The 54,572-nt window shown below is 71.7% G+C and carries 59 protein-coding genes and 1 riboswitch (2 of these 60 cut by a window edge); of the genes, 26 read left to right on the top strand and 33 right to left on the bottom strand.

The features are described from left to right. A protein-coding gene (locus BLT97_RS15055; RefSeq protein WP_093610890.1) for a cytochrome P450 crosses the window boundary here: on the top strand, window positions 1-223 show its 3' end. 1,022 nt of this gene lie to the left of the window's left edge; 223 of the gene's 1,245 nt are visible here — the last part of the coding sequence; the start codon falls outside the window, past its left edge; the stop codon is at window positions 221-223. Next, window positions 217-750 (top strand): cupin domain-containing protein, encoded by a 534-nt coding sequence (locus tag BLT97_RS15050; protein WP_093610888.1) that lies wholly within the window; start codon window positions 217-219, stop codon window positions 748-750. The genes BLT97_RS15055 and BLT97_RS15050 overlap by 7 nt, the downstream gene beginning before the upstream one ends. 30 nt (window positions 751-780) lie before the next feature. Here BLT97_RS15050 and BLT97_RS15045 read toward each other — a convergent pair whose 3' ends face one another. Continuing rightward, a complete protein-coding gene (locus BLT97_RS15045; protein ID WP_093610225.1) occupies window positions 781-1,749 on the bottom strand; it encodes an endonuclease/exonuclease/phosphatase family protein in 969 nt (322 codons plus the stop codon). A gap of 46 nt (window positions 1,750-1,795) precedes the next feature. Then, a complete protein-coding gene (locus tag BLT97_RS15040; protein WP_093610223.1) occupies window positions 1,796-2,233 on the bottom strand; it encodes a nuclear transport factor 2 family protein in 438 nt (145 codons plus the stop codon). Between the two features lie 125 nt (window positions 2,234-2,358). Here BLT97_RS15040 and BLT97_RS15035 point away from each other — a divergent pair, with 125 nt between their 5' ends. The 4 genes from BLT97_RS15035 to BLT97_RS15020 all read left to right on the top strand — a co-directional run bounded on the left by BLT97_RS15035 (window position 2,359) and on the right by BLT97_RS15020 (window position 5,387). Then, complete coding sequence (locus BLT97_RS15035; protein WP_093610221.1) at window positions 2,359-2,931, top strand: PadR family transcriptional regulator; 573 nt, start codon at window positions 2,359-2,361, stop codon at window positions 2,929-2,931. Continuing rightward, the gene (locus tag BLT97_RS15030; RefSeq protein ID WP_093610220.1) at window positions 2,928-3,701 is read left to right on the top strand and encodes an SGNH/GDSL hydrolase family protein; all 774 of its coding nucleotides are present in this window, start codon (window positions 2,928-2,930) and stop codon (window positions 3,699-3,701) included. Before BLT97_RS15035 ends, BLT97_RS15030 begins: the two co-directional genes overlap by 4 nt. A 92-nt stretch (window positions 3,702-3,793) precedes the next feature. Next, entirely contained in the window at window positions 3,794-4,633 is an 840-nt protein-coding gene (locus BLT97_RS15025) for an alpha/beta fold hydrolase (RefSeq protein ID WP_093610218.1), read from the top strand. A gap of 34 nt (window positions 4,634-4,667) precedes the next feature. Next, window positions 4,668-5,387, top strand: a complete 720-nt coding sequence (locus BLT97_RS15020; RefSeq protein ID WP_218137305.1) for a maleylpyruvate isomerase family mycothiol-dependent enzyme — start codon at window positions 4,668-4,670, stop codon at window positions 5,385-5,387. 14 nt (window positions 5,388-5,401) lie between these two features. On the opposite strand, the gene BLT97_RS15015 is transcribed toward BLT97_RS15020, so the two are convergent. From BLT97_RS15015 to BLT97_RS15000, 4 genes are all read right to left on the bottom strand, one after another. Then, complete coding sequence (locus BLT97_RS15015; protein ID WP_093610214.1) at window positions 5,402-6,193, bottom strand: ArsR/SmtB family transcription factor; 792 nt, start codon at window positions 6,191-6,193, stop codon at window positions 5,402-5,404. A 148-nt stretch (window positions 6,194-6,341) separates the two neighbouring features. Next, entirely contained in the window at window positions 6,342-7,376 is a 1,035-nt protein-coding gene (locus BLT97_RS15010; RefSeq protein WP_093610212.1) for an enoyl-CoA hydratase/isomerase family protein, read from the bottom strand. Between the two features lie 165 nt (window positions 7,377-7,541). Continuing rightward, window positions 7,542-9,188, bottom strand: a complete 1,647-nt coding sequence (locus BLT97_RS15005) for a GMC oxidoreductase (RefSeq protein WP_093610210.1) — start codon at window positions 9,186-9,188, stop codon at window positions 7,542-7,544. Between the two features lie 199 nt (window positions 9,189-9,387). Continuing rightward, window positions 9,388-10,047 carry an SAM-dependent methyltransferase gene (locus BLT97_RS15000; protein ID WP_093610208.1) on the bottom strand — a complete coding sequence of 220 codons (660 nt, stop codon included), beginning with the start codon at window positions 10,045-10,047 and terminating at the stop codon, window positions 9,388-9,390. Window positions 10,048-10,304: 257 nt separating this feature from the next. On the opposite strand from BLT97_RS15000, the gene BLT97_RS14995 reads away from it, so the two are divergent. Continuing rightward, the gene (locus BLT97_RS14995; RefSeq protein ID WP_093610206.1) at window positions 10,305-10,496 is read left to right on the top strand and encodes a hypothetical protein; all 192 of its coding nucleotides are present in this window, start codon (window positions 10,305-10,307) and stop codon (window positions 10,494-10,496) included. An 89-nt stretch (window positions 10,497-10,585) separates the two neighbouring features. After that, window positions 10,586-11,623, top strand: coding sequence for a GNAT family N-acetyltransferase (locus BLT97_RS14990; protein ID WP_093610204.1), 1,038 nt, complete (start codon window positions 10,586-10,588; stop codon window positions 11,621-11,623). 108 nt (window positions 11,624-11,731) lie between these two features. Here BLT97_RS14990 and BLT97_RS14985 read toward each other — a convergent pair whose 3' ends face one another. Both BLT97_RS14985 and BLT97_RS14980 read right to left on the bottom strand, forming a co-directional pair. Continuing rightward, window positions 11,732-12,523, bottom strand: a complete 792-nt coding sequence (locus tag BLT97_RS14985; protein ID WP_093610202.1) for an alpha/beta fold hydrolase — start codon at window positions 12,521-12,523, stop codon at window positions 11,732-11,734. A 116-nt stretch (window positions 12,524-12,639) separates the two neighbouring features. Continuing rightward, entirely contained in the window at window positions 12,640-13,776 is a 1,137-nt protein-coding gene (locus BLT97_RS14980) for an FAD-dependent monooxygenase (protein WP_093610200.1), read from the bottom strand. Between the two features lie 187 nt (window positions 13,777-13,963). Here BLT97_RS14980 and BLT97_RS14975 point away from each other — a divergent pair, with 187 nt between their 5' ends. Next, window positions 13,964-14,914 carry a TetR/AcrR family transcriptional regulator C-terminal domain-containing protein gene (locus BLT97_RS14975; protein ID WP_093610198.1) on the top strand — a complete coding sequence of 317 codons (951 nt, stop codon included), beginning with the start codon at window positions 13,964-13,966 and terminating at the stop codon, window positions 14,912-14,914. A 45-nt stretch (window positions 14,915-14,959) separates the two neighbouring features. Here BLT97_RS14975 and BLT97_RS14970 read toward each other — a convergent pair whose 3' ends face one another. Next, window positions 14,960-15,274 (bottom strand): DMT family transporter, encoded by a 315-nt coding sequence (locus tag BLT97_RS14970; RefSeq protein ID WP_093610196.1) that lies wholly within the window; start codon window positions 15,272-15,274, stop codon window positions 14,960-14,962. Between the two features lie 13 nt (window positions 15,275-15,287). Further along, a riboswitch (guanidine-III (ykkC-III) riboswitch) is annotated at window positions 15,288-15,349 on the bottom strand. 148 nt (window positions 15,350-15,497) lie between these two features. After that, on the bottom strand, window positions 15,498-15,959 hold the full coding sequence (locus BLT97_RS14965; protein ID WP_093610194.1) for a MarR family winged helix-turn-helix transcriptional regulator: 462 nt from the start codon (window positions 15,957-15,959) through the stop codon (window positions 15,498-15,500). Window positions 15,960-16,044: 85 nt separating this feature from the next. Here BLT97_RS14965 and BLT97_RS14960 point away from each other — a divergent pair, with 85 nt between their 5' ends. From BLT97_RS14960 to BLT97_RS14945, 4 genes are all read left to right on the top strand, one after another. Then, complete coding sequence (locus BLT97_RS14960) at window positions 16,045-17,199, top strand: ABC-2 transporter permease (protein WP_425442713.1); 1,155 nt, start codon at window positions 16,045-16,047, stop codon at window positions 17,197-17,199. A gap of 216 nt (window positions 17,200-17,415) precedes the next feature. Further along, entirely contained in the window at window positions 17,416-18,075 is a 660-nt protein-coding gene (locus BLT97_RS14955; protein WP_093610192.1) for a DinB family protein, read from the top strand. Window positions 18,076-18,114: 39 nt separating this feature from the next. Further along, a complete protein-coding gene (locus BLT97_RS14950) occupies window positions 18,115-18,636 on the top strand; it encodes a 2'-5' RNA ligase family protein (RefSeq protein WP_093610190.1) in 522 nt (173 codons plus the stop codon). 95 nt (window positions 18,637-18,731) lie between these two features. Continuing rightward, a complete protein-coding gene (locus tag BLT97_RS14945) occupies window positions 18,732-19,211 on the top strand; it encodes a GNAT family N-acetyltransferase (protein ID WP_093610188.1) in 480 nt (159 codons plus the stop codon). Between the two features lie 16 nt (window positions 19,212-19,227). Here BLT97_RS14945 and BLT97_RS14940 read toward each other — a convergent pair whose 3' ends face one another. Both BLT97_RS14940 and BLT97_RS14935 read right to left on the bottom strand, forming a co-directional pair. Then, a complete protein-coding gene (locus tag BLT97_RS14940; RefSeq protein WP_093610186.1) occupies window positions 19,228-19,710 on the bottom strand; it encodes a carboxymuconolactone decarboxylase family protein in 483 nt (160 codons plus the stop codon). After that, window positions 19,707-20,786 (bottom strand): NAD(P)H-dependent amine dehydrogenase family protein, encoded by a 1,080-nt coding sequence (locus BLT97_RS14935; protein ID WP_093610184.1) that lies wholly within the window; start codon window positions 20,784-20,786, stop codon window positions 19,707-19,709. The genes BLT97_RS14940 and BLT97_RS14935 overlap by 4 nt, the downstream gene beginning before the upstream one ends. Window positions 20,787-20,945: 159 nt before the next feature. On the opposite strand from BLT97_RS14935, the gene BLT97_RS14930 reads away from it, so the two are divergent. Both BLT97_RS14930 and BLT97_RS14925 read left to right on the top strand, forming a co-directional pair. Further along, a complete protein-coding gene (locus tag BLT97_RS14930) occupies window positions 20,946-22,253 on the top strand; it encodes an alpha/beta fold hydrolase (RefSeq protein ID WP_093610182.1) in 1,308 nt (435 codons plus the stop codon). A gap of 130 nt (window positions 22,254-22,383) precedes the next feature. Beyond that, a complete protein-coding gene (locus BLT97_RS14925; RefSeq protein ID WP_425442712.1) occupies window positions 22,384-23,973 on the top strand; it encodes an FMN-binding glutamate synthase family protein in 1,590 nt (529 codons plus the stop codon). A 47-nt stretch (window positions 23,974-24,020) separates the two neighbouring features. Here BLT97_RS14925 and yidD read toward each other — a convergent pair whose 3' ends face one another. From yidD to BLT97_RS14885, 8 genes are all read right to left on the bottom strand, one after another. After that, on the bottom strand, window positions 24,021-24,314 hold the full coding sequence (gene yidD, locus BLT97_RS38995; RefSeq protein ID WP_093610882.1) for a membrane protein insertion efficiency factor YidD: 294 nt from the start codon (window positions 24,312-24,314) through the stop codon (window positions 24,021-24,023). A gap of 163 nt (window positions 24,315-24,477) precedes the next feature. After that, the gene (locus tag BLT97_RS14915) at window positions 24,478-25,224 is read right to left on the bottom strand and encodes a class I SAM-dependent methyltransferase (RefSeq protein ID WP_093610180.1); all 747 of its coding nucleotides are present in this window, start codon (window positions 25,222-25,224) and stop codon (window positions 24,478-24,480) included. A gap of 236 nt (window positions 25,225-25,460) precedes the next feature. Continuing rightward, a complete protein-coding gene (locus BLT97_RS14910; protein WP_093610178.1) occupies window positions 25,461-25,898 on the bottom strand; it encodes a hypothetical protein in 438 nt (145 codons plus the stop codon). A gap of 96 nt (window positions 25,899-25,994) precedes the next feature. Beyond that, the gene (locus BLT97_RS14905) at window positions 25,995-26,540 is read right to left on the bottom strand and encodes a type 1 glutamine amidotransferase domain-containing protein (protein WP_093610176.1); all 546 of its coding nucleotides are present in this window, start codon (window positions 26,538-26,540) and stop codon (window positions 25,995-25,997) included. A gap of 105 nt (window positions 26,541-26,645) precedes the next feature. Beyond that, on the bottom strand, window positions 26,646-26,819 hold the full coding sequence (locus tag BLT97_RS14900) for a hydrophobic protein (protein WP_093610174.1): 174 nt from the start codon (window positions 26,817-26,819) through the stop codon (window positions 26,646-26,648). Window positions 26,820-26,953: 134 nt separating this feature from the next. Further along, window positions 26,954-27,511: a hemerythrin domain-containing protein gene (locus tag BLT97_RS14895; RefSeq protein ID WP_093610172.1), complete on the bottom strand. Its 558-nt coding sequence runs from the start codon at window positions 27,509-27,511 to the stop codon at window positions 26,954-26,956. 158 nt (window positions 27,512-27,669) lie between these two features. Continuing rightward, window positions 27,670-29,622, bottom strand: coding sequence for a M13 family metallopeptidase (locus BLT97_RS14890; protein WP_093610170.1), 1,953 nt, complete (start codon window positions 29,620-29,622; stop codon window positions 27,670-27,672). 91 nt (window positions 29,623-29,713) lie between these two features. Further along, window positions 29,714-30,649 (bottom strand): GNAT family N-acetyltransferase, encoded by a 936-nt coding sequence (locus BLT97_RS14885; RefSeq protein WP_093610168.1) that lies wholly within the window; start codon window positions 30,647-30,649, stop codon window positions 29,714-29,716. A gap of 235 nt (window positions 30,650-30,884) precedes the next feature. Between BLT97_RS14885 and BLT97_RS14880 the strand changes: the two genes are divergently transcribed. The 3 genes from BLT97_RS14880 to BLT97_RS14875 all read left to right on the top strand — a co-directional run bounded on the left by BLT97_RS14880 (window position 30,885) and on the right by BLT97_RS14875 (window position 32,587). After that, the gene (locus BLT97_RS14880; protein WP_093610166.1) at window positions 30,885-31,829 is read left to right on the top strand and encodes a nucleoside hydrolase; all 945 of its coding nucleotides are present in this window, start codon (window positions 30,885-30,887) and stop codon (window positions 31,827-31,829) included. Continuing rightward, the gene (locus tag BLT97_RS37865; protein WP_176953771.1) at window positions 31,826-31,963 is read left to right on the top strand and encodes a hypothetical protein; all 138 of its coding nucleotides are present in this window, start codon (window positions 31,826-31,828) and stop codon (window positions 31,961-31,963) included. The genes BLT97_RS14880 and BLT97_RS37865 overlap by 4 nt, the downstream gene beginning before the upstream one ends. Window positions 31,964-32,098: 135 nt before the next feature. Continuing rightward, window positions 32,099-32,587: a hypothetical protein gene (locus BLT97_RS14875; RefSeq protein WP_093610164.1), complete on the top strand. Its 489-nt coding sequence runs from the start codon at window positions 32,099-32,101 to the stop codon at window positions 32,585-32,587. 7 nt (window positions 32,588-32,594) lie between these two features. Here the strand turns inward: BLT97_RS14875 and BLT97_RS14870 are convergent, their stop codons facing one another. The 3 genes from BLT97_RS14870 to tdh all read right to left on the bottom strand — a co-directional run bounded on the left by BLT97_RS14870 (window position 32,595) and on the right by tdh (window position 35,830). After that, window positions 32,595-33,509 carry a LysR family transcriptional regulator gene (locus BLT97_RS14870; protein ID WP_093610162.1) on the bottom strand — a complete coding sequence of 305 codons (915 nt, stop codon included), beginning with the start codon at window positions 33,507-33,509 and terminating at the stop codon, window positions 32,595-32,597. A 21-nt stretch (window positions 33,510-33,530) separates the two neighbouring features. Beyond that, window positions 33,531-34,739: a glycine C-acetyltransferase gene (locus BLT97_RS14865; protein WP_093610160.1), complete on the bottom strand. Its 1,209-nt coding sequence runs from the start codon at window positions 34,737-34,739 to the stop codon at window positions 33,531-33,533. A 62-nt stretch (window positions 34,740-34,801) separates the two neighbouring features. Then, window positions 34,802-35,830: an L-threonine 3-dehydrogenase gene (gene tdh / locus BLT97_RS14860; RefSeq protein WP_093610158.1), complete on the bottom strand. Its 1,029-nt coding sequence runs from the start codon at window positions 35,828-35,830 to the stop codon at window positions 34,802-34,804. Between the two features lie 316 nt (window positions 35,831-36,146). On the opposite strand from tdh, the gene BLT97_RS14855 reads away from it, so the two are divergent. Continuing rightward, a complete protein-coding gene (locus BLT97_RS14855) occupies window positions 36,147-36,722 on the top strand; it encodes a hypothetical protein (protein ID WP_093610156.1) in 576 nt (191 codons plus the stop codon). Between the two features lie 15 nt (window positions 36,723-36,737). Here BLT97_RS14855 and BLT97_RS14850 read toward each other — a convergent pair whose 3' ends face one another. Beyond that, window positions 36,738-37,655: a D-alanyl-D-alanine carboxypeptidase family protein gene (locus BLT97_RS14850; protein ID WP_093610154.1), complete on the bottom strand. Its 918-nt coding sequence runs from the start codon at window positions 37,653-37,655 to the stop codon at window positions 36,738-36,740. Window positions 37,656-37,882: 227 nt separating this feature from the next. Here BLT97_RS14850 and BLT97_RS14845 point away from each other — a divergent pair, with 227 nt between their 5' ends. Then, window positions 37,883-39,442 carry a class I adenylate-forming enzyme family protein gene (locus tag BLT97_RS14845; RefSeq protein WP_093610152.1) on the top strand — a complete coding sequence of 520 codons (1,560 nt, stop codon included), beginning with the start codon at window positions 37,883-37,885 and terminating at the stop codon, window positions 39,440-39,442. 38 nt (window positions 39,443-39,480) lie between these two features. Here the strand turns inward: BLT97_RS14845 and BLT97_RS14840 are convergent, their stop codons facing one another. After that, a complete protein-coding gene (locus BLT97_RS14840) occupies window positions 39,481-40,101 on the bottom strand; it encodes a histidine phosphatase family protein (protein ID WP_093610150.1) in 621 nt (206 codons plus the stop codon). A 149-nt stretch (window positions 40,102-40,250) separates the two neighbouring features. Next, complete coding sequence (locus BLT97_RS14835) at window positions 40,251-40,463, bottom strand: DUF397 domain-containing protein (protein WP_245769339.1); 213 nt, start codon at window positions 40,461-40,463, stop codon at window positions 40,251-40,253. Window positions 40,464-40,684: 221 nt separating this feature from the next. Between BLT97_RS14835 and BLT97_RS14830 the strand changes: the two genes are divergently transcribed. Then, a complete protein-coding gene (locus tag BLT97_RS14830) occupies window positions 40,685-41,278 on the top strand; it encodes an ATP-binding protein (RefSeq protein WP_143041335.1) in 594 nt (197 codons plus the stop codon). A gap of 55 nt (window positions 41,279-41,333) precedes the next feature. Here BLT97_RS14830 and BLT97_RS14825 read toward each other — a convergent pair whose 3' ends face one another. From BLT97_RS14825 to BLT97_RS14805, 5 genes are all read right to left on the bottom strand, one after another. After that, a complete protein-coding gene (locus BLT97_RS14825) occupies window positions 41,334-42,281 on the bottom strand; it encodes an epimerase (RefSeq protein WP_093610144.1) in 948 nt (315 codons plus the stop codon). Window positions 42,282-42,353: 72 nt separating this feature from the next. Then, window positions 42,354-43,769: a NarK family nitrate/nitrite MFS transporter gene (locus BLT97_RS14820; protein WP_093610142.1), complete on the bottom strand. Its 1,416-nt coding sequence runs from the start codon at window positions 43,767-43,769 to the stop codon at window positions 42,354-42,356. Window positions 43,770-43,852: 83 nt separating this feature from the next. After that, window positions 43,853-44,617 carry a VOC family protein gene (locus BLT97_RS14815; RefSeq protein ID WP_093610140.1) on the bottom strand — a complete coding sequence of 255 codons (765 nt, stop codon included), beginning with the start codon at window positions 44,615-44,617 and terminating at the stop codon, window positions 43,853-43,855. Between the two features lie 70 nt (window positions 44,618-44,687). Beyond that, on the bottom strand, window positions 44,688-46,433 hold the full coding sequence (locus BLT97_RS14810; protein WP_093610138.1) for a cation:proton antiporter: 1,746 nt from the start codon (window positions 46,431-46,433) through the stop codon (window positions 44,688-44,690). A 2-nt stretch (window positions 46,434-46,435) separates the two neighbouring features. Continuing rightward, complete coding sequence (locus BLT97_RS14805; RefSeq protein WP_176953770.1) at window positions 46,436-47,080, bottom strand: CoA-transferase; 645 nt, start codon at window positions 47,078-47,080, stop codon at window positions 46,436-46,438. Between the two features lie 325 nt (window positions 47,081-47,405). Between BLT97_RS14805 and BLT97_RS14800 the strand changes: the two genes are divergently transcribed. Beyond that, window positions 47,406-48,626 (top strand): LLM class flavin-dependent oxidoreductase, encoded by a 1,221-nt coding sequence (locus BLT97_RS14800; protein ID WP_093610134.1) that lies wholly within the window; start codon window positions 47,406-47,408, stop codon window positions 48,624-48,626. 177 nt (window positions 48,627-48,803) lie between these two features. Then, complete coding sequence (locus BLT97_RS14795; protein ID WP_093610132.1) at window positions 48,804-51,335, top strand: polysaccharide lyase family 8 super-sandwich domain-containing protein; 2,532 nt, start codon at window positions 48,804-48,806, stop codon at window positions 51,333-51,335. Between the two features lie 24 nt (window positions 51,336-51,359). On the opposite strand, the gene BLT97_RS14790 is transcribed toward BLT97_RS14795, so the two are convergent. Together BLT97_RS14790 and BLT97_RS14785 are read right to left on the bottom strand one after the other, a co-directional pair. Beyond that, complete coding sequence (locus BLT97_RS14790; RefSeq protein WP_093610130.1) at window positions 51,360-52,013, bottom strand: histidine phosphatase family protein; 654 nt, start codon at window positions 52,011-52,013, stop codon at window positions 51,360-51,362. Between the two features lie 62 nt (window positions 52,014-52,075). After that, a complete protein-coding gene (locus BLT97_RS14785; RefSeq protein WP_093610128.1) occupies window positions 52,076-52,564 on the bottom strand; it encodes an NUDIX hydrolase in 489 nt (162 codons plus the stop codon). A gap of 154 nt (window positions 52,565-52,718) precedes the next feature. Here BLT97_RS14785 and BLT97_RS14780 point away from each other — a divergent pair, with 154 nt between their 5' ends. The 3 genes from BLT97_RS14780 to BLT97_RS14770 all read left to right on the top strand — a co-directional run. Then, a complete protein-coding gene (locus tag BLT97_RS14780; RefSeq protein ID WP_093610126.1) occupies window positions 52,719-53,270 on the top strand; it encodes a DinB family protein in 552 nt (183 codons plus the stop codon). Window positions 53,271-53,552: 282 nt separating this feature from the next. Then, window positions 53,553-54,065, top strand: a complete 513-nt coding sequence (locus BLT97_RS14775) for a hypothetical protein (protein WP_143041334.1) — start codon at window positions 53,553-53,555, stop codon at window positions 54,063-54,065. A 150-nt stretch (window positions 54,066-54,215) separates the two neighbouring features. Beyond that, window positions 54,216-54,572 carry the 5' end (the start) of an aminoglycoside phosphotransferase family protein gene (locus BLT97_RS14770; protein ID WP_093610122.1) on the top strand. The gene runs 570 nt beyond the window's last position, so only the first 357 of its 927 coding nucleotides appear in the window; its start codon is at window positions 54,216-54,218; its stop codon lies off the right edge, out of view.

Genomic DNA, 54,572 nt, shown 5'->3' with positions numbered 1-54,572 from the left:
CGACACCATCGACTTCACCCGCTCGCCCAACCCGCATGTCGCCTTCGGGCACGGCCCGCACTACTGCGTGGGCGGCATGCTCGCCCGCCTGGAGTCCGAGCTGCTGGTCGGCACCCTGCTCGACCGTCTCCCGGACCTGAGACTGGCGGTGCCGGAGGACGAACTGCGGTGGCGGCCCGGCGCGTTGATCCGCGGGCCCGAGGGATTGCCGGTGACCTGGTGACGGCGGCGATCCCCCGGGAAGGGCTGCACGTACCCGCGGGCGAGGGGCGCACCCTGCAAGTGCCCGCGCACGAGGTCACGTTCAAGGTCACCGGCGAGCACTCCAGCGTCGCCTCCAGCTTCGAGGTCGTGGTGCCGCCCGGCTTCGACGTCGGCGCCCATGTGCACACCCGCAGCGAGGAGCTCTTCTACGTGCTCGAAGGCGAGCTCGACGTGCTCGCCTTCGAACCGCGGGTCCGTACGCGCGACGACTGGCGCGAGTGGCGCTCGCTCAGCGGCGCCGGCACTGTCCGCGCGACGGCCGGCACCGTCATCGTGGTGCCGCCGGGCTGTCCGCACGCCTTCGCCAACCGCACGGACACGCCCGCGAAGATGTTTTTTCAGGCGTCGCCACCGCCCGACCACGAGCGCTACTTCGAGGAGCTGCTCGAACTCCTGCGCTCCGGCGGCCCGGTGGACGACGCGGCGATCGCGGAGCTGCGGGCGCGTTACGACATCGAGCAGCTGACGCCGTTGCGGCACGGCTGACCGGCCGACGCCCCCCGACCGAGCTCGGGCTCAGAACCTGATCCGGGCCTCGACCGGCAGATGGTCGCTCCCGGTGTCCGGCAGCGTCCGCACGTCGACCACGCGGCCGCCGCGGGCGAGCACCTGGTCGATTCGCGCCACGGGCAGCGAGCTCGGCCAGCTGAACGCGAACCGCTCCTCGGGGGCGTCCAGTTGACGCAGCACGGGATCGAGCCCGCGGTCGTCCGTCGTGCTGTTGAGGTCGCCGAGCAGCAGCACCCGGTCGAGGCGCTCGGCGGCGAGTGCGTCCGCGAGCAGGCCGGCGCTCGCGTCCCGCGCGTCCGTACCGAACCCGGTGACGCGGAAGCGCACCGAGGGCAGATGCGCCACGTACACCGCCGTCTCGCCCTGCGGCAGCCGGACCGTGGCCCGCAGCCCGCGCTCCCAGCCCGCGGGGATCGAGGGCGGGCGGATGTCCACGCGGCGCACCTCGTCCAGCGGGTACTGCGACCACAGGTCGACCGTGCCCACGTGGGCGTGATGCGGATAGGTGGTCTCGAGGACGGCGCGGAACTCCTCGCGCGCCTGTGGGGTCACCTCCTGCAAGGCGATCAACGCCGCGTTCCGGTCGAGGAGTTGCCGTGCCACCCGTGCGGGATCAGGGTGCGTGTCGCTCACGTTGTGCTGGACGACCTCGATGTCGTACGCCTCCTCGTCGGGCGAGCCCGCGAAGACCCCCAGCCACACCACGGCCGGGACCAGGGCCGCGAGGGCTGTCGCGAGCGAGCGCCGCAGCAGTGCGACCAGAAGGACGAGCGGCACCACGAGACCGAGCCACGGCCGGAAGGTCTCGGTGAGACTTCCCAGCCGCGGCCCGGCGTTGGGCACCACCGCAGGCGAGGCGATCACGACCGCTGCGACCAGGCACAGCAGGGCGAGCACGGTCGTGAGCCGGGCCGGACGGCGTACCAGGGCGCGCCAGTCGATCCGGCGGGCGCGCGCTATGACGCTGGAATCCATCGCGCGATCCTACGGCCCGGCCTCCGCACGGCACCGGCGGGTCCGCTCAGCCCTCGGCGGCAGCGGGCGCGGGGGCGAGCCCCGCCTCCACCAGCCCCGCGTACACCGCCTGCTGCACGGCCTGCGCCGCCGACTGCGGCCGCACCATCACCGTGAACTCCTTGATCCTGCCGTCCTCGTCGAAGTGCAGCAGGTCCATGCCGTGCACCTGCTTGCCGTCCACCACCGTGCGGAAGAGCAGGGCCTCGGTCGGGGCGGCCTCGTCTTCGGTGTTGGTCCGCACCTCACCGGCCAGCTCGCCGACGTAGTGGAAGTCTTCGAACGTGCGCAGCAGCACGCCGAACAGGCCGAGCACCATCTCCCTGCCCTCGAACGGCCGGAACTTGACCGGGCTGTACATCCGGATGTCCTCGGTGAACAGCCCTTCCAGGGCTGCGAGATCGCCTGCCTCGACGGCGGCGCGGAACGGGGCCGACTGAGCCATCAGAACCTCCATGCTGGATGCCTCGCACGCTTGCTACTCACGTATATGAATAGTCAGATTCTTGAGTATCATGAGAGACGGCGACAGCAACAGAGGGAAGCGGCGACAACAGAGGGAGAGACGCGATGGCCCTGCGGCATGCGGTGCTCGCGGCCCTGCTCGACGAGGAGCTGAGCGGCTACCAGCTGGCGAAGTCCTTCGACCTGGGCGTGGCCAACTTCTGGCACGCCCTGCCCCAGCAGCTCTACGCCGAGCTGGCCAGGCTGGAGGCGGACGGTCTTGTCGCCGGGCGCGAGGTGGTGCAGGAGACCCGCCCCAACAAGCGCCTGTTCAAGGTCACCGACGAGGGACTGGCCGAGCTGGAGCGCTTCGCGGCCTCCTCCGCCAAGCCCTCGATGCTCCGCGACGACCTCGCGGTCAAGGTGCAGTCGAGCGACCTCGTCGACACCGGGCCGGTCATCGCCCAGCTGCGCGAGCGGGCGGACTTCGCCCGGGCCAAGATCGAGCTCTTCGAGAAGCTGCTGGTCAAGCTCCGCGGCGGACGCGTCGAGGAGGAGTTCCTGCGCGAGGGCGAGCGGGTCGGCCCGTATCTGACCTGCCTGGGCGGGCTGGTCTTCGAGCGGGGCTATCTCCAGTGGTGCGAGCGCATCGCGGGGATCCTCGAAACGCGCAGTGGCGAGAAGGAACGGGGACGATGAGCGGGATCATGTACGCGCGGTACGTGGCGCTCGGCGACAGCCAGACCGAGGGCGTCGGGGACGGCGACGACACGACCGGCCTGCGCGGGTTCGCGGACCGGCTCGCCGAGCAGCTCGCGGAGTCGAACCCCGGCCTCCGCTACGCCAATCTGGCCGTACGGGGGCGCCTGGCCGGGCAGGTCCGCTCCGGTCAGCTGGCCGCGGCCCTCGCCCTGGAACCCGATCTGGCCACGGTGGTGGCGGGGGTCAACGATCTGCTGCGGCCGAGGTTCGACGCCGACGAGGTGGCGGGCCACCTGGACGCCATGTTCGCCGCGCTCACCGCCCAGGGCGCCCGCGTGGCGACCGTGACCTTCCCGGACATCGCCCGGATCGCCCCGGCGGCCCGGCCGTTGAGCGGGCGCGTGGTCGCGCTCAACCGGCGCATACGGGAATCGGCCGCGCGGTACGGGGTCAGCCTCGTCGAGACCTACGGCCACGAGGTCGTCACCGATGCCCGACTGTGGAGCGCGGACCGGCTGCACGCCAGTCCGCTGGGCCACGAACGGATCGCGGCTTCGCTGGCGCACGCGCTCGCCCTGCCCGGCAGCAGCGACGCCTGGACGCATCCGCTGCCGCCGGTGGCGGGAGCGGCGGGCGGCTGGCGTGCGGAGGTGCGCTGGGCGGCCGGCTTCCTCGGGCCGTGGCTCGGGCGGCGGCTGCGCGGCAGGTCCTCGGGCGACGGCCGGGTGGCCAAGCGGCCCGAGCTGCTGCCGGTCGTCGTGCGCTGAACCAGGCCCGGCGGGACTGGGCTTGGGCGCATGGCGAAGCGGGTGCGAAACCCGTTTGCCCTCGTCGATCACGGCTGGGAGGCTCGCAGGTGATGACTGCCACCTTCACCGCGTACGACGGCACCCGGCTCGCGTTCCACGTGCAGGGCAGCGGTCCACCGCTGATCTGCCTGCCCGGCGGCATGCAGGCCGCCGCTTACCTCGGCGATCTGGGCGGACTCGCCCGGCACCGCCAGGTGATCACCCTCGACCTGCGCGGCACCGGCGACTCGGCGGCCCCCGAGGACCCCGGCACATACCGCTGCGACCGGCTCGTGGACGACGTCGAGGCCCTCCGCGCGCACCTGGGACTGGAGACCTTCGACCTCCTCGGGCACTGCGCGGGCGCGAACCTCGCCGTCCTGTACGCGACGAGGCACCCCGGCCGGGTGGCGCGACTGCTGCTCGTGACGCCGAGCGTGCTCGCCGTGGGCCTGCCGGTGAGCGCCGCGGACCGGCGCGCCTGTGTGCTCCTGCGCCGGGGCGAGCCGTGGTTCGACGAGGCGTACACCGCCTTCGAAGCCGTCGCGGCAGGCCGGGCGGGCCCCGCGCAGTGGGAGGCCATCGCCCCCTTCAGCTACGGCAGTTGGGACGAGGCCGCCCGGGCCCACCACGCCCGTGAAGCCGTGGAGCGCAACGGGGCGGCCTTCGCCGTCTTCGCCGGCGAGGGCGCCTTCGCACCCGAGGCCACCCGCGCGGCACTCGCCGCGTTCCCCGTCCCCGTGCTGCTGCTCGCCGGAGAGGTGGATCTTGGCGCGCCGCCCGCGGTGGTGCGTGCGTACGCCCGTCTCCTGCCCCACGCCACCTACGCCGAGCAGTCGGGCGCCGGGCACTTCCCGTGGCTGGACGACCCGGATGCGTTCAGCGCCACTGTGGTGGACTTCCTGTCGTAGCCGTCCCCGTTCGCGAGCTGCTGGAGGAGCCCGAGTGATCAGTACCCCGGAGGCCATCGAGCTGGCGGAGGCCGCGGCCGACCGCTTCGTCGCCACGGTGGACACCCTGGACGAGGCCGAACTCCGGGCGCCCGCCCGGCTCGACGGCTGGACCCGAGCGTTCGGTGCCGCGCATGTGGCGCAGGCGCTCGGGGCCTATGTGCGGCTGTTGCGGATCGCCGGGACGACCGACGGGACCGGGGAGGAGCACAGCGGCTCGGCCGTGTACCGCCGGGCCGTCGAGGAGACGGCCGCGCAGCCGGGACCCGACCTCGTGCGTGAACTGCGGGCCGAGGCACGGCAGTTCCTCGCGCTCGCGCGCTCCCTGGACGCGGCGGCCTGGCAGCGTGAGGTGACCTCGGCGGGCGGCTGGCGGCATCCGGCGCGCTACACGCTGCTGCGCTGCCTGCGGGAACTGGAGACCCACCACACCGATCTCGGTCTCGGATACGAGAGCGCCGACTGGCCCTCCTCGTACGTCCGTTGGGCCCTGGAGGACACCCTCGCCACCCTGCGCGCGGACGGCTTCCCGCTGACAGCCGTCGAGGCCCCGGACCTCGCCGCGCGCTGGGAGCTCTCCGCGCGCGGCCCCGTGGTCCGTGGCCCCTCGCACCTGCTGCTCGGCTGGCTCGCGGGCCGTACTCCCGCCCGCGAACTCACCGCGGATCCTTTGCCCGTACCACCGGCGTGGCCGCAGCCGCCCGTACACCCCTGAGAATCCCGGGTGTCTCACTCCTCGCGCGGCAGCGTCTCACCCGTCTCCAGAAGGGTCTTGAGGTCCGAGACCAGGTGCGGCCAGCCGCCGCCGATCATCTCCTTGAGGGTGCTGCCCGGCTCGAATCCGTCGTGGACGACGGTGAGTTTGACGATCTCGCCCTGCTGCTCCAGGTCGAAGGCCACCTTGGAGCGCGGTTCGGCCGCCAGCTTCTCGTAGACGTCCTTGTCGACGCCTACCGCCTCGGCCCACTCGGGCGTGAACGTGTGCCAGGTGTACGAGAGGCGGCGGTATGGGTCGGCCTCCAGGACCACCTGGGCCGGGTCCTCGCCGGCCAGCCCCTGGCCCTCCCAGGCCATCGGGGAGCCCGCCGTCCAGTCGGTGCGGAAGGAGATCCCCCAGTAGCGGCTGGTGAACGCGGGATCGGTCAGGCCCTGCCAGAGCTTCTCGGGGGTCGTACGGATGTAGGTCGTGTAGACGAAGGCGTTGCTGTCCATGGGGGAGTGCTCCAGTGCTGTCTTGAGGTCGGCGAGTGCTTGGACCCGTGCGCGGTCGTAGCGGCTGATCCAGCGGTCGGCGATGGCATTGATCGGCTCGGCGTTGAGGTAGTGCAGCTTCTCCCTGCCCTGCTTCACCGCCGTGACGAGACGGGCCGCTTCGAGCAGGGCGAGGTGCTTGCTCACCGACTGGCGCGCCATGTCGAGTCCCGCGCACAGCTCGCGCAGGCTCTGCCCGTTGCGGGCGTTCAGGCTGTCCAGGAGGCGGCGCCTGCTGGGATCCGCCAGTGCCTTGAAGACCTCGTCCATCGCTCCGCTCCGACCCCGCCCGACCGATATGCAGCCTTCTGGCTGCCTGAACAAAAATAGGCAGCCATTTGGCTGCACGTCAAGCGGGCCGGTGCCGAGGAGTCGGTCCCGGGGCAGGTGGGGGGCGGTCCTGGAGCAGGTGGGCGGCTCAGCCCCCGAAGTTCGGCTCGCCCTCCACGGGAGCGAAGAAGCGCTCCACATCGGCCCGGGTCACCGCCGCGAGGTCCGCGGGCGACCAGCGCGGGGAGCGGTCCTTGTCGATCACCTGGGCGCGGATGCCCTCCACCAGATCGGGCATCCCCAGCGCGTTGCACGACACGCGGAACTCCTGGACGAGCACCTCCTCCAGCGAGTCCAACTCCCTTGCCCTGCGCACCGCTTCGAGCGTGACCTTCAGCGCGGTCGGCGACTTCGACTGGAGCGTCACGGCGGTCTCCTTGGCCGCCGCCACCCCGCAGTCGAGCAGCCGCTCCAGGATCTCTTCGACGGTCTCCGCCGCGTAGCAGGCGTCGATCCACTCCCGCGCCGCGGCCAGCTCGCCCTCCGGCGCGGGGCGGGCGTGGCGCGCGACGGCCTCCTCGGCGGGCAGCCGGGAGAGGTCGGCGATCAGCTCGGGCAGCTGCCCGGACGGCATGTGGTGGTCGGCCAGCCCGCACAGCTGTGCATCCGCCGCCCCGACCGCCGTGCCGGTCAGCGCCAGGTGGGTCCCGAGGAGTCCGGGTGCGCGCGAGAGCAGATACGTGCCGCCCACATCCGGTACGAAGCCGATCGTCGTCTCCGGCATCGCGACCCGCGACCGCTCGGTCACCACCCGGAGCGAGCCGTGCGCCGAAAGACCCACGCCACCGCCCATCACGATGCCGTCCATCAGGGCCACGTACGGCTTCGGGTAGCGGGCGATCCGCGCGTTCAGGCGGTACTCGTCGTGCCAGAAGGCGGCCGAGGCGCGGCCGCCGGCCTTCGCGTCGTCGTGGATGGCGCGGATGTCGCCGCCCGCGCACAGCCCACGCTCACCTGCGCCGTACAGGAGCACGGTGGCGATCGCCGGGTCGTGCTCCGCGGCGGACAGCGCCGCGTCGAGGGCGCCGACCATCGGGTGGTCGAGCGCGTTGAGCGCGCGGGGCCGGTTCAGGACGAGGTGGGCGGCGTGGCCCTCGGTCCGTACGAGAACGTCTTGCGTCACCAGGGTGCCTTTCGCGCGTGCGGGAGGACCGCAGAGGAAGATCCTCTTCCACCGTACGCGCCGCGCAAAAAAGGCCGGTGGCCCGGCAGAGGTGCCGGGCCACCGGATGGTTCAGCGATCAGCAGAACAGACGTGCAGTCTCACAGGCAGAACTGCAGTGCGGCCTCACAGGTCGGTCGCGATGATCCTCTCGATATTGCGCTCGGCGAGCGCGGTGATGGTGACGAACGGGTTCACGGCGGTGTTGCCCGGGATCAGTGCGCCGTCGATGACGTACAGACCCGGATAGCCGTGCAGGCGCCCGTAGTTGTCGGTGGCCTTGTTGAGCACTGCGCCGCCCAGCGGGTGGTAGGTGAGGTGGTCGCCCCAGATCTTGTTGGACCCGAACAGATCGGTCCGGTAGATCGTCCCCTCCTTGCTGTTGATCTTGTCGAAGATGGTCTTCGCCATCGCGATCGAGTCCTGCTTCCAGGCCTGCTGCCAGGACAGGTCCACCCGCTGTGCGGCCGCGTTGTACGTGAACTCGGCCCGCCTCGGGTTCTTGGTGATGGACAGGTAGAACGAGGCGAAGGTCTCGATGCCCGTGGGCAGCGGTGCGACCTCGGCGAAGGCGCCGCCCGCGTCCCAGTTGTCGATGCCCGAGCACGGGATCGTGGACTGCACATCGCCCGTCGGGTCCCACAGGTGGTTGGCGCGCCCGACCATGACATTGCCGTTCTCGCCCCAGCCCTTGCCCACCTCGGCGTTCAGCAGCGGGAGCGCCCCGGTGGCTTTGAGCTTCACCAGCAGCTTGCTGGTGCCCACGCTGCCGGCGGCGAAGAACACCTTGCCCGCCTTCACCGTCTTGGTGGCCACGGTGGTGCCGCTCGTGTCGATCTTCCGGAGCGTGACGGCGTAGTCCCCGCCGGTCGCCGGCGTCACCGAAGTCACCTCGTGCAGCGCCGAGATGGTGACCTTCCCGGTGGCCTTCGCCTGGGCGAGATAGGTCTTCGGCAGGGTCCGCTTGCCGTGGTTGTTGCCGTAGAGGATCTCCTGGGCGAGCGCGGACTTGGGCACAGTGCCGTTGTCCTCGGCCTCCATGTAGGCCCAGTCGTATACGTCGGGCACGAACGTCCAGGCGAAGCCCGAGCGTTGGGCGTGTTTACGGCCCACGCGCGAGTACTGGTAGTACGACGTCCGCTCGAACCAGTCCGGGTTGATCATGCCGACGCCGAGCCCGGAGTTGGCCCTCGGGTAGTACGTGGCGTACATCTCGTCGGCGTTCACCGACGGCAGCACCGAAGAGAAGTGCTGGCGGCGCGGCGTGACCGCCATGCCGCCGTTGACCAGCGACCCGCCGCCGACGCCGCGCCCCTGGTAGACGGTGATGCCCGCGAACTCCTCGGCGTCGAGGATGCCGGCGAACTTCGGCACCTCCTTGTCCAGTGGGAAGCCGAGGAAGTTGGACAGCGGGGCCTTGGTCTTCGTACGCATCCAGAAGGACCGGTAGTCCGGACTGGTGACCTTGGGGTGGCGCTTTCCGTCGGGGCCGTTGGGCGCGGTGTCCCAGTCCTGACCCATCTCGACCATGTGCACGTCGATGCCCGCCTGGGCCAGGCGGAGCGCGGCGACCGAACCTCCGTACCCGGTGCCGATCACCAGGACCGGAACGCGTCCGCCGTCGGGGATGTCGGCTGCTGCCATCGGACGCGCGTGCGCCGCGGTGACCTGAGTGGAGAGCACCGCGGCGCCGAGAATAGAACCTGTTCCAGCGAGGAGTCTTCGACGGGAAATCCCGTCAGAACCGTTGGCTTGCTTGGGAGTTGAGTTCATGTGATCTTCCTCACCTTCTGTGGGGTGAGGACACGTTCTACTGTTACCCGCCTGTTAAGTCACGCCATACCAATAGGTAACTTCTGTCCGATCTTGTGACAGGGGCGCGCCGCTGTCCCGTACGCCCGGAAGAAACCGGAACGCACCGGAGCCCCTCGGGCCGTCAGCCGGAGCCCTCCCGGCCACCGGTCGGCGGCCCTCAGGCCGTCAGCCGGCGCACCTTGAGGATGTTGTTGGCACGCGTCCGCACGCGGCCGTCGGCCAGCGTCACCTCGTGGTCGTACAGCCGCTCGGTGCGCACCTCCCACTGGCAGGGGGCCAACTGCAGCCCGGCGAGCACCTCCTGGGTCGTCGGGAAGTGCACCTCGGGGTGCGGCCCCGGCTCCCACGAGGGCCAGCCGGCGTGGTCGACGACGAGGAGCGTGCCGCCCGGAGCGACGGCGGCCGCGGCGGTGCGCAGGATCGCGTCGCGGGGGAGGGCGATCAGGGACTGCAGGAAGTGCGCCGAGACCAGGTCGAACGAGCCGGACGGGAAGCTCGTCGCTAGGTCGTGGCGCTGGAAGTCGATCCGCTCGGCCACCCCCGCTTCCCGCGCGTGCCGTGCGGCGCGCTCCAGGGCCACGGCGGAGACGTCCGTGGCCGTCACCTGCCAGCCCTGCCGCGCCAGCCAGATCGCGTCGCCGCCCTCGCCGCAGCCGAGGTCGAGGGCGCGGCCGGGGGTGAGGTCCGCGCTCTCCTCGACGAGTTCGAGGTTGGGGCGGCCGCTGAACAGCTTCTCGCTCTGCCGGTAGCGGCCGTCCCAGAACTCCTGGGCGCTGGGTTCGTCCGTGCCGGTCGTGGTGGGCGTGGTCTCGGTCATCGCTCGGGCCCTTCCGCTCGGGGGTGCGTGGGGCCACCGTGCGCCCGGTCCCGGCTGCGAGGCAAAGCCTGTTGCCGATACGGCAAACCGCCGGCCACGGGCACCGTCGGTGGACAACCCCCGGGTAACGGACTTTGGTCCTGCCGCCCGCGGGACCTTTGCGGGTCCGAAAGGCCCGGAGCCCTCCATAGCCTGGCCCCACGAGCAGCGCTCCGCAGATGGGGCGCCGTGGATCTGAGGATGGGGGAGAGTCGCCCGTGCGTTTCCATTTCGGGCTGCGCGTCGTGGGCTACCGGCCCGATGAGGAGGGCCCGTTGTGCGGTGAGCGCATCGAGTCCGTACCCGGAGGCCTGTACTACTGCGGCGAACGGAAGATGGCCGTCCGCTGCCCGGCCCACACGGGCAGGACCGCCCACGCCGGTACGCGCCGGGCGCACGCGTCCCGCTGACGGCGCCCGCACCTGCCCGCGCTCGCCTGGGAGGCGGGAACCGAGGGGCTGCCCGGGCGGGATCGGGCCATCCGTACGACGATGGTGCTGTGAACCACCCGTATGACGATGACGGCCCGAACGACGACGACCTGAACGACGACGATGTGACCGACGTGGACGCGGGCGAGCGCACCGAGCGTCCGCTCGACAAGAGCGATGTCGCGGCGTGGCTGGCACTGCGCACCGACATCGAGGCGGTCGACCGCACCGGGCACCACCGGGACGCGGACGACCTCGCCGAGGAACTCGCCGATCCCAAGCTGGACTTGGTGGCCGACACGCTCGCCGTGTTCGACGGCGACCAGCTGGTCGCGTACGCCGTGCTGCACACCCCGGAAGGCGCCGTGGACGCGGCCCGTTTCGACGGGGACGCGGGAGTGCATCCGGCCTGGCGCCGCGAGGGCATCGGCACCCGCCTCGTGGAGTTCCTTGACGCGCGGGCGCGGGTGCTGCACGCCGAGCGGTTCGCCGCCCTCGAAGGCCGCCTGCTGGTCACCGGCAAGTCCGGCGACGAGAACCTGCGGGCGCTGACCGGCGCGCTGGGCTTCACGCCCGAGCGCTACTGGTTCGAGATGTCCCACCCGCTCCGGCACGACCGGCCCGAGTCGGTCCCCGCCCCCGAGGGACTGCGGATCGTCCCGTACGAGGACAGGTTCGAGGAGGCGACGCGGCTCGCGCACAACGACGCCTTCCGCGACCACTGGAACTTCACGGTCATGGACGCGACGGACTGGCGCACCTGGGTCACCGGATCGCGTTCCTTCCGGCCCGCGATGAGCCGGTTGCTCGTCGACGGGGACGAGGTCGCGGCGTATCTCATCGCCGAGGAGTCCGAGGCCGACACCGAGGCCTTCGGCGTCCGCGACTGCCACGTCGGGTACTTGGCCACGCGCCGCGCCTACCGGGGCAGGGGTGCGGCGCCCGCGCTGATGGCCGCCACGCTCGACGCCGCGCACCGCGCCGGCTACGACACGGCCTCGCTCACGGTCGACACCGCGAACCCGTCCGGAGCGCTCGGCCTGTACGAGCGGCTCGGGTACACGGTGGCGCGGGAGTTCGTGACGTACGGGCGGGCGCTGGGCTGACGCCGGGCGACCGAACGGCGGCGCGCGCACGGGCCCGGCGCGGCGCCACGAGTGCTTGGGCTCAGGGCCCGGCTTGCGGTGACGCCTGCCGGGCCCACGCGTGCGCGGTCAGGACGCGGCGGCCGGCCGGTGCCCCTCGCCGGCCGCCGCCCGCAGCAGCACCTCGGCCAGCGCGCCGGGCGCCGACAGCATCGGCCAGTGCCCGGTCGGCAGGTCGAAGAGCGTGACATCGCCGTCGAGCAGCCGCTGCGCACGACGGTCACCCGCAGCGATCACGGCCTCCACGAGCGCGATGCTCATCCCGTTCGCGGTGCAGAAGACACCGGACGCGGGCAGTTCGAGCGCCTTGCCGGTCAGGCGCAAGGGCTGGGTGAGGGTCCCGATGGGCTGGGGCGCGGCCAGGCGCGCGAGCCGTTCACGCCCCGCCTCGTCGATGCCCTCCAGGCTGCCCCAGGTCATCGTGTCCGTGAGCGGCGGAGGCAGCAGCGTATGACCGTCCTCGCTGCGCGCGATCCGCCCCGTCACGTGGTCGGAGGCCTCCTCCGGTGCCACGTCGAGCACCGATTCGCCGTCCTCGGGTGCGCCGGTGTCCACGTACACGATCCGCTCGACGCGCTCGGGCCTGCGGTCGGCGGCGCCGAGCACCGGGAAGATGCCGTAGCAGTGCCCGACGAGGACGAGTTTCGGTGCGTCGGCGTGGTCGATCAGCTGCACCACGTCCTCGATGTGCGTCGCCAAGTCCGTGGCCGGCGTGGCGAGATGGCGCCGGTCCCCGTACCCGGTGAGGGTCCCCGGATGCACCTCCGCGCCCGTGTCCCGCAGCTGTGCGGCGACATCGCGCCAGATCCAGCCGCCCGTGTAGCCGCCCGATACGAGGACGTATCCCGCGTTGCCCGTCATGACCTCGCTCCTCTCCCGCGGCGGCCGGATCGTCGGGCCGCCGCGCCGGAGTGCACGGTAGGAGCTCCCCTCGGGGGAGGTTCAAGTCCCTGCAGGCAGACCGCGACCCGAGCGGTTCACGCGGGGTAGTCCTTGAGCCGGACCACGGCGCCGCGCTCCGTGTGCGGCATGCCCGCGGCGAGCATGTCAAGGAGCTCCTGCGTGGGCGTGCCCATGAAGAAGGCCTCCGCGCCCTCGCGTCCCGCCTTCTGGTGCTCGGCCACGAAGCCCCGCATCTCACGCTCGTACGCGGCGAAGGCCCGCACGTGATCGCCGCCCGCGGCGGCGAGTTCGCCCGCGAGCACATACGCGCCGATCAGCGCCTGCGAGGTGCCGCGGCCCGAGGTGGGCGCCGCGCAGTACCCGGCGTCGCCGAGCAGCGTGATCCGGCCCCTGGACCAGCTCTCCATCTCCACCTGGGCATTGGCGTCGAAGTACAGGTCCTCGCAGGCCGCCACCTCTCGCAGCAGCCGGGGGATCTCCCAGCCCTCGCCGGCGAAGCGCCGGGCCAGGATCCGCCGTTGCTCCGCCAGATCGTGCCGGTCGTACGCGAAGCGCTCCGAGGCGAAGTGCAGGGCGGCCCGCGCCTCCGTGTTGCCGCGCGCGCTGAAGATGTTCGCGGCCTTGCCGGGCACGCTGTACAACAGGCCTGTGTGCTCCAGACCCAGATAGTTGTCCAGGCTGAACACGGCCGAGTAGATCCCGAGATGGCGCAGGAACCGCTCCTCGGGGCCGAACGCGAGCGCCCGCGTGCGCGAGTGCAGCCCGTCCGCACCGACCACGAGGTCGAAGGTGCGGGGAGCGCCCCGCTCGAACTCCACGCGGACCCCGTCCGCCTGTTCCTCCAGGCGCGTCACCGAGTCGCCGAACACGTACTCGGCGACGTCGCACGTCACCTCGTGCAGCAGCCGCGTGAGGTCGCCCTTCAGGATCTCCAGATCGCCCGCGTACACGACGGCGGGCAGGGTGGCGTACGGCCTGCCGTCCGCGTCCACCATGGTCGCGTCGCCCATCTGCGTGTCCAGGGCCCGGACTTGACCGAGCAGCCCCATCCGGTCGAGGACGTCGAGTGCCTCGCCGCGGAAGTCGACCGCGAAGCCGCCGTCGCGCAGCCGAGGGGCGCGTTCGACGACCGTGGCGGTGTGGCCGTGCCGGTGCAGCCAGTAGGCGAGGGCCTGGCCCGCGACGCCGGCTCCGGAGATGAGGATGTTCATGGTGGGCTCCTCGAAGGCAGATGCGTGTACGTCGGAGGGGTGCGGAGACCTTGCGTACGTGGCGTACGCGGTCCCGTTGCGTACAACGTACGAAGCAAGTAGTCCTGCCACTAGGGGAGTTGACGTCAATCCGTCCTAGTGCGCTAGCTTGAGTGCACTAGGGCAGTGGGAGCGGGGAGGGGCCAGGATGGCCGAGCGGCCGCCGTATCTGAGGATCGCGGACACGATGGAAGCGCGGATCGAGACGGGGGAGTTGAGGCCGGGCGACCGTGTGCCGTCCACCCGGCAGATCCGGCTGCGCTGGGGTGTGGCCATCGCCACCGCCACGAAGGTCCTTGCCGCGTTGCAGCAGAGGGGGCTGGTGCGCGCGGTGCCGGGCGTCGGCACGGTGGTCGCCGAGAGGGTGGTCGCCGAGACGGTGACACCGGGAAGACGGAAGCCCCGGACCGAGCCTGTGGAGCCCGGCCCGGAGGGCCCGCAGGCGGAGATCGTCCGCACCGCGCTCCGGATCGCCGACGCGGAGGGACTCCAGGCGCTGACCATGCGCCGGATCGCCACCGCCCTGGACACCGCGACGATGTCCCTCTACCGCCATGTGCGCAACAAGGACGAGCTGATCGCCCTCATGGCCGACGCCGCCTTCGCGGGACGCCCGCTGCCCGCCGCGTACGAAGGGTGGCGTGAACGCCTCGAGCAGTGCGCGCACACGCAGTGGGGCCTCTATCAGGCGCACCCGTGGCTGGCCCGCACCATGAGCCTGAGCCGGCCGCTGCTCGTGCCGCACGGCATGATGCACATCGACGCGATGCTGCGTGCCCTCGACGGCCTCGGGCTCGACGACAACGCCCGCATGCACACGGCGGTCACGCTCTTCGGCTACGTGCGGGGCGCCGCCGCCGACCTGGAGGCGGAGGCGGCGGCGACGCGCGACACCGGGCGGGACGGCGAGCAGTGGCTGCGCGCACGGGAGGCCGAGTTGAGCAGACTGCTCACCGACGGCGCCCTGGCTGCCTTCCAGTCCGTACGCCGGGCCCCGGGCGTGGAGATCGGGGTCGACTCGCTCTTCGCGTACGGACTGGAACGGTTCCTGGACGGAGTGGCGGCGCTGATCGACGCCAGGCGACCGGCCGAATCCTGAGCCCGAGCTGGACGGCCGGCCGCATCACTGGTGGCTACGGCCGGCTCAGTGCAGGACCTTCAGGCCGACCACGCAGCCGACGATGCCGGCGAGGAAGAGCAGCTTCAGAGCCGAGACGGGCTCACCGTCGAAGATCATCGCGTATGTGACGGTGAGGACCGCGCCGATGCCGACCCAGACCGCGTACCCGGTGCCCACCGGGAGCGTGCGCAGAGCGAAGGCGAGACCGCCCATGCTCGCGACGAGCCCCACGCCGAAGATCACGGTCGGTACGACGCGCGAGAAGCCCTCGGACTTGCCCAGTGCGGTGGCCCAGACGGCCTCGAGCATGCCGGAGATGACCAGAACGATCCATGCCATGACGACGACTCCCTAGGCACCGTCGTCAACATCCGGGTACGGCGCGCCTCGTCCGGGAGCCGGTTGGGGCTCTGCCGCCATGATCGCACAAACGGGCGGAAGCGGGCCATGTCGCCCGTGGTGACCTCGGCCACCAGGCCCTGCCGCGGCGGCCTTCAGACCATCGCGCGGCGGGCACCGGACCCCCTGCCGCGGCCCGGGGTCGAGACGAGGTCGCAACGGGCTAGGCGGGGGAGTCCGCCTCGTCGTTGTAGCGGGTCAAGTAGGCCGCGAACCGGTCGAGTTCGGCCGGTTCCCAGTCCGCGAGACGGGCGTGGAAGGCCTGGCTGCGCCGGTCGGCGGCCTGGGCGAGCACCTGCTCGCCCTGCTCGGTCAGATGCAGCAGCTGCATGCGGTGGTCGTCGGGATCGGTCCTGCGCTCGACATGCCCGGCCCGCTCCAGCGCGGCCACCTGCCGGCTCACGGTCGACTTGTCGAGGAGGTAATACGCGGCCAGGTCCGTGGCGCGACAGCCGCCCTGGTCCTCGAGGTGGGCGAGCAGCGTGAACGACACCAGCGACAGCTCCGGATGCATCCGTGCCGCGGCCGCCCGTGCGCGCCGGGCGAAGGCGGTGAGCTCGCGCTGGATGGTGGCCACCGCGTCCTCGCGCCCCTGCTCGTCCGCCGCGCCTGCCGAACCGGTCATGGTTGCTCCCTCGGAATAAGTAGTTGTAGAGTACATCCATCGAAACGGTTGTAAAAGCCAACTATCAGCTCTGAGGAACGCAGACGTGAGCGGAACACACCGGCAGGATCACGGAACCCACCACCCGGCCCAGGCGGCGCCCAAGGCGCGCCTGCTCGGCTCGGCGCCGCCCGGCACCCTGCGCCATGTCGTCACGCACCTGCTCACACCGCTCCTGATGTGCCTCGGCATGGGCCTCGCCTACCTTGGCGCCTTCGCCCACCCGGAGCCCCACCTGCTGCCCGTCGCGGTCGTCGGCAGCGGGGCCGAGGTGCGGGTCCTCGCGCAGGAGCTGCACGACAGGACCGGCGACGCGCTCGACGTGCGGACCCTGCCCGACCGCGCGGCGGCCGAGCAGGCGCTGAAGACCCGTGACATCGCCGGCGCGTACCTGCCGGACAGCTCCGGCCTGCTCGTGGCCACCGCCGGATCCGACACCAGCGCCACCGCCGCGGAGAAGGTCTTCACGCCGGTGGCCGAGAAGCAGGGCAAGCCGCTGCACGTCACCGACGTGGTGCCGCCGGCCGCCGGCGACCCCACGGGCCAGGGTGTCTTCTTCCTGCTGGTCGCGCTGAGCATCGGTTCCTACGCCTCGGTGGCCGCCCTCGGCGCCGCGGGCGGCGCGCTGCCGATGCGGATCCGGGCCCTCTTCGTCGCCGGAACCTCCTTCGTCGTCAGCCTGATCGGCACCGCCTTCGCCGGACCGGTCTTCCACCTCGTCGACCACCACCTGTGGGGCCTGTGGGCGATGTCCTGGCTGTACGCGGCCGGGATCCTGTTCCTCGGCGTGGGGCTGCACACCTTCCTCAAGCGCTGGACGACGCTCGGCGTGATGGTCCTGTTCGTGATGCTCAACTTCACGAGCTCGGGCGGGATCTTCCGGCCCGAGCTGCAGAACGGCTTCTTCGGTTCGCTGCACGCCTTCTGGAACGGCGCCGGGTTCATCGAGGGCGTCCGCTCGCTCGTCTACTTCGGAGGCCACGATTTGGCGCGGCACGTGTGGACCTTGGCGGCCTGGCTGGTGGTCGCCCTGGGCGTGGTCGTCGTCGCCGGGCTCACGGAGCGGCGCCGGACGGCGGCGGCCGCGGTCGAGGGCGCGCAGAACGTCTCGGCGTCCGGGCCGGCGCCGCAGGCCCGCAAGGACGCTTCCCGCGAACGGGCCGAGGAGGAAGAGGAGATGGAGGAGGCGGTCGCCGTCTGAGGCTGCCGGACGCCCTCCGAGGCTGCCGGTCGCCGTCCGAGACGGCCGGATCCGTGAACGAGGCCGCGTGTTCCCGTGCCGGGGACGCGCGGCCTTTCGCATGCGGGGAGGTGGCCACGACGCGGCGGGGCATCGCGTACGAGATCCGCCTACCAGACCCGCGTACGGCCCCGATATCCGGGCGACGCCGATCGCGTCGAATGCCAGACTGCGCGCATGACTTCGACCACGCACCAGCCGTCCGGCCGTCCCGCACCCGACCAGGCCGCCGAGGTGGCGCCCCCGGGCGCCGACCCGCAGGCCAAGGCCCATCTCCAGCGCTACCTCCAGTCCGCTCGCGAGGCCCTGCTCTGGAAGCTGGAAGGGCTGTCGGAGTACGACCTGCGGCGCCCGCTCACACCCACGGGCACGAACCTGCTCGGTCTGGTGAAGCACGTGGCCGGCACGGAGGCGGGGTATCTGGGCGACGTGTTCGGCCGGCCCTTCCCCCAGGAGCTGCCGTGGATGGCCGAGGACGCCGAGGACAACGCCGACATGTGGGCCACGCCCGAGGAGTCGCGCGAGGAGATCGAGGATCTCTACCGCCGGGTGTGGCGGCACTCGGACGCGACCGTCGACGCACTCGCGCTGGGCGCCCCGGGCCGGGTGCCGTGGTGGCACCCCGAGCGCAGGGAGGTCACGCTGGAGCAGATCCTCGTCCACATGATCGCCGAGACCCACCGGCACGCCGGGCACGCCGACATCGTCCGCGAACTCGTCGACGGCTCGGTGGGCATGCGCCAGGGCAACGAGAACCTGCCCTCGACGGAGGCGAGCTGGTGGCAGACCCATTACGACCGCGTCGAGGCCGCCGCCAAGGAGGCGGATCAGGGCTGACCCGGTCCGCGGGAGGACGGGCCGGACTACGGTACGGCCATGAGACGACGGCACCTGTGCGTGGTCCTGGGAGCGGTCGGGCGGATCGAGCGGTGGCGGGCCGACTGGGATCCGGTCATGGCCGCCGCGGTCCCGGCCCATGTGACCGTCGCGTACCCCGAGGAGACCGCCGACGAGCGGCTGCTGATCGAGCGTGCGGAGCAACTCGCCGCCGACGGCGGGCCGTTCAGGCTCGGCCTCGGCGAGGTCCGGGCCGTCGGCGACGGGACGCAGGGGGTGTACGTGGCGGTGGACGACGTGGACGGCGGCTGGGCGCGTCTGCGGACGCGGCTGCTCGCCCCGCCGCTGCTCCGGCGCGACCTTCCCGCCCACGTCACGCTCGCCCATCCCCGGACGAGCGCACGCGGCGCGAGCTGCTGGGCCGCGCTCGCCGGACGGTACGTCGGGGCGCGGGTCACGGTGGGGGAGCTGCTGCGGACCGAGACCGAGTACCGGCCGGGAATGCCGCCGGAGTTCACGGTGGTGCGGCGCTTTCCCCTGCACGGAGCGCAGGCCGCGTGAGTGCCCGGACCGTGCAGGAGGTGCCGGTCGCACCTGGCGCATCCGTGTCCCGATAACCCGAGGCGCGGGATCACGCCCCCACGTACAGTCTCCGCATGCCCGTACTGCAACGCCTGAGCCTCGCCCACGCACCGGCCCTGCTCGCCTTCGAACAGGAGAACCGGGCCCACTTCGCCGCCTCCGTGCCCGACCGCGGCGATGCCTTCTTCGCCGAGTTCGACGCGCTGCTGCGCGACCGGCTCGCGGAACAGGACGCGGGCGTGTGCCACTTTCATGTCCTCGTGGACACCGAAGGGGCCGTCCTCGGCCGGGTCAATCTGGTCGACGCGGCCGACGGCGAGGCCGAGTTGGGCTACCGCATCGCGAAGGCCGCGAGCGGCCGCGGGCTCGCGACCGCGGCCGTACGGCAGGTGTGCGCGCTCGCCGCCGAGGAGTACGGCCTCACCGCGCTGCGCGCCGTCACCACCGAGGACAACCCCGCCTCGCAGACCGTGCTCACCCGCAGCGGATTCGAGGTCACCGGAGCGCTCGTCGTCGACGGCCGGCCGGGACTCGCCTACCGCAGACAACTCTGAGCGGGGCAACGGCCGTTCACGCCGTGGGCAGCTTGCACACCGCGTCGATGCCGAGGACGTGGTTGAGCCGGCCGAAGGCCAGCCACGAGCCGATGCTCATGCTCAGCTCCACGATCTCCTTCTGCGAGTAGTGGGCCGTCATCCGGTCCCAGAACTCCTCGTCGAGATTGTGGTGGTCGACCGCGTAGCGCTCCGCGTACTCGGCCGCCAGGCGCGTACGGTCGTCGAACGCGTCGGTCGTGCGCCACTGCTCGACGGCTTCGAGGAAGGAGTCCTCGACCTTCTCCTCGCCGTCGCGCTCGGTGCGCCAGTCCAGGCAGAGCGTGCACCCGTTGATCTGCGCGATCCGCAGCCGGGCCGCCTCGAACTCCCTGAGGCCCAGGGTCGAATGGGCGTACACGGACAGCGAGTACGCGGCGGCGGCCCGCCCGATGTGCGGGACCATGTCGTCCCAGACGTAGCCGATGGGCTCCTGGCCGTCGGGAATGTCGATGATCATGACTGCTTCCTTCCGAGTCGCCCGACCGCGGGCCGCAGCGGGACGTCGAGTGCGTCGTAGAGTCCGGGCGGTTCCTGGGCGAGCCAGTCGATCGCGCCGACCAGGCGGCCCACCGCGGTGGCGTTGCCGCCCGCCGAGCGGTTCTCGCCCTCGTCGGTCGCCTCGACGGAGACCTCGATCCGCGGCTGTCCCTCGATGATCACGCGGTGGGCGCCGGAGCCGTTCGCGGGCTGCGGCCAGTCCGGGGCGCACGAGGGGTGGATCCGCGTGACGTGCTCGATCACGAGACGCGGCTCGCCGTCGACGATGCCCTGCACCTCGAAACGGATCGCGCCCTGCGTGCCCGCCTCGAACTCGCCCATCGACGGCGTGGAGACGGTCTCCTCCAGCGGCCGGCGCTCCATCGTCTCGCGGATGTCCTCCAGCTCGACGCCGAGCGCGCGGGCCATCAGGCGCAGCTGGCCGCCCCAGATCATCGTCGGCACCGTCTCGATGAGCATCGGCGCCATGTAGTCCAGGGGCTGGCCGAAGCCGACCGAGTAGCGGACCGCGTCGGGTTGTTCGTACGTGGAGTAGTCGAAGATCTCCTGGCAGCGGATGGCGTCGATCCGCGAGCCGAGGCCGCTGAGCAGCGCCGGCAGGATGTCGTTGCCCCAACCCGGGTCGACACCGGAGACGAACAGCGAGCCGCCGCCCTCCTCGACCGCGTCGAGCAGCGGCCGGCGCAGCTCGTCCGGGGTGTTGCGGATGTCGTAGAGGCCGTACAGGGCGCAGGTGACGACCACCGCACCGGCCCGCAGGGCCCGGCCGATGTCGGCGAGCGCCTCGTCGGGCCGCAGGTCGCCGGAGGCCGCGTACACCACGGCGCGGGGTTTCCTGGCGAGCACCGCGTCGATGTCGTCGGTCGCCGCGACACCCGTCTCGGCGTCCAGATGGCCGAGTTCGCCGGCGTCGCGGCCCACCTTGTCCGGGCTGTGCACGATCACGTCGGTGAGTTCGAGCTCGGGGTGCGCGTCGACCGCGCGGATGGCCAGGCGGCCGACATTTCCGGTACCCCAGACAACCGTGGAAATCATGCGCGGAGGGTAGCTGTCGGCCCCTGCGGTTGGTAGAGCCTTGACCGAAGGATTTGACGGGCCGTCAGAACGGTGCTCGACGTGCCCTGCGGCGCACCCGCGAGGCCCCCTGTGATGGACTGGGAGGCCCCGCGCACCGTCCACTCCAGGAGCCGCCCCATGACCCTCTCGTACCGCCAGCCGGGTGCCGTCCTCACCGATCGTGTCTTCACCGTGCCGCTCGACCACGACCGGCCGGGCGGCGAGACCATCGAGGTGTACGGACGGGAAGTGGTCCACCCCGGCAAGGCGGGCGAGGATCTGCCGTGGCTCGTCTACCTGGAGGGCGGCCCCGGCTGCAAGGCGCGCCGGTTCGTCGGCGCACAGGCCTGGCTGGAGCGGGCGCTCAAGGACTACCGGGTGCTGCTGCTCGACCAGCGCGGCACGGGCCGCTCCACCCCCGCCGACCGGCAGACCCTGGCCCTGCGCGGCGGACCGCGGGAACAGGCGGACTACCTGGCCCACTTCCGCGCCGACGCGATCGTGCGCGACTGCGAGCTGATCCGGCGCGAGCTGACCGGCGGTGCGCCCTGGTCGGTGCTCGGCCAGAGCTTCGGCGGCTTCTGCGCCGTGCACTACCTGTCCGCGGCGCCCGAAGGGCTCGCCGAGGTCCTGATCACCGGCGGACTGCCCTCGCTCGACGCGAGCGCCGACGACGTGTACCGCGCCGGCTACCCGCGCGTCGCGCGCAAGGTCGCCGCGCACTACGCCCGCTACCCGCAGGACGTGGACCGGGCCCGCGCGATCGCCGCCCACCTCGTCGAGCACGGGCCCGTCACGCTGAACGGCGGCTACCGCCTGGGCGTCGAGGCCTTCCAGTCGCTCGGCATGATGCTCGGCACCGGCGACGGCAGCCACCGGCTGCACTACCTCCTGGAGAACGCCTTCGTCCGCACCCCGCACGGCCCCGCCTTCTCGGACACCTTCCAGGAGGAGGTCCAGACGGCGCTCTCCTTCGCGGCGCGGCCCCTGTACGCGGTGCTCCACGAGGCCATCTACGCCCAGGGCGGGCAGGCCACCGCCTGGGCGGCCGAGCGCGTACGGGCCGAGTTCCCGCAGTTCGACGCGGAGAAGGCGCTGGCCGACGGGGCGCCGCTGCTGTTCACCGGTGAATCCATCCACCCGTGGATGTTCGGGGCCGACCCCGCACTCGCCCCGCTGCGCGAGACGGCCGACCTGCTCGCCGCCCGCACCGACTGGCCGGACCGGCTCTACGCCCCGGAGGTCCTGGCGCGCAACGAGGTGCCGGTCGCGGCGGTGGTGTACCACGACGACATGTACGTGGACACCGCCCACTCGCTTGAGACGGCGCGTGCGATCCGGGGCCTGCGCACCTGGGTGACGGACGAGTACGAGCACGACGGCGTGCGGGCCGGTGGCACGCGGGTCCTGGACCGGGCGCTGGGGTTGGTGCGGGGCGAGCTCTGACCCAAGGTGAGCTGTGACCCGGCCGCCCCGGCTCGGCGGGCACCCGCCGCCGGGCCGCCGTAGCGTCGGAACGCGGCGGCGGAGCTGAGCGCGGCCGCGCGGACCAGGCGCCCGGCCGGAAGGAGCCGTCGTGCTGCGCAGAGGAATCGTGGCGGCGCTCGCCCTCGTGGCGCTGGGCTGCGCCGCCCTGGCGATGGCCGTTTCACCCTGGTGGTGGCTGCTCGCCGCGCCGCTCCTCGGCTGCACCGCCGTCGGCACGTACGACGTGCTCCAGCGCCGCCACTCCGTGCTGCGGAACTACCCGGTCATCGGGCACCTGCGCTATCTGATGGAGCTGATCAGGCCCGAGGTGCAGCAGTACTTCATCGAGCGGCACTACGACGGGCGGCCCTTCGACCGCGAGACCCGCGAGACGGTCTACGAGCGGGCCAAGGGCGTCTTCGGCGACGACCCCTTCGGCACCCAGCTGTCGGTGTACGAGCCGGGCTACGAGTACTTCACGCACTCGGTCAAGCCCACGCCGGTGCCCGAGCGGCCGCCGACCGTGCGGCTGGGCGCGGCGACCTGCGCGCAGCCGTACGACATGGCGCTTCTGAACGTGTCGGCGATGAGCTTCGGCTCGCTCTCCCCGCAGGCGATCCTCGCGCTCAACCGGGGCGCGTCCGAGGGCGGGTTCGCGCACGACACCGGCGAGGGCGGCATCTCCGAGTACCACCTGCGCCACGGCGGCGACCTGGTGTGGGAGATCGGCACCGGCTACTTCGGCTGCCGCACCGACGCAGGGGGCTTCGACGAGCGGGAGTTCGCCGAGAAGGCCGCGCAGGACGCCGTGCGCTGCGTGGAGCTGAAGCTCTCCCAGGGCGCCAAGCCGGGCAAGGGCGGTGTGCTGCCGGGGGCGAAGGTGAACGCCGAGGTCGCCCGCGTACGCGACGTACCGGAGGGCGAGACCGTCATCTCGCCCGGATACCACCAGGTCTTCTCGACCCCGCGCGAACTCGTCCGCTTCATCGGGCACATGCGGGAACTCGCGGGCGGCAAACCGGCAGGATTCAAGCTGTGCGTGGGCACCCGGCGCGATGTCCTCGCCGTCTGCAAGGCCGCGCTCGAAGAGCAGATCTGGCCGGACTTCATCGTGGTCGACGGCGCCGAAGGCGGCACCGGGGCGGCCCCGATGGAGTTCGTGGACCATGTGGGCACCCCGCTGACCGAGGGCCTGAACATCGTGCACAACGCCCTCGTCGGGACCGGCCTGCGCGACCGCGTGCGGATCGGCGCGAGCGGCAAGGTCGCGACGGGCGCGGACATCGTCAAACGCCTGATCCAGGGCGCCGATTACACCAACGCGGCCCGCGCGATGATGTTCGCCGTCGGCTGCATCCAGGCGCAGCGCTGCCACACCAACACCTGTCCGGTCGGTGTGGCCACGCAGGACCCGGCCCGGGCCGGGGCGCTCGATGTGGAGGACAAGTACCGGCGCGTACGGCGCTTCCAGGAGGCCACCGTGCACAGCGCCCTCGAGATCATGGCCGCGATGGGTGTGGACGACCCGGGTCTGCTGCGGCCGCACATGCTGCGCCGCCGCGTCTCGCACGAACGCGTCACCTCGTACGCCGACCTGTTCACCTGGCTCGAACCGGGAGCCCTCCTCGAAGGGCGCGGGCTCCCGGACGAGTGGGCGCGGGCCTGGGACCGGGCGGACCCGGACGCGTTCACGGCCTGATCCGGCCCGCCGCCGTCAAGGGACCGGACCGGCGAACTCCGCCGCCGTCACGGAACCGGATCGGTGAACCCCCGTCGGCGCGCGGCCCCGGGCCGGCAGCGCGCGAGCCGCCGTACGGTCAGCCACGCGCCCCGCAGCGCGCCGTGCCGGTGCAGGGCTTTGACGGCGTAGGTCGAACAACTCGGTGCGTACAGACAGGAGTTGGGCGTTCGTGGGCTGACCTCGACGCGGTAGTGCCGCACGCCTGCGTACAGGGCGGCCGCGACCCGTCCGGCCGGGCGTGGCGCCGCGGGGTCCGGTCTGCGGGCGGCGGCGCGCGGCGGGTGCAGCAGGAGCAGCATCATGGCGGCCAGTGAGCCCCAGTTGCAGGGACAGCAGCGGCTCGCGTACGACCACCACAGATGCGTGTCGAGACAGCCGGCCACGCAGCCCTCGTCCTCGGACCGCGACCGCCGGGGCTCACTGCTGTACCCGTGCCGCAGCTTCCGCGGCCGGTCCCGGCCCTCACTCACGGCCCGCCTCGCCCCCGCTCTTGCGGAACAGCCCCGTCCACAGGAAATCCTCGCCGAAGTACGCGGACTCGTCCGACTGGGCCCGCATCAGGCGCAGTTCGACGGGCTCGTACGCACCGAAGACCCTGCGCAGGGCCTCCTCCGTGTAGGCGAGTCCGCCGTGCAGGGAGCGGTCCCGGTACAGCTGGGCGTCCGGGAGCTCGCAGCCCATGCCGCCCGCGGCGAAGCAGGTGAGCATGAAGTGGCCGCCCGGGGCCAGCACGCGGTCGAGCAGCGCGAGATAGCCGACCCGGCGGTGCGGCGGCAGATGGTGGAAGCACCCCGAGTCGTACACGAGGTCGTACGGGCCCTTGCCGGCGAGCACCGGCCCGAAGATGTCGCCGTGGTGGAAGCGGACCTGCGCCCCGGCCTCACGGGCCCGCTCCCGCGCCCAGTCCAGGGCGGCGGGGGAGAGGTCGACGGCGTCCACGTCGAAGCCCTTGCCGGCGAGGTACAGCGCGTTGCGGCCGGGGCCGCAGCCGAGTTCGAGCACCCGGCCGGGCGCGATGCCGCCCGACTCCACCTGTGCCGCGAGGCTTTCGTCCGGCTTGGGCACGAAGAACGGGACCGGCTTGGAGCGGTCGGCGTAGAAGCCGTCCCACCACGCGGAGCCCTCATCGGTCCAGCGGTCCGCGCCTTCGGAGAACAGCCCGTCGAGCATCGTCATGACGTCATCGACGGTGTGTATGTCCCGTGTCATTCCCACCCCTTGTCGGCCCCTTCGTGTGTGCCACGATCTTAGTCGTCGGGGAAGGGAAAGCCCAGGTCAGAGGTGGTGTGCGGATCGCCTGGGCGGCCCGTGGCGGGCCTGTGCCGCGGTGGTCGGGCGGGTCCTTGTGCGAGCCGGTGTACGTGCGCTGAAGGCGCCTTCGAGGGCCCGTGGGAGGGGTCTGAGCGGTCGTCCGGGGCGGGTTTTTCGACGGGTTTCCGGCGGACTCAGCCCGCGACGAGCCCACGCTCCGGATCCGCCGTCAGCCCGCCCTGGTACAGCGTCGGCGAGCAACCCTCGCCGTTGGGCGTCGACTTGCGCAGCTTCACCTCGGCGCGGTCGTCGAACAGCTCCTCGCCGTCCGCTGTGATCGTGAACCGTACGGGGACGGTCACCTCGCCGATGTCCTCGTCGAGCTCGACGGACATCCACGGCAGGGGATCGGGGTCGTTCGCGGCCACGGAACGTTCCTCGCAGACCTCACCGGCGCAGGCGCGCAGCCGCAGCGTGCCCGAGCCGTCCTGGGCCCGCCCGGCGAAGTCGGCGGTCTCCCAGCGCAGGGTGACTCCCGAATCCCCGCCGATCAGCGTGCAGGTGCGTGTGCCGTCACCGCAGCCGCCGGCCAGCACCACCGGAAGCAGTGCCAGCAGTCTCCACGCCTTCACGGCACCCCCTGGACTCCGACGAGGTGACCACCGTACGGCCTGGTCGCAAAGTGCCCTGCGGGCGGGAGAGTTCAGTCGGTGTCGCCGCGGGTGCGGTCAGGCGGCCTGGTGGCGGGCGAGTTCGGTCAGGAGGGCGTCGCAGAAGGACTTGAGGTCGTCCGGCTTGCGGCTGGTGATCAGCGGTCCGGGTGCGGCCTCGCAGACCTTCACCGGCGCGTCCTGCCAGTTCCCGCCCGCGTTGCGGATGTCCGTGCGCAGGCTCGGCCACGAGGTGAGCGTGCGGGCGCGGACCATGTCCGCCTCGACCAGCAGCCACGGTGCGTGGCAGATCGCGGCCACGGGCTTGCCGTTGCGGAAGAAGCCCTGCACGAACGCGACGGCGCGGGCGTCCATGCGCAGGAAGTCGGGGTTGGCCACCCCGCCGGGCAGCACGAGCGCGGCGAAGTCGGCGGGGTCGCTGTCGGCCAGGGTCTCGTCGACGGGGAAGGTGTCGCCCTTGTCGAGGTGCTCGAAGGCCTGGATGTCCTCGGGGCCGGTGCTCACGAGCACGGGGGTGTGACCGGCCTGCCGGGTCGCCTGCCACGGTTCGGTCAGCTCGCTCTGCTCCACCCCTTCGGGGGCGACCAGGAAAGCGACGCGCATGGGAGTGCTCCGATCAACGTGGGGGTGCGGACGGGGAGTTGTGCGTACGGGGCGGCGGTGCGGCTGTCCGCACCCCCGCCCCGCACAAGCGGCAGCCGTCGTCGGCTACCAGCGGTACCAGCGCGCCCTGCGGCCGCCGCCGGTCGCCGGCGTACGCGCCATGAAGCCCACGAGCCACAGCACGAGCACCACCAGCGCGGCGATCCACAGCGCCTTGAGGGCGAAGCCCGCGCCGAACAGGACGAGGGCCAGCAGCAGTACCAGAAGAAGGGGAACCATGTCATCAACCTCCTTGGGCGCCGAGTACCCGACCCGGGGTGCCTCACGCACCGTGAAACTCCCGGGTGCGACCGGGCACCTGCCGGGTGGGACCGGCCACTTGCCGGGTGCGAGACCCGCCGGGTGCGACTCGGTCACTTGCCGCGGCCGCCGATGTGGTCGCGGACCCGGTCGACGAGGCCGACGCCGGGAGCGAGCAGCTTGTTCGCGGGCGGGGTGCTCGGCGAGGAGGGGTGCGGCCGGGTCGGTGCGGTCTTCTTCGCCGTACGCACCTTCTCGCCCAGCTTGTGCAGGGCGTCCGGGCTGCAGCTGGTGGTGAGCTCCACGAACAGGTGCTGCTCCTCGTCCGCCACATGCTCGGAGACCTCCGCCTGCAGTCGGGAGACCAGACCGTCGAAGTGGTCGTCGTCGGCCTCGCACCCCTCCAGGTCCTTGAGCAACTGCTCCACGCGCGCGTGGTCGGCGATCTCCTTGTCGGCGAGCGCGTCCCCGCCGCTGACATGCTCACGGACCGCCGGGTACAGATACTGCTCCTCGGCCACCGAGTGGCGGACGAGCTCGATCGTCAGCTCGTCGACGAGCTGCTTGCGCCCGGGGTCGCGCGGCGGGAGCTTGTCGATCCGCGCGAACAGGTCCTCGACTTCGCGGTGGTCGGCGGTCAGTTCCTGGATGACGTTGCCACCGTGGCTCACGGTGCGCCCCTTTCCTCGGACGGGCAGTTGCCCGGCCCGGGTGCCCGCGCGACGCGCCCCGTAACGTCCCCGCATCCGTACCGGACACGGCGGACCGAACACGAAAGCCCCGCCGCGCGGAGGTGCGCGGCGGGGCTTCGCCAGGTGTCAGGCGCGCCTCACCAGATCCGGACGCGCTCCGCCGGGTCCAGCCACAGGCCGTCGCCCTCGGCCGTGCCGAAGGCCTCGTGGAACTCGTCCAGGTTGCGCACGATGTTCGCGCGGAACTCCGGCGGCGAGTGCGGGTCGATCGTCAGGTACTGCTGCTCCTGCTCCTTGCGGCGCTTGGTGCGCCAGCAGAACGCCCAGTTCATGAACAGCCGCTGCGAGCCCGTCAGGCCGTCCTTCACCGGCACGTCCGCGCCGTCGAGGGAGATCTTGTACGCGGTGTGACCGATGGTCAGGCCGCCGAGGTCGCCGATGTTCTCGCCCACGGTGAGCTGGCCGTTGACGAACTCGCCCGGCAGGTTGCGCGGCGAGAACCCGTTGTACTGCTTGACCAGCGCCTGCGACTTGGCCTCGAAGGCGGTCTTGTCGTCCGCCGTCCACCAGTCGTTGAGATTGCCCGCGCCGTCGTACTGCGCGCCCTGGTCGTCGAAGCCGTGCCCGATCTCGTGGCCGATGACCGCGCCGATGCCGCCGTAGTTCTCGGCAGGGTCGGCGTCGGGGGAGAAGAACGGCTTCTGCAGGATGCCCGCGGGGAAGCAGATCTCGTTGGTGCCCGGGTTGTAGTACGCGTTGACCGTCTGCGGCAGCATGAACCACTCGTCGCGGTCCACAGGCGAGCCGATCTTCCCGAGCTCGCGGTCCGACTCGAAGGCCGCGGCCGCCTGCGCGTTGCCGAGCAGATCGTCCGCGGACACCTCCAGCTTGGAGTAGTCGCGGAACTTGTCCGGGTAGCCGATCTTCGGCCGGAAGGTCGCGAGCTTCTCGTACGCCCGCTCCTTGGTCTCGTCCGTCATCCAGTCGAGCCGGCTGATGGACTGCCGGTAGGCCTCCAGCAGGTTGGCCACCAGCTCGTCCATCATCGCCTTCGACGACGGCGGGAAGTGCCGGGCCACGTACTCCTTGCCGACGGCCTCGCCCACCGCGCCCTCGACGAAGGACACCCCGCGCTTCCAGCGGGCGCGCAGCTCGGGCGTGCCGTTGAGGGTGCGGCCGTAGAACTCGAAGTTGTTGTTGACGAAATCGTCGGTCAGATACGGGGCGCAGGCGCGCAGGACCCGGGCGAGCACCCAGTCGCGCCACTGCCCGATCTCCACCTCGGTGAGCAGACCCGACAGGTGCGTGAGGTAGGAGGGCTGGCGGACGCAGGTCTCGGCGATGGTCTTGTCGCTGCCGCCGAGCCCGTCGATGTAGCCGCGCCAGTCGAACTCCGGGGCGAGCGCGATCAGTTCGTCGAGCGTCTTGAGGTTGTACGTCTTCTGGACGTCGCGGGTCTCGGCCCGCTCCCAGTGGCCGGCGGCCAGCTTCGTCTCCAGGTCGAGGACCGAGGCCGCGGCCTCGGCGGGCGTCGCGTGACCGGCGAGGCCGAGCAGCTCCGTGAGGTAGCCGACGTACTTCTCGCGGATCTCCGCGAACTTGTCCTCGCGGTAGTACGACTCGTCGGGCAGGCCGAGGCCGCCCTGGAGGATGTTGAAGATGTAGCGGTCGGAGTTCTTGTCGTCGGTGTCGACGTACGCGCCGAACACACCGGACCCGCCGACGCGCTCGAAGCGGCCGAGGAACGCGGCGAGCTCGCGCGTGTCCGAGATCGCGGCCACCTGGTCGAGCAGCGGCTGCGCGGGGGCGAGCCCCTTGGCGGCGATGGTCTCCTCATCCATGAACGAGGCGTACAGCGCGGCGATCCGGCGGGCGTCGGCATTGTCGCCGCCCTGCTCGGCCAGCTCCTGAATGATGTCCTTGACCTGCTGCTCGGCGACGTCCACGAGCTGGACGAAGGGCCCCCAGCTGGACCTGTCGTCGGGGATCTTCTCGGTGTCCAGCCATACACCGTTCACATGGCCGAACAGGTCGTCCTGCGGTCGGATCTCGGGGTTCATGCCCGCGCGGGCATCGTCCAGAATGCTCATCCGTGCAGCCTATGCGAGGGGTGCCCCGGACAGCAGCCCGCTTTCGGGGGCGGGCCGGGTATCCCCGGCGGGCGCGGGCCCGTCCCTCTTCTCACAGGCGGCGCAGAAACTCCTGGCGCTCGGCGAAGTTCTCGTATCCCGCGCGGGCGAACGCCTTGACCATGGCGACGTTCGCCGCGTCGCAGTCCCCGCGGATCTCGTCGGCGCCGCTGTCCAGGAGCACCCGGGTGCCGCGGGCCACCACGGCCGTGGCGTAGCCCTTGCCGCGGTACGCCGGGGACACGGCCACCAGGCCGATCACCGCGGCGGCCGGGTTGCGGGCGGGCAGGCTGAGCGCGGCCGCGCCGCCGTCGGGGGCGTGGCCGATCTCCCACCAATGCGGCTCGTACGCGAGCTCCTCCATGTCGGCGAGCAGCCGCTCGGCCGCACCCCGGGCGCCGTGCTCCACGACCAGTGCGGCCAGGCGCGTGTCGGCGCTGGTCGGCAGGGCGGTGGCGAGCAGGTCGACGAACGGCTCACGGCCGGTCTCCGTAAGGGAGGACCAGGCGAGACCGTCGTGCGCCGCGTGCAGGCCGCCCTCGGCGAAGCGCCGGAAGCGGCGGCCGTCCCGTACGGTCTCGAACCCGGCGAGGCGCAGGAGCTCGGCCCGGCGGCCGGCGTCCGCCTGGTGCTGCGGGGGCTGGGCGGGGGAGTCGAGCATGTACTCCAGCCCGGTGGCGCCGAGGGACCGGGCCAGGTCGAGGGCCGCGGCCAGGACGCGCTGCCCGGTCTCCAGGCCGGGCTCCTGCCAGGGAGCCTCCGCCAGGACGAGCGCCATCGGGAGGGCGTGCCCGGGCAGCGTCCACAGCACGGCGGACCCGACCGGCTTCCCGCTGCCGTCGTCGGCGACGAGACACCACTCCGGGCGGGTGCACTTCTTGTCGAGCAGATCGGTCAGATAACCGGCGGTCGATGCGTTGCGCTCGTCCTCGCCGGGGCGGGTCACCAGATGCGGCAGTTCGGACGGCAGAGCGACACGGACGTCCATGGCGGGCGGATCCCATCGGGGTGCTGGTGGTGCGGGGCACGAGCCGGATCATGGAACCAATGCGCGACCCCGCTTGTAAACAGCCGTGCTGCGGTGGGGAGATGAGGACCCGTCAGCCCGGCGGGCCGTACTTGATGCCGCCCCTCGCACCCGCCACGCTGGCCGGGAAACCGCCGCCCGGTGCCGTCGACCGGTGCCGTCGCCCGGCGTTGCCGCCCACAGTGAGGACCCCCGTATGGCCATCCCCGTGATCCTCGACTGCGACCCCGGTCACGACGACGCGTTCAACATCCTCCTCGCCGCCGCCCACCCCGCGATCGAACTGCTCGCCGTGACCACCGTCGCGGGCAACCAGACCCTGGAGAAGACCACCCTCAACGCGCGCCGCGTCTGCACGGTGGCCGGGATCGACGGGGTGCCGGTCGCGGCGGGCCGGGACCGGCCGCTGCACGGTCCGGTACGGGTGGCCGCGTCCATCCACGGCGAGTCGGGGCTCGACGGACCGGGGTTCAAGGACCCCACCGTGCCCCTCGACCCGAGGGACGCCCTCACCCTCATCCGCGACACCCTGCTCGCCCACCCCGAACCCGTGACGCTGGTCCCCACCGGACCGCTCACCAACATCGCCGCGTTCCTCCTCGCCTATCCGCGACTGAAGGACCGCATCGCGCGGATCGTCCTGATGGGCGGCTCCACGGACCGCGGGAACACCACTCCCGCCGCCGAGTTCAACATCCACTGCGACCCCGAGGCCGCCGACCTCGTGTTCTCCAGCGGGCTGCCGGTGACGATGCTGGGCCTCAACGCCAGCCACCAGGTGCTCGCCACCGGGGACGTGATCGCCCGGTTCGCCGCTCTCGGCACGGAGCTGGCCGCGGTCTGCACCGAGATGCTGGGCTTCTTCGCGGACCGCTACCGCGAGGTTTTCGGCCTGCCCGGCGCACCCCTGCACGACCCGCTGACCGTGGCCCACCTCATCGACCCCGGCCTCATCACCCTCGTACCGGCGCACGTCGCGATCGAACTCACCGGCACCCACACCCGCGGCGCCACCGTCGTCGACCTGCACCACGTCACCGGCCGCGCACCCAACGCGCAGGTCGGCACCGAAGTGGACGCGGACCGCTTCTGGGATCTGATCGTGGACGCCGTACGCGTCCTCGGCGCCGATCCGGCATGACTCATCCCGTCATTGTGGCGGCCCGGCAGCTGCCCGAGGAGTGGGCGGCTCTGCAACGGGCGAACCGGGCCGCGATCGAGGAGATCCTGGCGGCCCCGGACACCCCGACGACGTACGAGGCGAACCTGGCCTGACCCTGTGCGGCCTGACCCTGCGCGGCCCGGACTCTCAAGGTCGGGTCGAGGGTGAGGGTTCACTCGATGTGAAGTGCATGAAGAGGCGGCGGAAAGGAGATGACGAGCACCGGCGTCCGCTCCCATACTTGCCGGATGCCGACCGCTCCGAGCCGCTTCCGCGATCCGCGCACCACGAAGTACGACTACGTGGCGCGGAGCATTCTCGTGCGCTGTCCGGTGTGCGCGGGGCAGGCCCAGGTGGTCCGAGCTGCGGGCGAGCACGGACTCTGGGGGCCTCGCCGGCTCAGCTGCCTGCACTGCGGTGCGAGCCGGACGACCGCGGGCGGCACCCTGTGCTTCTACGGCCCGGCGTACGAGCCGACGGACCCCTGGCTCGGGCTCCCGCTGTGGCTGTGCACGCGGACACGCCACGGCTACGTCTGGGCGTACCACCACGAACACCTCACGCTCCTGCGGCAGTTCGTCGCCGCGACCCTCCGTGAGCGCGCGCCCTGGTACGACACGGGTCAGAAGATGACCGCCATGGCGCGGCTGCCCCGCTGGATGACCAAGGCCGGCAACCGCGCCGAGGTGCTGCGCGCCATCGACCGGCTCCGCGCCGGGACGCCGCGCCGGACCTGAGCCTCGCTCACGCGGCGGGCGGAACGGCCCCCGCGGCCCGCTGGAGCGCATCGAGCACCGGCCGCAGCAGCGGATGCTCCTCCGCCCCGCGGCGTACCGCCGCGAACACGCGCCGGGTCGCGACCACGTCCTCCACCGGCCGCACCGCCGCATGCGAGAGATCCGTGTCGCGCAGGGCCGAGCGCGGCACCAGGGCCACGCCCGCGCCCGCCGCCGCCAGCGCGACCACCGCGCGGAAGTCGTCCGACGAGTGCTCCAGGCGCGGCTCGAAGCCCGCGTACTCGCAGGCCAGGACCATCACGTCGTGGCAGGGATTGCCGGGATACGGGCCGATCCACGGCTCGTCGGCGAGCGCGGCCACCGGCACGGTGTCCGACGAGGCGAGCGGATGGGCGAGGGGCAGGACCGCGTCGAACGGCTCCGCGTACAGCGGGATGCGGGTGAGGCGGTCGTCCGCGCTCGGCGCCCCCCGGTACTCGACCGCGACCGCCACGTCCGCGCGGCCGTCGAGCACCATCGGCAGACTCTCGTCGCCCTCGGCGTCCCGCACCTGGATGCGAAGGCCGGGGTGGGCGGCGCTCAGGTCGGTGATGGCGGGCGCGAGGACCACCGCGATGCCGGTGGCGAAGGAGGCGACGGTCACCTCGCCCGCGTCGCCGGAGGTGTACGCGGCCACCTCGGCCTCCGCCCGTTCCAGTTCGGCGAGCACCTGGCTGGCGTGGCGGAGCAGGATCTGGCCCACGCCCGTGACCCGCATCCCGCGCTTGTCCCGTTCGAGGACCTTGTGCCCCAACTCCTGTTCCAGCGCGGCGATCTGCTGGGAGACGGCGGAGGGGGTCAGATAGAGCGCGGCGGCCGCGGCAGTCACCGTCTGGTGGTCTGCCACGGCCTGCAGCGTGCGGAGCCGGCGTGCGTCGATCACGCCGCCGATTCTGCCAAGGATTTACCGCGCGGATTCCGCCAGGGCCGCACGGGCGGCGACGAAGGCGTCCACCGCACGGTTCACATCCGCGGTCGAGTGCGCCGCCGACAGCTGGACCCGGATACGGGCCTGGCCCTGCGGGACCACCGGGTACGAGAAGCCGATGACGTACACCCCGCGCTCCAGGAGCAGCTCCGCCATGCGCGCCGCCTTCGCCGCGTCACCGATCATGACGGGCGCGATGGCGTGGTCGCCGGGCAGGATCTCGAAGCCTTCCTCGGTCATACGGGAGCGGAACAGCGCGGTGTTCGCATTCAGCTGCTCGCGCAGGTCGCCCGCCGACTCCAGGAGGTCGAGCACCTTCAGGGAGGCGGCCGCGATCACCGGGGCGAGGGAGTTCGAGAAGAGGTACGGGCGCGAACGCTGGCGCAGCAGCGCCACGATCTCGGCGCGCGCGGCCACGTAGCCGCCGGACGCACCGCCGAGCGCCTTGCCGAGCGTGCCCGTGATGATGTCGACGCGGTCCATGACGCCGTGCAGCTCCGGCGTGCCGCGGCCGCCCGCGCCGACGAAGCCGACCGCGTGGGAGTCGTCGACCATCACCATCGCGTTGTACTGCTCGGCGAGGTCGCAGATCTCCCGGAGCGGGGCGACATAGCCGTCCATGGAGAAGACGCCGTCGGTGACGATCAGCTTGCGCCGCGCGCCGGCCGCCGCGGCCTCCTTGAGCTGGTGCTCCAGGTCGGCCATGTCGCGGTTGGCGTAGCGGAAGCGCTTGGCCTTGCACAGACGGATGCCGTCGATGATCGAGGCGTGGTTGAGGGCGTCGGAGATCACCGCGTCCTCGGGGCCGAGGATCGTCTCGAACACGCCGCCGTTGGCGTCGAAGCAGGAGGAGTAGAGGATCGTGTCCTCCTGGCCGAGGAACGAGGACAGGCGCGCCTCGAGCTCCTTGTGCACCTCCTGCGTACCGCAGATGAAGCGCACCGAGGCCATGCCGTAGCCCCAGCGGTCGAGCGCCTCGTGGGCGGCGGCGATCACCTCGGGGTGGTCGGCGAGGCCGAGGTAGTTGTTCGCGCAGAAGTTCAGCACCTCGCCGGGACGGCCGCCGGCCGTGACGTCGACGGTGGCGGACTGCGGGGTGCCGATCACGCGCTCGGGCTTGTGCAGGCCCGCCGCCTCGATCTCGTCGAGGGTCTGCTGGAGCTCTGCGCGTACGGAGTCGAACATGAGGGGTTCCTTCTCGGGGGTCGCGGCGTTCGGAAGAAGGCGGGAGAAGCGGGAGCTGCGGCTCAGGCGGTCCAGTCGAGGATGACCTTGCCGCCGCGGCCGGACGCCGCGTCGTCGAAGGCGGCCTCGAAGTCGGTGTGCGAGTAGCGGCCGGTGATCACGGGCGCGAGGTCGAGGCCGCGCTCCAGGAGCACCGACATCGCGTACCAGGTCTCGAACATCTCGCGGCCGTAGATCCCCTTGATGGTGATCATCGAGGTGACGATCCGCGCCCAGTCCACCGCGAACTCCTCGGCGGGCAGGCCGAGCATGGCGATCTTTCCGCCGTGGGTCATGTTGGCGACCATGTCCCGCATGGCGCGCGGGTTGCCGGACATCTCCAGACCGACGTCGAAGCCCTCGCGCAGGCCGAGCGTGCGCTGGCCGTCGGCGATCGAGGACTCCGCGACGTTGAGCGCGAGGCTGACGCCGATCTTGCGGGCGAGCTCCAGGCGCTCCTCGCTCACGTCGGTGATCACGACGTTGCGGGCGCCGGCGTGCTGCGCGACGGCGGCGGCCATCAGGCCGATCGGGCCCGCGCCGGTGATCAGGACGTCCTCGCCGACCAGCGGGAAGGACAGGGCGGTGTGCACGGCGTTGCCGAACGGGTCGAAGATCGCGGCGACGTCGAGGTCCACGGGGACCCGGTGCACCCACACGTTGGAGGCGGGCAGCGCCACGTACTCGGCGAACGCGCCGTCCCGGCCGACCCCCAGGCCGACCGTCGCGCGGCACAGGTGGCGGCGCCCGGCCAGGCAGTTGCGGCACTTGCCGCACACCAGGTGGCCCTCGCCGCTCACGCGGTCCCCGACGTTGATGTCCTGCACGTCACGGCCGGTCTCGACGACTTCGCCGACGAACTCGTGCCCGACCACCAGCGGCGTGCTGATGGTGTGCTGCGCCCAGCCGTCCCAGTTGCGGATGTGCAGGTCGGTGCCGCAGATGCCGGTGCGAAGGACCTTGATGAGGACCTCGCCGTGGCCGATGACCGGCTCGGGCACCTCCCGCATCCACAGTCCGGGCTCCGCCTTGTCCTTGACGAGTGCCTTCACCGGGGGAGCCTCCTGAGTTCGTGATCATGACGAGCCACTCCTCAATCTGCCCCGCTGCGGTGGCGGAGTCCATCAACGATTTCTTAAGCCACCCCGCAGGAGTGCTTCATCTGGCGCAAGCGGGTTCGAGCGACCCGTACGCGAGGAGCCCACGGGCCGTGCGAACGGAGCCGACGGACCGTCAACCGGGCGTGTTCTGCACACGTCCGGGTCTGCCCGGGCGGTGCCCGGCGGAGCTTGCCCCTAGGGTCCCGAAGGGAGACGGCAAAACTGGCAAATCGTAGAAAACGAAGAAATCGGGACGGGAGTGGTTCGGGTGCAGGCGACGGCGGAGCACCGCAAGGCGACGGCGAAGCACCGGAGGGCGACGATGCACCGGAAGGCGGCGGTGCTCCTCGCGGGCGGCTGTCTGCTCGCGCTGGGCGGGGCGAGCCCGGCCGCCGCCGCGGACGACTGGGGCACCTGGGGCTGGCAGGTCTCCGTCTCGCCGGCCACGGTCAAGCCGGGCGGCACGGTGACTCTCACGTCCACCGGCTGCGAGGGGACCGTGAAGGCGGAGGCCGGTGTCTTCGACGTGGTCGAGCTGAAGGAGGGAAAGACCGCACAGGCGTGGGTGTTCACGGACGCCAAGCCGGCCGCCGAGTACGACGTCACCTTCACCTGCAAGACCCAGACCAAGAAGGCGACCCTGAAGATCGCGGACGACGGCGGCACCGTCTGGCCCACGCACCAGGGCACGCACTCCCCGGTCCACAAGGGTGTGAAGGCAGGCTCCGGCGGCACCTTCGACCAGTCCGATCTGATCCAGCTCGGGCTCGGCGCCGCCCTCGTGGCCGGCGCACTCGGCGCCTCGCTCTACTGGGCGCGCCGACGGAGCGACGGCCACGCCTAGCGTGGTCCCCCTCGCTTACGGCAGCCGCCCCACCGGCTTGACCCGTCCCCGCGCCGCGAAGCCCCAGTCGAGCAGCGCCCGGGCCTCTTTGTAGACGCCGTTGCGTGCCCCGGAAGTCGGGTTGAGCACGGTGGCGACGATGGTCCGCCCGCCGCGCTGCGCCGCGACGATCACGGTGTTGCCCGCCTTCGTGGTGTAGCCGGACTTGATCCCGACGATGCCCGGGTAGCGGCGCAGTCCGTGGGAGCCGGCGAGCAGCCGGTTGGTGTTCTCGATCCGCACCCAGCCCTTCGGTGTGGGGAAGTACCCGTACGGGCTGCGGCAGTAGGAGACGAACCGGCGGTCGCGCAGCCCCTCGCGGCCGAAGAGCGTCAGGTCGTACGCCGAGGAGAACTGCCGCTTCGCGTCGTACCCGTCGGGCGAGACCACGTGGGTGTTGCGGGCGCCGAGCGCGCGGGCCTTGGCGTTCATCTGGCGCGCGGTGTGCCGCCAGCCGCCGTTCATCCGGGCCAGTACGCGCACCGCGTCGTTGCCCGAGCGCAGGAACGTGCCGCGCCACAGGTCCTCCACGCGGTACGTGCCGCCGATCCGCACCCCCACCCGGCTGCTGCCCGCGCCGATCCCGGCCAGGTCCTTGGCCGTGACCCGGTGCCGCGTACCGCTGTCGAAACGGGGCAGCACCGTGAGGGCGAACAGGGTCTTGAGCGTGCTCGCCGGTGCGAGGCGCTGATGCGGCCGGTGCGCGGCGAGGACCTGTCCGCTCTCGGCGTCCGCAACCACCCAGGCCCGGGCGGACAGGCGGGGGAGCCGGGGCGCGGCCTGGCGGTCGCCGGGGGTCGAGGTGTCCGCCTGCGCGGGCAGCGTGGGCGTGAGGGCGGCCGTGAGGGCGAGCAGGGCGCACAGCGCGGGCTTGAGCAGCGTTCTGACGGTCATTCGGCCAACGTAGGCGTGATGATCATCAAAACGCGGCGGTGTGGTCCGACCGGAGCGTGTCGCGTCCGAACCGGGCGTGTCGGGCGAGGCCTCGGCGGACGGACGGCCGTGCGGCGGTGAGTGCACGTCGCACCTATTGCCCGGGCCCCGGCCCGGCGCCATACTCCCGGCGAACCGCCCGAGCCCGGCCCCTCCCGCACGCCGCCCACGACAAGGCAGGTGCCCCGATGCCGATCGACCAGGCCCATCTCGCACGGCTCGCCGAATCCGCGTACGAACGACTGGGCGATCACGAGTCGCTGGTCTACGACGGACGGCGTCATCGCTCCGGCGAGCTGTACCACCGTGCCACGCGCGTCGGCGCGGGACTGTCCGGGCTCGGGGTGCGTCCCGGAGACCGGGTGGTCGTCCTGATGGCCAACTGTCCCGAAGTGGGCATCACCTACCAGGCGATCTGGCGGGCGGGCGCGGTGGTCACCCCGGTGATGTTCCTGGTGAGCCCGCCGGAGCTGGCGCACATCCTGGTCGACTCCGGCGCGCGCGTCCTGGTCACGACGGCCGACCTGATGGCTTCCGTCGCCGCCGCGGCGCCGCACGCCCCCGGCCTGCGGCAGGTCGTCGTGGTCGACGAACTGCCGCCCACCGCGCCGCAGTTGCCGCCCAGTATCACCGTGACCCCGTACGCGCAGCTCGAATCCGCCGCGCCCGGCGCCGTCGCCGACCGCGACGGGGCGGACCTCGCGGCCCTGATGTACACGGGCGGCACCACGGGACGGGCCAAGGGCGTGATGCTCAGTCATCGCAATCTGTACGCCTGCTCGGCCGCCGCGCACACCGCGTCACGGGTCGCCGGACTCACCGACGGCATCAACCGCACCCTCATGCCGCTGCCGCTCTTGCATGCCTACGGACTGATCGTCACGCTCATCGGCTGGCACGCGGAGGAGCCGCAACTCGCCGTACTGCAACGGTGGTTCGACCCCGCGCAGTGGCTGAAGCTGGCGGTGGAGCACCGCGTCCAGCGCACCACCCTCGTGCCCAGCATGATCCAGATGCTGCTCGAACAGCCCCTCGCCGAAGCCGATCTCAGCGAGATGCGCTACGTCTCCAGCGGCGCCGCACCCCTCGCCCCCGACACCCGTGCCGCCTGGCAGCGCGCCGTGCCGAGCAGCGAGATCCTCGAGGGGTACGGATGCACGGAATCCGGCTCCGTCATCGCCACCACCCGTCCCGGCGCCAACCGCCCCGGATCGGTGGGCACACCCCTGCCCGGCTACGAGATCGAGATCCGCGACGACAAGGACCAAGCGCTGCCGCCGGGCGCGGAGGGCGAGATCTGCGTCCGCGCCCAAGGCGTGATGGCCGGCTACTGGAACGCCCCCGAACTCACCGCGCAGGCCCTCGGCGGCGGCTGGCTGCACACGGGCGACATCGGCCGCTTCGACGAGGACGGCTACCTGTATCTGATCGACCGCAAGAAGGATCTGATCCTGCGCGGCGGCTTCAACGTGTTCCCGCGCGACGTCGAGGACGCACTGCTCGGCCACCCCGCAGTCGCCGCGGCCGGCGTGGTCGGCCGCCCGGACCCGCGCTTGGGCGAGGAGGTGGTCGCGTTCGTCGCGCTGCACCCGGACCAGGCGTGCGGCACCGAGGAGTTGCTCGCCTACGGCAAGGAGCAGCTCTCGGCGCACAAGTACCCGCGGGAGATCCGCATCCTGGACCGCCTTCCGGTCACGAGCGTCGGCAAACTCGACCGGAAGGCCCTGCGGGCTCAGGTGCGGGAGTAGCGGCACAGGTGCGTGCGTAGTGGCACGTGGGCCGTCCGTCAGATGTGCTGTTCCGCCGGAAACCCCGTCCAGCGCAGCTCACCGGGCAGATGCCGGGTGTCGTTGTAGCAGAGCAGCTGGGCCGGGCGTCCGGGTGCGTAACGGATCACGGTGAGTCCTGCGTTCGCATGGTTGAGGCCGAGCCAGCGCCAGTCCGGGGCGTCGAGTGCGTGCCGGACGAGCCAGCCGGTCAGGAAGTTGTGCGTCACGACCAGCTCATGACGGTCCTCGTCGCCCTCGACGTGACCGGTGAAGGAGGCCAGGGCCGCCTGTGCGAGCCCCGGCCCCTCCTCGCGCTCGGCGGCGGAGAACTGCTCCAGCCACGTCAGGTACAAGTCGGCCGATTCGGCGGGGAGTTCCTCGCGCTCGGGGAGATACGGCAGGTAGTCGCCGGCGGCCGGCGAGGTGCGGAGCTGCACCGGTGCCGCGAGCTGCTCGCGGACCAGCCGGGCCGTTTCGGCCGCCCGGGCCAGCGGTCCGTGGTGGACCGCCGTCAGCGGCCTGTCCCGCAGCCGCTCCCCGAGCAGCCTGGCCTGCTCCCGGCCGGCCGCGCTCAGGGCGCTCTCGTCGGGGGTGGCTTCGGCGTGGCGGGCGAGGTAGAGGTAGCGCGTGGCCGGCATCGGTGCGGTGCTCCTGTCTCCAAGATCCGGACGGGGACGGTACGGCTGGGGACGCGCGCTCCTGGCCTGCGGTTCCATCCGCCCAGTCTGCGCGTGCGCCAGCCGCCCGGGCCGTAGACCTCGCGCCTGCCGCCCCGGGGCGCAGCACCTCACGCCAGATCGTCGAAGTCCCCGTCCTTCGCGCCCTGGATGAAGGCGGCGATCTCCGCCTTCGTATAGACGAGGGCGGGGCCGCAGGGGAACCGGGAGTTGCGCATCGCGACCCGGCCGTCGGGCAGGTCCGCGAGCTCCACACACTCGCCGTTGGGGTTGCTCCGGCCGCTCTTGCGCCAGCGGACATCCCCGATCTGAGCCGCGGGCATGCCGTTGTCACATTCCAATTTCGCGCGCTGGTGCGCACCCATGAAGCGTCCCCCTGTCCCCTGCCTGCACTGTCGCCGCGAACGGCCCTGCGGCGCGGCGTACTTGCAGACGTGCGTACGGCTGCACTTGCAGATGTGCTTGCAGCCGTCAGTTCACACCATCAGGATGTCATCCGGGAGCCGTTGCTCCGATGCCGATTCCGCCGCTTCAGGAGGCCAGGTTGACCACGACCGCGGACCCAGCCGCGCTGCTCGACCCATGGGGTGGGGCCGTAACTGCGGATTCGGCCTGCCAGTTGCTGCAGAGCGAGGCGGAAAGCGACCAGGAGGCCTGGGAGTTCGTCCTCGCGACGCTGGAGCGCTGGGGTTGCAGGGCCCTGGCGCCCCGGATCCTGCCGGCGGCCGCCGAGCTCGTCGCCAACGCCTTCGCGCACGCGGTCCGCGCCGAGGACCCCGCCGCGTATCCCTGCCCGGTCGTCCTCTGCCTGCTGCGCTCCGGGGGCGATGTGGTGTGCGCGGTCTTCGACCCGGCCGACACGCTGCCGCGTCCCGGGCCGGCCTACGGCCTGCGCCGGGTCGACGCGGTCTCCGACGTCTGGGGCTGGTCGGCTCCGGGGCCGGACGGCAAGGCGGTCTGGGCCGCGTTCTCGGGTACGGGGGAGCGGCGCCGTACGGCTGCTCCGGCGCTCGCCGCGCTCGATCCGCTGCTCGTCCAGATAGAGGTCTTCACCGGCAGCGCCGCTCCTCGGCTGGTGCTCGCCGATCCCGCCTGGGGCGTCGACGGACCCCCGGAGACGGCGCCCGCGGGCGGCTGAACTCCGGGGGTCCTTCGGCGAGATGAGCGTCGCGGGCGCGCGGCCCGCCCGGAGTTCAGGCCCGGGATCCGCGCGCCCGCGCGACCAACTCGGCTGCCGCGCCGTTCCATTCACCCTGCTCGAAGGCGAACCCGGCCTCCAGGAGCCGTCCGGGCAGCACCCGCCGGCTCTTGAGCAGCAGCTCCGTGTCGGACCGCAGCACCCAGGCACCCGCCTCCGCCATGGCCTTCGTCGCGGGCAGCCCCACCGGCACCCGCCACGCCTGGCGCAGGCCGCGCATGAACTCCCGCTGGGGGAGCGGCCCGGGCGAGGCGAGGTTCACCGGTCCGTCGAGGTCCTCGCGCGCGATCAGGAACTCCACAGCCCGTACGAAGTCGTGCTCGTGGATCCACGACACGTACTGCCGACCGCCCGCGACCGGGCCGCCGATGCCGAGCCTCGCCATCCGTGAGAGCACCGAGAACACCCCGCCGCGATCCGGACTCATCACCATCGCCGCCCGCAGCGCCACCTTCCGCGTCCCCGGCATCGGCGCCTCGTCCTGCACCTGCTCCCAGCGCCGGGCGATCTCGACGCTGTACGCCCAGTAGTCCGGCACTTCCGGTTCGCCGCCGCCGATGACTCCCTGCGCCTCGTCGTGGGCGGTGCCGAAGGTGTGCGCGTAGATCGTGGCGGTGCTCATCTGGAGCCAGACCCGCGGCGGCCGTGCGGCGGCCGCGATCGCCTCGCCGACCACCCGCGCCGAGTCGATCCGCGAGTCCATCATCTCCCGCAGGTTGGCCTCGGTGTAGCGGCAACTGACGCTGCGGCCCGCCAGGTTGACCACGGCGTCGCTGCCGTCGATCTCCTTCGTCCACGGGCCCGCCGTCCGGCCGTCCCAGGCCACCTCGCCCGGCCCGTGCGGACGCCGGCTGAGCACGACCACCTCGTGGCCCGCCGACGTGAGTGCCCGCCGCAGCATGGCCCCGACCTGCCCCGTCCCGCCCGGAATCACCACGCGCATGAAAACCCCCTCGGTGTCGGCCCGAGCCTACCGAGGGGGTTGAACGCGTTCAAAACCGGGGTGCGCCCCGCGTCAGCTGGGTGCCTCGGCGCCCTTGCGGGCGTAGAACCACCAGCACACGGCGAGGCAGGTCGCGTAGAACCCGATGAAGCACCACAGGGCGCTGGTGACCGGGAAGTTGGCGAACATCGCCGGGATGAAGAAGAAGCCGTACGCGGCGATTGCCGAGGAGAAGCCGGTGACCGCGCCCGCCTCCATCTCCGACTGCTTGAGCGCCGCCGCCTGCGCCTCGGGGCCCTTGCCCTCGGCGCCCTTGCTGTGCCAGTCACGGAAGATCACCGGGATCTGGCGGAAGGTCGAGCCGTTGCCGATGCCCGAGAAGAAGAACGCGCACAGGAAGCCGATGTAGAAGGTCCAGAAGCTGCCCTGGTCGCCGCTGTGCGGCAGCGCGAAGATCACCACGACCAGCGAGACGGCCATGCCGACGAACGACAGCATGGTCACGCGAGCGCCGCCCACCTTGTCGGAGAGCGAGCCGCCCAGCCAGCGGGTCAGGGCGCCGATGGCCGGGCCGATCCACGCGTACGTCGTGGCCTGGTAGCCCTGCGCCTGGAAGTTGTCCTTGATCAGCAGCGGCAGGCCTGCGGCGAAGCCGATGAACGAGCCGAAGGTGCCGACGTAGAGCCAGGTCATCAGCCAGTTGTGCTTGCGCTTGAAGATGATCTTCTGCTGGCTGAACGGCGCCGCGGCGACCTTGAGGTCGTTCATCAGGAACCACGCCATGAGCGCCATGATCACCAGCAGCGGCACCCACAGGAAGGCGCCGTTCTGCAGCCATACGTCGGTGTTCTTGGCGCTGTCGTGCTGCGGGCCGCCGGCGGGCGGGCCGAGCACGGCGGCCGTGATCACCAGCGGGGCCACCAGCTGCACGATGGAGACGCCGAGGTTGCCGAGGCCGCCGTTGAGGCCGTTCGCGGACCCCTTCTCCTTCTTCGGGAAGAAGAAGCCGATGTTGGCCATCGACGAGGCGAAGTTGGCACCGCCGATGCCGCAGACCGCGGCGATCAGGGCCAGCTCCCAGTACGGGGTTCCCGTGTCCTGGAGTGCGAAGCCGAGCCACAGCATCGGCACGACGAGGATGATCGTCGAGAAGGCGGTGAACTTCCGCTCGCCGAAGATCGGCCCGATGAACGTGTACAGGATCCGGAACGTGCCGCCGGTGATGCCGGGGATCGCGGTCAGCCAGAACAGCTGGGACTTCGAGAAGCCGAAGCCCACGTCGTTGAGCTTGACCACGGTCACGGACCAGACCTGCCAGACGACGAAGCCCAGCATCAGTGCCGGGATCGAGATCCACAGGTTGCGGTTGGCCACCTTGCGGCCGGTCGACTCCCAGAAGCCGGTGTCCTCGGGACGCCAGTCGCTGATCGTGGACCCGGGCTTGTAGCTGTCGGCCTCGATGACCTGGCCAGGGCTCGGCGTGCTCATTTCTTCACGGTATGAGCGGGTTTGTTCCGGCAGGCGCGTGGTGTCGGCCGAACGGGTGACGGCCGGTGCGGGGCCGGGTGGGATCAGGAGCGGCCGGTCGCGCAGGCCACGCAGACCTTGTTGTCCTCCGGGTCCGCGAGCACCGTGTACGCGGGCGCACCCGAGGTGTCCACCACCGTGCCGCCCGCGGCCACGGCCGCCGCGATGCGCGCCTCGACCACCTCGGGTGCCAGCCACACGTCAAGGTGCCAGCGCTGGCGCGGCGTCTCGTGCGGGTCGGTGCCCTGGAACCAGAGCGGGGGGACCCGGCACGCCGGATCGAAGACCGAGTCGTGCACCGTATTCGAGGCGTCGCCGGTGAGCAGCGCGGACCAGAAGGGACCCGAGGCGTTGAAGTCGGCCGCATCGAGGGCGAGTTCGACCTGCGTGACCTCCGCGGGGACCGCGCGCAGCTGGAACTTCGCGGCAAGTCCCGAGATGAGCCGGGCCAGTTCGAGGTCCCGCGGCATGATCCAGCGCCCGCCGTCGGGCGCGACCGTATAGAGGAGCAGGTCGACGGCGCCGCCCGCGAGGCGGATCTCCGGCACCGCGTGCCCGGCGGTCGCGGCCACCTGCGCGACGGCCGAGACGAAGGCGGCGGCGACGGTCGGGTCGCCGCCCCGGCTCGCGACCCTCGTGTCCCCGCCCCCGCCCGCTTCCGCGGCGTATGCAGCATCCGCGTCCCTGGCCACGTAACGGGCCGCGAGCGGCTGGGCGAGGACGCGCCAGTCGCCGAGGTCGTCGGCGATGGCGGCCAGGACGTCGGGCGTGGGCACAGGCTGGACGTCGGGCGTGGGCACAGGCTGCATGACGGGCATCCTGTCAGCCGTGGCCCGTCCGCGGGAGACCGCGGCAGCCCTGCGTACCTTCGGTGCGCGCCTACCGCTCCTGGCCCACCAACTGCTCGAACCGTGCCGCGTCCACATCCAGCATGTGTTGCGCCTGCCCCAGCGTGACGGAGCTGTACGTGCCGGACGAACGGGCCGCGAGCAGCCGGTCGCTCATGGCCTGCAGCACCCGCAGGCGCAGCTCCAGGAACTGGTCGCGGCCCTGGGACACGTCCTCGGACGGCGCACTGTCCTCGGGCCTGCGGTGGACGTCCACGCGGGCGTCGCTGCGGACGAGGCCCACCACGCGTTCGGAGTACGGCCTGCCCTCGTGGTCGGTGAGCGACGGGTCGTCGAGCACGTCCCCCGCCGCCTGGACGAGGTCCGTGAGGAGCCGCGCACCTTCGTCGCGCAGCCGCTGGGGGTCGTCCGGCGGGATACCCACCTTGCGGATCACCATCGGCAGGGTCAGCCCTTGCAGCAGCAGCGTCACGGCGGCCACCACGAAGGCGATCAGGATGAGCTGCGCGCGGTCCGGGGTGTCCTCCGGCAGGGTCTGTGCGGCGGCGACGGTGATGGCGCCGCGCATCCCCGCCCAGCCGAGCACGATCCCGCCACGGCCGCCGAAGTGCTCGTTCACCGTGAACTCGAGGTCGGCGGACTTGCGCGTGATCCGCTGCTCGAAGCGTTCGAGGCGTTTCGGCGGGATGCCGCTGAGGCGCTCGGCGAACTCCGGGTCGTCGTCGGGGTTGCGCAGGCGCTCCTGCATCGCCTCCAGCTTCTCCTTGCCCTGGGAGGCCTTGGCCACGTCACGGCGCATCCGCGCCACCATCGGCGCCACCCACACCATCCGCGCGGCCATCACGAACAGGGCCGCGACCAGGCCGATCGTCAGCGCCCGCGCGACGCTCAGACCGTCGCCGCGCACCTCGTCGACGAGGGTCTTCACGCTCAGGCCCATGAGCAGGAACATCCCGCTCTCCAGGAGGAAGGACGCCGTATGCCAGTTGGTCGATTCGGCGATACGGTCCTGGGCGCGCAGGAAGCGCGGACTCTGATGCCCCGTGACCAGGCCGGCGATCACGACGGCCAGCACCCCGGAGGCATGCAGCTCCTCGGCGGGCAGATACGCGAGGAAGGGGACCACGAACGAGATCGCGGTGTTGAGCACCGTGTCGTCGAGCTGCGCCCTGGCCCGGACGTTCAGGAGACCGACGACGAGTCCGACGGCCACCGCCACGGCCACCGCGTACAGGAACTCGCCGATCGTGGCCCACAGCGAGAACGAGCCCGCGAAGGCGGCCACCGCCGTACGCAGCAGCACGAGCGCGGACGCGTCGTTGACCAGTCCCTCGCCTTCGAGCACCGTCACGAGGCGGTGCGGCAGCCCGAGCTTCTTGCCGACCGAGGTCGCGGCCACCGCGTCGGTCGGGCTGATGACGGCCCCGAGCGCGAACGCCGCGGGCCAGCCGATCTCCGGCAGGAGCCAGTGGAAGAGCGCCCCGGCACCGAGCGTGGACAGGACGACCAGCACCACCGCGAGACCGCTGATGGCCTTGAGGTCGCGGCGGAAGTCCCTCACGGGCATGTTGACCGCGGCCGAGTACAGCAGGGGAGGCAGGACGCCGGCGAGGATCCACTCCGGCTCGATCTCCGGGTGCGGCACACCGGGGATGAAGCTCAGCGCGATCCCGACGACCACGAGGCTGAGCGGCGCGGCGAGCCCGAGCCGTTCGGAGAAGGCCGCGACCACCACGATGCTGATCACGCCGAGCACGGCGACAAGGGTGAACTCCATGGTCAGCCGCGCACCTTCGCCGCTTCGACCACCGCAGTGACATAGCGGGCGGGCAGCTGCACATGCCGCGGATGCAGCACGGGCAGCAGCTCGTCCACCTCGGCCAGCGTGCGCCGCGCGGCCTTGGCCGCGGTGAGCGCCCGCTCCCGTAGGGCGTCGGCGAACACCGCGTTGCCCTTCGCGTCCCCCTGTGCGGCACGCACCAGCGCGAGGTCGGGGACGAGCGCCGGCACGGGCCCGAACTCGTCGCCGCCGAAGAACATCGCCCCTGACCCGTCCGCGGCGGGACGGGCGTAGGTGCCGACGGGGGCGAGGAAGGTGGCCGCGCCCGCGGCGGCGGCCTGCAGCCGCTGTCCCAGGAGCGCGGGTGCCACGTACTCGGTCTCCACCCCCTCGATCCGGCCATCCTCCGGCCCGGCTTCGTCGATGATCAGCCGGGCCACCTGCCCGCTCGCGAGCCACGCGCGCACCCCGTCCCCGAGCGCCTCCGGCCCGGGGCACACGAGGGTGAACCGCTCGGCCGGCAGCGCGCGCAGCGCCGCCACGAGGAGCGCGGGAAAGCCCGTAATGCCGGGGCCGGGCAGCACGATGGTGCTGCCCGAAGGGGTGTCCGAGACGGCCGCGGAGGCGGTGACCAGTTTGTCCATGGCGGAATTCTCGGTGCCCGCGCGAGGTGGCCGTGGCGTGCGTGCCGCGGCGGCCGGAGGGTTCGTACGAATGGGCCAGCGGCGCGGGTCGGACGACCGGCCGCGGCGCGACGTGGCCAAGACCACGGCTGATTTCGTATTTCGATCTGTCCTACCCATGGCCCCTTGAAGGCTTCTGGTGCATCCTCCGCCCAGCCGGAGTGATCGGCTTGATCGGCAGCAGCGGACAGCGCCGACGACCTAGCGAACAGAGCGCCAACGACCTAAGCGAACAGCAGCGCCCGGGCACCGCCCGTGGAGCGTGATCGATTCGGGAGGGCTCCTCATGGAGTTCGGAATCTTCCTCAACGGGTTCATCCCTGGCATGGCGGCCCACCACCGCCCGTCGGAACACCTCGCCCTGATGCGGGAGTTGGAGATCGCGATCAAGGCGGACAAGCACAACTGGAAGTATGTGTGGTTCGGTGAGCACCACTCACTCACCGAATACAGCCACATGTCCGCCCCCGAGGTCGCGATGGGCTACGTGGCCGCGAAGACCGAACGCATCCACCTGGGCACCGGCATCAACAGCCTGTCGCCGCGCAAGGAGCACCCGGTGCGCTACGCCGAGCGCGCCGCGATGCTGGACCACATCACCGAGGGCCGCTTCGAGTGGGGGACGGGCCGTGGCGCGGGCAGCCACGAGCTGAAGTCCTTCAACATCATGGACCCCTCGTCCACCAAGGCCGAATGGGACGAGGTCGCGCGCGAGATCGTGCGGATGTGGGAGCAGTACGACTACGAGTTCCACGGCGAGCACTTCACGGTGCCCACCCCGCACAACATCCTGCCGAAGCCGTACGGGCACTCGCACCCGCCGATCTGGATGGCGTGCGGCAACCCGCCCTCCTTCGCCAAGGCCGGATCGCTCGGCATCGGCGCCATCGCCTTCAACTTCGAGCCGATCTTCGAACTCAAGGGCCGGATCGACCAGTACAAGGAGGCGGCCGCCGACCCGAAGGAGATACTCGGCGACTACCAGAACAACAACGTGATGATGACCAACACGGTCATCTGCCTCAACGACCGCAAGCGGGCCCGCGAGATCGCCATGCACGCCGGTCTCGGATACCTGATCACGCTGGTGAACCTGTACCACGACACCATGCCCAAGTCGATGGACGAGCGGACCTGGCCCACCCCGCCCGTGGCGTTCAGCGAGCTCGGCGGCGACGAGATCCTCGACGAGATCATCAAGGCCGGCCTGATGCTCTGCGGCACGCCCGACGAGGTGGCCGAGCAGGTGGCCGCGTACCAGCAAGTGGGCTGTGACCAGCTGGTGTTCGGCATGACGGGCGGTATGACCTTCGAGGAGCACCTCGAGATGATCGAGCTCTTCGGCGACAAGGTGATCCCGCAGTTCGACACCAACCCGGAGCCCTCCACGGCGGTCTACCGCCGCAACGCGGGGGCGCCGAAGTACCCCTCGCACAACAACCCGGTGCCCGACGAGCTCAAGCACACCGTCCTGCCGCCGAGCGCGATCCTGCCGCTGGAGTCCTGACCGGTCCAGACCACTGGCGTCGACTCGCCCGCCGCGCCGCCAACTCTGCGGCGCGGCCGGGGAGTCGGGTGAAGTCCTGCTGTCCCGTACGGGTGTGGACGGGCCCTCTTGTTGCGCCCGGGCATCACTGGTTGACTCCGCGCGGCCAGTGACATGTCCCGGACCGGCGGAGGAACCATGCAACCCACCCGCAGACAGCTGATGACCGCCCTCTCGGCCGCAGGCCTGCTCGCCGTGGTGCCGGCCCGGCTCGCGAGCGCGGCAGCCGTCGCGGAGGGTGCCGCACGGCTGCTCGCCAACACGGTCGACGTCTTCGCCGGTACGGCCGCCTCCAACGCCCGCCCGGAAACGGCCGGCAAGCTCACCTCCCTCGTCAACACCGCCAAGGCCGGCCTCACGTCCATGGACCAGGCCGGCCCCGGCGAACTCTTCAAGGGCCTCGCGCTCGGCACCAACGACGCGAACCTCAACACCGCCTACCGGCAGCTCTACGAGATAGCCCTGGCCACCCGCGCCCCCGGCAGCGAACTCCTCGGCTCCACCGCGGTGCAGCGCCGCGTCATCGACGGCCTGGTGTGGCTGCACGAGCGGTACTACGGCGACCAGGCCAAGGGGTACTACGGCAACTGGTTCAACTGGGAGATCGGCATCTCCCAGCACGTCACCAAGACGCTGGCGCTGCTCGCGCCCGAACTGGCCGCCTACCGCCCGGAGTTGACCGCCACGTACATCGCGTCGATGGACGCCTATCTGCGCAACGGCACGAACGGCGACGTGAACCTCGACTCGCGCTTCCACACCGGCGCGAACCTCGCCGACATCACCACCAACCGCATCCTCCAGGGCGCGCTGCTCGGCGACGAGGCCCGGATCCGCAAGGCCCTCACCGACCAGCTCACCGTCTTCGTCACCATCGACCCGTACCACCTGAAGCACAACGTCACCGACGGGCACTACGCCGACGGCTCGTTCATCCAGCACGGCTCGGTCGCCTACACAGGCTCCTACGGCAAGGGCCTGCTCACCCGCGTCGTGCAGACCCTCAAGATCCTCGACGGCACCGGCTTCGCGCACGGCGGGGAACTCGTGCCGACCGTCTTCCAGTGGGTGCGCGACGGGTTCGCGCCGCTCATCTTCGAGGGCTGGATGATGGAGATCGTCAAGGGCCGCGCGGTCTCGCGCACCGCTACCGGCTACACCGACGTGGCCGTGATCGTCGAAGCCGCCGTCGACCTCGCCTCGCTCGCACCGGCCGCCGAGGCCACGGCGCTGCGGCAGTACGTCAAGTACCTCCGTACGACGTCCAAGGCGACGCTCGACCCGGCCACCTTCGTCTCACCGGTCAGCGTCGTGCGCTACACCGAGATCCTCGCCGACAACTCCCTCACCCCCGCCGACCTGGGACCCGCCGCGCGCAGCGTCGCCTTCAACGCGATGGACAAGACAGTGCACCGCCGGCCCGGCTACGCCTTCGCGCTGGCCCGGTCCTCCGCGCGGATCAGCAAGTACGAGTACATGAGCGGCGAGAACCTCATGCCGTGGTTCCAGGGCGAGGGCGCCCACCACCTCTATCTGGCCGGCCAGGACCAGACCCAGGCCTACGGCGTCGACTACTACACGACCGTCTCGCCGTACGGACTCGCCGGTGTCACCGCGCCGGTCGAACAGCGGCGCACTATCCCGGAGTTGTACGGCACCCCCTACTACGACAACCCCGGACACCCGCTGCACTTCACCCCCTCCTCCGAGTCGCAGAACGCCTATGTGTACTTTCCGCGCGGACTCGCCGACCACAGCGGGGGAGCGGTGCTCGGGACCTACGGGGCGGTGGCGATGGTGCAGTCCAGTGACGTGGGCGTGCGGGACCGGGAGCTGCTGCCGGAGGACTTCGTCGTCTACGAGAACGCCACCGCCACCAAGTCCTGGTTCCTGTTCGACGACGAGATCGTGGTGCTCGCGGCAGGCGTCGGCGGGGGCGGGGGCCGCGCAGGCACCACGACCGTGGACGCCCGCACAGCACTCGCCGGCGACGCCCTGACGGTCACGGGTGCGCGGCGCGACGGGAGTGCGTTCACAGGGCGCGGCACGGCGGAACTGGCCTGGCTGCGCTGGGCGAACACCACGCGGGGAAGCGCGGTCGGCTATCTCTTCCTCGACGGCGGGCCGGTCCGCGTGGAGCTGGAAGAAGTGACGCGCAGTCGGCGTGTCGTACGGACATCCAACCCCGACACGCCCGCCACACGCGCGGTCTTCTCGGCCACGTACGACCACGCCGCCACGGACCGGCCCGCGGGGCTGGCCCATGCGCTGCTGCCGGGCGCGTCCGAGAGCGCCCTGCGCGCGTACGCCGCACGCAGCCCCTTGAAGGTGCTCGCCAACTCCACGCGCTTGCAGGCCGTCCAGCACACCGACCTGGACCTGACCTGCCTCAACTCCTTCACCGACGGCCGCCACCAGGCGGCGGGCATCAGTGTGGACGGTCCGGCCTGCGTGCTCGTGCGACGGGCCGGCCGCGGGCGCACCAGCCTCGCGGTGTCCGATCCGACGACGCGGCGCGGCACGGTCTCGCTCGTGCTGCGCGGGCGCCGGCTGCGGCTCGACGAGGCCGACGAAGGCGTCCGGGTGAGCCCGGTGCCGGGCGGCACGCGGGTCGAGGTCGACGTCCACCAGGCGTACGGGCGGAGCTTCACGGCGACGCTGTCCGGCTGAGCGGCGGGTCCGCGCGACGGGAGCTCACGGGGTGGCGCCGAGGTGACGGGTGTCGCCGAGCACGGCGATCTGCCGGTTGTGGAAGAAGCCGTCCTCGCGCAGGGTCGTGATGCTGCCCGCCGGCGCCCGGAAGCTGACGTATCCGGCGGCCTCGTACGGCATCCGGATCCACGCGGCGAGCACGAATGTGAGCGACCCGCCGTGCGTCACCACGATCTGGTGCGCGGCGGGCCGGGACACGATCTCCTCCGTCGCCTCGTACACCCGGCGCACCCACTGCGCCTTGGTCTCCGCGCCCTCGATGCCCTCGTCGTGCGCCATGCGCTCGCCGACGGCGGGCGGCGGCACGAACCTGCGGTCCAGCCACTCCTGCGGCCGGCCGCCCGCCTCGCCGTACGACTTCTCGCGCAGCCGCGGATCCGGCACGGCCGGCACCGCGAACTCCGCGGCGATCGCGTCGGCGGTCTGCCGGGTGCGCAGCAGATCGGAGGTGAACAACTCGACCTCGGCTCCGGCGGGCACGGCCTCGCGCAGCGCCCGCGCGACGGCCTTCGCGTCCCGGAGGCCGCGCGCGGTGAGCGCTGAGTCGAACCAGCCGCCGACGAGACGGTCGGTGTGGTGGGTGGCTTCGGGGTGCGTGACGACGTGGACGGTGCGGACTGGGTGGTCTGCGCCCATGGGGGCGGGCCTTTCTGTGCGGTGTGCGGTGTGCCGTGGTGCTGGGATGCGGGGACGCCGGGTCAGCGGCCGAGGATGACGGGCCGTTCCGGGGCCCCGTCGGTGAGGAGCGCCGTCAGCGGGGTGACCAGGTCGCGGGGCGCGAACAGGTCGGGGCCCCGGTGCCCGGCGAGCTCCGCCAGACTCCACCAGCGGAAACCGGAGATCCCCTCGGCGGCCAGCTCCTCGGCGGACATGGTGCCCGCCGGGGTGAACGCGCGCGTACGGATGAAGAAGTAGTCGTGCGCGGCCCCGTCGTAGCCCGGGGCGTAGCCGGCGTCCACGAACTTGCGGTGCCATACGTGCGGGGGTTCGCCCTCGACGACGAGGCCGATCTCCTCGAGGAGTTCGCGGTGCAGCGCCTCCCGCACCGACTCGCCCGGCTCGACCCCGCCGCCCGGCGTGGACCAGACGCCCAGGCCGCCGTCGAGCTGGAACCGGCACAGCAGAATCCGCTCCTGTTCGTCGACGACGAGTCCACGCGCGGCATGACGAAGCTTCAACGGGGGCACCGCGGAACCCTATGAGGCGGGGCGGCCGCGGTCCAGGGCGCTTTGCTCCGCCCGCGTGCGGCGCGGCTCCGTCCGGGCGCTGCGGACCGCGGCCGCGGAGCGAACTCCGGACCGGCGGTGGACCGTTGAGGGCCGTTCGCTACCGTCTGCGCCCATGACCCACTACACCGCGGACACCTGGCCGGAACCACCGCTCGCCGGCACCGAGGCCGAGGCGGTACTCGGCGCCCTCGAACGGCAGCGGGCCACCCTGGAGTGGAAGTGCTCGGGCCTGGATGCCGCCGGGCTCCGGGCCACACTCGGCACCTCCACCGTGACGCTCGGCGGACTGCTCAAGCATCTCGCCCATGTCGAGGACAGCCACTTCAGCCGGCTCTGGCTCGCCGCTCCCGCGGGACCGCCCTGGGACGCGGTGGACTGGGAGAAGGACCCCGACTGGGCGTACCGCACGGCCGCCGACCACACTCCCGACGAACTGCTCACCCTGTGGCGGGACGCGGTGGCGCGCTCGCGCGCCGTCGTCGAACGCGCGCTGGCGCAGGGCGGCCTCGACCAGCTCGGAGCCTTCGTGACGCGCAGCGGCGGGCGGCCCAACCTGCGGCGCATCCTGCTCGACCTCGTGGAGGAGTACGCCCGCCACGCCGGACACGCCGACCTCATCCGCGAATCCGTCGACGGACTGGTGGGGGAGGACCCCGCGATGTGACGCGGATGTCCACGCGAGGGGGATCGCGGCCGACTGTGCGCATGGCGGGTCGGGGATCCCGCGGGCGGCAGGGTGGAAGCTGACGCGAGGGGAAGCGTGGCGCGCCTCATTGGGCCGACCGTGGGCCGGTGTTCCTTCGTTCGGAGGGCCCGAGGTGCGCGTGGCGCGCCGGTGCGTTCGGCTGGACGTGGCATCCGCAGAACGCGGACCGCCTACGAGGTGCCTTCGCCGTGACTGGACCGGTCCGCGAGCCCAGGGCACAGGACTGAGACGAGGTGCACCATGCACGCAGGAACTCTCGCCGCCGCCGCAGTGCTCGCCGGCGCCGCCTTCGGGCTGGCCGCTCCGGCGGCCCAGGCCGTGGAGGCCGGAGCCGTCGCCGTGACGCCCAGCAGCGCGGGCCCCGGCCAGACGGTGAAGATCGGCGCTTCGGGGTGCGCGACCGCGAACGCGAACGCGCAGGCACGGGCCTACTCCGATGCGTTCCCGACGGCCTCCCTCTCCGCCGTCGGGCAGCAGGGCGAGGTCAGCGGCACGTCCACGGTGTTCTCCGGCGCGAAGGCCGGCACGTACACCGTGACCGTGGTCTGCGATGTCTCCAACCCCACGCAGAAGTACACCGGTTCCTTCACCGTGACCGGCTCGTCCACCACCCCGCAGGGCGTACGCGGCGGACTCGGCGGCTCCTTCGAGGACGCCGGACCGGGCACGATCGCCGCCGGTGCGGCCCTGGTCGCGGCGGGTCTGGGCGCCACGGCGATCACCGTGCGCCGCAGGATGCGCCGCTCCTCCTGACCCGGCGCCACCACGGCGGGCCCGCGCCCGCCCCCAAGCCCCCGGCCCGTGCTCAGTCCTCCGCCTGAGCGCGGGCCGTGGTGTGTCCGCCCGCGGACGCCTCCTCCCGCTCCGCGAGCCTGCTGCCACCGGCGTGCGTAGAGTGCCGGGATGATCGCGATTCCGCACGAGTTCGAGCAGAGCACGGTGGCCCGTGAAGGCGAGAAGGGCGCCGCCTGGGTGGCGGAACTGCCGTTCCTCGTTGAGGAGTTGCTGGGGCGGTGGGAGTGCGTGCCCGACGGGGACGTGCTGCACGGCGGGGTCGGCCTCGTCGTGCCGGTGCGCGGCGCCGGACACGGGCCGGCCGTCCTGAAGGTGTCGTTCCCGCATCCGGGCAACGTCCACGAGCCCCACGCCTTCGCGGCCTGGGGCGGACATGGTGCCGTACGGCTGTATGCCAGGGACGACGCGCGGTTCGCGATGCTCCTGGAGCGGGCGCACACCGACACGCTCGCCGAGTGCGGTGAC

Source organism: Streptomyces indicus, assembly GCF_900100315.1.
Lineage (GTDB): Bacteria > Actinomycetota > Actinomycetes > Streptomycetales > Streptomycetaceae > Streptomyces > Streptomyces indicus.
This window is presented reverse-complemented; position numbering and strand designations above follow the sequence as displayed.

Coding starts and splice junctions, on each gene's coding strand:
- BLT97_RS14930 (WP_093610182.1), top strand. CDS start 20,946: ATGACCCTCTCGTACCGCCAGCCGGGTGCCGTCCTCACCGATCGTGTC.
- BLT97_RS14825 (WP_093610144.1), bottom strand. CDS start 42,281: ATGCGCGTGGTGATTCCGGGCGGGACGGGGCAGGTCGGGGCCATGCTG.
- BLT97_RS14775 (WP_143041334.1), top strand. CDS start 53,553: ATGCACGCAGGAACTCTCGCCGCCGCCGCAGTGCTCGCCGGCGCCGCC.
- BLT97_RS14915 (WP_093610180.1), bottom strand. CDS start 25,224: ATGACACGGGACATACACACCGTCGATGACGTCATGACGATGCTCGAC.
- BLT97_RS14950 (WP_093610190.1), top strand. CDS start 18,115: ATGAGACGACGGCACCTGTGCGTGGTCCTGGGAGCGGTCGGGCGGATC.
- BLT97_RS15040 (WP_093610223.1), bottom strand. CDS start 2,233: ATGGCTCAGTCGGCCCCGTTCCGCGCCGCCGTCGAGGCAGGCGATCTC.
- BLT97_RS14805 (WP_176953770.1), bottom strand. CDS start 47,080: ATGGACAAACTGGTCACCGCCTCCGCGGCCGTCTCGGACACCCCTTCG.
- BLT97_RS14980 (WP_093610200.1), bottom strand. CDS start 13,776: ATGAACATCCTCATCTCCGGAGCCGGCGTCGCGGGCCAGGCCCTCGCC.
- BLT97_RS15015 (WP_093610214.1), bottom strand. CDS start 6,193: ATGGACGAGGTCTTCAAGGCACTGGCGGATCCCAGCAGGCGCCGCCTC.
- BLT97_RS14985 (WP_093610202.1), bottom strand. CDS start 12,523: ATGACGGGCAACGCGGGATACGTCCTCGTATCGGGCGGCTACACGGGC.
- BLT97_RS14905 (WP_093610176.1), bottom strand. CDS start 26,540: ATGCGCGTCGCTTTCCTGGTCGCCCCCGAAGGGGTGGAGCAGAGCGAG.
- BLT97_RS14835 (WP_245769339.1), bottom strand. CDS start 40,463: ATGCCCGCGGCTCAGATCGGGGATGTCCGCTGGCGCAAGAGCGGCCGG.
- BLT97_RS14940 (WP_093610186.1), bottom strand. CDS start 19,710: ATGATCATCGACATTCCCGACGGCCAGGAGCCCATCGGCTACGTCTGG.
- BLT97_RS15030 (WP_093610220.1), top strand. CDS start 2,928: ATGAGCGGGATCATGTACGCGCGGTACGTGGCGCTCGGCGACAGCCAG.
- BLT97_RS15035 (WP_093610221.1), top strand. CDS start 2,359: ATGGCCCTGCGGCATGCGGTGCTCGCGGCCCTGCTCGACGAGGAGCTG.
- BLT97_RS14780 (WP_093610126.1), top strand. CDS start 52,719: ATGACCCACTACACCGCGGACACCTGGCCGGAACCACCGCTCGCCGGC.
- BLT97_RS14810 (WP_093610138.1), bottom strand. CDS start 46,433: ATGGAGTTCACCCTTGTCGCCGTGCTCGGCGTGATCAGCATCGTGGTG.
- BLT97_RS14890 (WP_093610170.1), bottom strand. CDS start 29,622: ATGAGCATTCTGGACGATGCCCGCGCGGGCATGAACCCCGAGATCCGA.
- BLT97_RS14885 (WP_093610168.1), bottom strand. CDS start 30,649: ATGGACGTCCGTGTCGCTCTGCCGTCCGAACTGCCGCATCTGGTGACC.
- BLT97_RS14850 (WP_093610154.1), bottom strand. CDS start 37,655: ATGACCGTCAGAACGCTGCTCAAGCCCGCGCTGTGCGCCCTGCTCGCC.
- BLT97_RS15025 (WP_093610218.1), top strand. CDS start 3,794: ATGACTGCCACCTTCACCGCGTACGACGGCACCCGGCTCGCGTTCCAC.
- BLT97_RS14970 (WP_093610196.1), bottom strand. CDS start 15,274: ATGGCATGGATCGTTCTGGTCATCTCCGGCATGCTCGAGGCCGTCTGG.
- yidD (WP_093610882.1), bottom strand. CDS start 24,314: ATGCTGCTCCTGCTGCACCCGCCGCGCGCCGCCGCCCGCAGACCGGAC.
- BLT97_RS14820 (WP_093610142.1), bottom strand. CDS start 43,769: ATGAGCACGCCGAGCCCTGGCCAGGTCATCGAGGCCGACAGCTACAAG.
- BLT97_RS14965 (WP_093610194.1), bottom strand. CDS start 15,959: ATGACCGGTTCGGCAGGCGCGGCGGACGAGCAGGGGCGCGAGGACGCG.
- BLT97_RS14815 (WP_093610140.1), bottom strand. CDS start 44,617: ATGCAGCCTGTGCCCACGCCCGACGTCCAGCCTGTGCCCACGCCCGAC.
- BLT97_RS14875 (WP_093610164.1), top strand. CDS start 32,099: ATGCCGACCGCTCCGAGCCGCTTCCGCGATCCGCGCACCACGAAGTAC.
- BLT97_RS14975 (WP_093610198.1), top strand. CDS start 13,964: ATGGCCGAGCGGCCGCCGTATCTGAGGATCGCGGACACGATGGAAGCG.
- BLT97_RS14840 (WP_093610150.1), bottom strand. CDS start 40,101: ATGCCGGCCACGCGCTACCTCTACCTCGCCCGCCACGCCGAAGCCACC.
- BLT97_RS14955 (WP_093610192.1), top strand. CDS start 17,416: ATGACTTCGACCACGCACCAGCCGTCCGGCCGTCCCGCACCCGACCAG.
- BLT97_RS14790 (WP_093610130.1), bottom strand. CDS start 52,013: ATGGGCGCAGACCACCCAGTCCGCACCGTCCACGTCGTCACGCACCCC.
- BLT97_RS14935 (WP_093610184.1), bottom strand. CDS start 20,786: ATGATTTCCACGGTTGTCTGGGGTACCGGAAATGTCGGCCGCCTGGCC.
- BLT97_RS15045 (WP_093610225.1), bottom strand. CDS start 1,749: ATGGATTCCAGCGTCATAGCGCGCGCCCGCCGGATCGACTGGCGCGCC.
- BLT97_RS14845 (WP_093610152.1), top strand. CDS start 37,883: ATGCCGATCGACCAGGCCCATCTCGCACGGCTCGCCGAATCCGCGTAC.
- BLT97_RS15005 (WP_093610210.1), bottom strand. CDS start 9,188: ATGAACTCAACTCCCAAGCAAGCCAACGGTTCTGACGGGATTTCCCGT.
- BLT97_RS15000 (WP_093610208.1), bottom strand. CDS start 10,047: ATGACCGAGACCACGCCCACCACGACCGGCACGGACGAACCCAGCGCC.
- BLT97_RS14880 (WP_093610166.1), top strand. CDS start 30,885: ATGGCCATCCCCGTGATCCTCGACTGCGACCCCGGTCACGACGACGCG.
- BLT97_RS14945 (WP_093610188.1), top strand. CDS start 18,732: ATGCCCGTACTGCAACGCCTGAGCCTCGCCCACGCACCGGCCCTGCTC.
- BLT97_RS14800 (WP_093610134.1), top strand. CDS start 47,406: ATGGAGTTCGGAATCTTCCTCAACGGGTTCATCCCTGGCATGGCGGCC.
- BLT97_RS14795 (WP_093610132.1), top strand. CDS start 48,804: ATGCAACCCACCCGCAGACAGCTGATGACCGCCCTCTCGGCCGCAGGC.
- BLT97_RS14865 (WP_093610160.1), bottom strand. CDS start 34,739: ATGTTCGACTCCGTACGCGCAGAGCTCCAGCAGACCCTCGACGAGATC.
- BLT97_RS37865 (WP_176953771.1), top strand. CDS start 31,826: ATGACTCATCCCGTCATTGTGGCGGCCCGGCAGCTGCCCGAGGAGTGG.
- BLT97_RS14900 (WP_093610174.1), bottom strand. CDS start 26,819: ATGGTTCCCCTTCTTCTGGTACTGCTGCTGGCCCTCGTCCTGTTCGGC.